Origin of the sequence: Vreelandella sulfidaeris, from assembly GCF_042429665.1 — a bacterium.
Taxonomy (GTDB): Bacteria; Pseudomonadota; Gammaproteobacteria; order Pseudomonadales; family Halomonadaceae; genus Vreelandella.
This window is the reverse complement of sequence record NZ_JBHMAC010000010.1, coordinates 806,043-863,713: the sequence shown is the minus strand read 5'-3', so window position 1 is coordinate 863,713 and position 57,671 is coordinate 806,043. Positions and strand designations below refer to the sequence as shown.

At 50.9% G+C, this 57,671-nt stretch carries 49 protein-coding genes and 7 tRNA genes (2 of these 56 cut by a window edge); 21 read left to right on the top strand and 35 right to left on the bottom strand.

The genetic code is table 11. The features are described from left to right. The 8 genes from ACFFLD_RS08890 to ACFFLD_RS08855 form a co-directional block, all read right to left on the bottom strand. A protein-coding gene (locus tag ACFFLD_RS08890; protein ID WP_386039247.1) for a restriction endonuclease crosses the window boundary here: on the bottom strand, window positions 1-279 show its 5' portion. Its footprint begins 582 nt before the window's first position; only the first 279 of its 861 coding nucleotides appear in the window; the start codon lies at window positions 277-279; the stop codon falls past the left edge of the window. A gap of 230 nt (window positions 280-509) precedes the next feature. Then, the gene (locus tag ACFFLD_RS08885) at window positions 510-3,560 is read right to left on the bottom strand and encodes a type III restriction-modification system endonuclease (protein WP_386039245.1); all 3,051 of its coding nucleotides are present in this window, start codon (window positions 3,558-3,560) and stop codon (window positions 510-512) included. A gap of 106 nt (window positions 3,561-3,666) precedes the next feature. Beyond that, on the bottom strand, window positions 3,667-5,349 hold the full coding sequence (locus ACFFLD_RS08880) for an RNA-binding domain-containing protein (protein ID WP_386039243.1): 1,683 nt from the start codon (window positions 5,347-5,349) through the stop codon (window positions 3,667-3,669). A gap of 3 nt (window positions 5,350-5,352) precedes the next feature. Further along, on the bottom strand, window positions 5,353-7,314 hold the full coding sequence (locus ACFFLD_RS08875; RefSeq protein ID WP_386039241.1) for a site-specific DNA-methyltransferase: 1,962 nt from the start codon (window positions 7,312-7,314) through the stop codon (window positions 5,353-5,355). A 40-nt stretch (window positions 7,315-7,354) separates the two neighbouring features. Next, window positions 7,355-8,026 (bottom strand): DUF4391 domain-containing protein, encoded by a 672-nt coding sequence (locus ACFFLD_RS08870; protein WP_386039239.1) that lies wholly within the window; start codon window positions 8,024-8,026, stop codon window positions 7,355-7,357. 3 nt (window positions 8,027-8,029) lie between these two features. After that, complete coding sequence (locus tag ACFFLD_RS08865) at window positions 8,030-11,365, bottom strand: helicase-related protein (protein ID WP_386039237.1); 3,336 nt, start codon at window positions 11,363-11,365, stop codon at window positions 8,030-8,032. A gap of 231 nt (window positions 11,366-11,596) precedes the next feature. Beyond that, a complete protein-coding gene (locus tag ACFFLD_RS08860) occupies window positions 11,597-13,051 on the bottom strand; it encodes a YfjI family protein (protein WP_386039235.1) in 1,455 nt (484 codons plus the stop codon). Window positions 13,052-13,248: 197 nt separating this feature from the next. Continuing rightward, window positions 13,249-13,461, bottom strand: a complete 213-nt coding sequence (locus tag ACFFLD_RS08855; protein ID WP_386039233.1) for a helix-turn-helix transcriptional regulator — start codon at window positions 13,459-13,461, stop codon at window positions 13,249-13,251. Window positions 13,462-13,937: 476 nt separating this feature from the next. Here ACFFLD_RS08855 and ACFFLD_RS08850 point away from each other — a divergent pair, with 476 nt between their 5' ends. The 3 genes from ACFFLD_RS08850 to ACFFLD_RS08840 all read left to right on the top strand — a co-directional run bounded on the left by ACFFLD_RS08850 (window position 13,938) and on the right by ACFFLD_RS08840 (window position 15,992). Further along, window positions 13,938-14,450, top strand: coding sequence for an opioid growth factor receptor-related protein (locus ACFFLD_RS08850; RefSeq protein ID WP_386039231.1), 513 nt, complete (start codon window positions 13,938-13,940; stop codon window positions 14,448-14,450). 50 nt (window positions 14,451-14,500) lie between these two features. After that, window positions 14,501-15,133: a hypothetical protein gene (locus ACFFLD_RS08845; RefSeq protein ID WP_386039229.1), complete on the top strand. Its 633-nt coding sequence runs from the start codon at window positions 14,501-14,503 to the stop codon at window positions 15,131-15,133. A gap of 271 nt (window positions 15,134-15,404) precedes the next feature. After that, window positions 15,405-15,992: a hypothetical protein gene (locus tag ACFFLD_RS08840; protein WP_386039227.1), complete on the top strand. Its 588-nt coding sequence runs from the start codon at window positions 15,405-15,407 to the stop codon at window positions 15,990-15,992. 222 nt (window positions 15,993-16,214) lie between these two features. On the opposite strand, the gene ACFFLD_RS08835 is transcribed toward ACFFLD_RS08840, so the two are convergent. Together ACFFLD_RS08835 and ACFFLD_RS08830 are read right to left on the bottom strand one after the other, a co-directional pair. Next, entirely contained in the window at window positions 16,215-16,499 is a 285-nt protein-coding gene (locus ACFFLD_RS08835) for a helix-turn-helix domain-containing protein (protein ID WP_386039225.1), read from the bottom strand. A gap of 192 nt (window positions 16,500-16,691) precedes the next feature. Continuing rightward, complete coding sequence (locus ACFFLD_RS08830) at window positions 16,692-17,852, bottom strand: YagK/YfjJ domain-containing protein (RefSeq protein WP_386039223.1); 1,161 nt, start codon at window positions 17,850-17,852, stop codon at window positions 16,692-16,694. Between the two features lie 596 nt (window positions 17,853-18,448). On the opposite strand from ACFFLD_RS08830, the gene ACFFLD_RS08825 reads away from it, so the two are divergent. The 7 genes from ACFFLD_RS08825 to ACFFLD_RS08795 all read left to right on the top strand — a co-directional run bounded on the left by ACFFLD_RS08825 (window position 18,449) and on the right by ACFFLD_RS08795 (window position 22,803). Further along, a complete protein-coding gene (locus tag ACFFLD_RS08825) occupies window positions 18,449-18,781 on the top strand; it encodes a hypothetical protein (protein WP_386039221.1) in 333 nt (110 codons plus the stop codon). A 133-nt stretch (window positions 18,782-18,914) separates the two neighbouring features. Further along, the gene (locus tag ACFFLD_RS08820; protein WP_386039219.1) at window positions 18,915-19,883 is read left to right on the top strand and encodes a DUF932 domain-containing protein; all 969 of its coding nucleotides are present in this window, start codon (window positions 18,915-18,917) and stop codon (window positions 19,881-19,883) included. Between the two features lie 139 nt (window positions 19,884-20,022). Then, window positions 20,023-20,199: a hypothetical protein gene (locus ACFFLD_RS08815; RefSeq protein ID WP_386039217.1), complete on the top strand. Its 177-nt coding sequence runs from the start codon at window positions 20,023-20,025 to the stop codon at window positions 20,197-20,199. Window positions 20,200-20,272: 73 nt separating this feature from the next. Beyond that, a complete protein-coding gene (locus tag ACFFLD_RS08810; protein ID WP_386039215.1) occupies window positions 20,273-21,061 on the top strand; it encodes an ERF family protein in 789 nt (262 codons plus the stop codon). Window positions 21,062-21,098: 37 nt separating this feature from the next. After that, window positions 21,099-21,710, top strand: coding sequence for a lambda exonuclease family protein (locus ACFFLD_RS08805; protein WP_386039213.1), 612 nt, complete (start codon window positions 21,099-21,101; stop codon window positions 21,708-21,710). 90 nt (window positions 21,711-21,800) lie between these two features. Then, window positions 21,801-22,298: a RadC family protein gene (gene radC / locus ACFFLD_RS08800; RefSeq protein ID WP_386039211.1), complete on the top strand. Its 498-nt coding sequence runs from the start codon at window positions 21,801-21,803 to the stop codon at window positions 22,296-22,298. 178 nt (window positions 22,299-22,476) lie between these two features. Then, complete coding sequence (locus tag ACFFLD_RS08795) at window positions 22,477-22,803, top strand: hypothetical protein (RefSeq protein ID WP_386039209.1); 327 nt, start codon at window positions 22,477-22,479, stop codon at window positions 22,801-22,803. 770 nt (window positions 22,804-23,573) lie between these two features. Here the strand turns inward: ACFFLD_RS08795 and ACFFLD_RS08790 are convergent. Then, the gene (locus ACFFLD_RS08790; protein WP_386039207.1) at window positions 23,574-25,031 is read right to left on the bottom strand and encodes a hypothetical protein; all 1,458 of its coding nucleotides are present in this window, start codon (window positions 25,029-25,031) and stop codon (window positions 23,574-23,576) included. 158 nt (window positions 25,032-25,189) lie between these two features. Further along, window positions 25,190-30,232 carry an AAA domain-containing protein gene (locus ACFFLD_RS08785; protein WP_386039205.1) on the bottom strand — a complete coding sequence of 1,681 codons (5,043 nt, stop codon included), beginning with the start codon at window positions 30,230-30,232 and terminating at the stop codon, window positions 25,190-25,192. Here ACFFLD_RS08785 and ACFFLD_RS08780 point away from each other — a divergent pair. Further along, the gene (locus tag ACFFLD_RS08780; protein WP_386039204.1) at window positions 30,231-30,491 is read left to right on the top strand and encodes a hypothetical protein; all 261 of its coding nucleotides are present in this window, start codon (window positions 30,231-30,233) and stop codon (window positions 30,489-30,491) included. The genes ACFFLD_RS08785 and ACFFLD_RS08780 overlap by 2 nt on opposite strands. A 100-nt stretch (window positions 30,492-30,591) precedes the next feature. On the opposite strand, the gene ACFFLD_RS08775 is transcribed toward ACFFLD_RS08780, so the two are convergent. The 17 genes from ACFFLD_RS08775 to ACFFLD_RS08695 all read right to left on the bottom strand — a co-directional run bounded on the left by ACFFLD_RS08775 (window position 30,592) and on the right by ACFFLD_RS08695 (window position 41,120). Beyond that, window positions 30,592-30,894 (bottom strand): YkgJ family cysteine cluster protein, encoded by a 303-nt coding sequence (locus ACFFLD_RS08775; protein WP_386039202.1) that lies wholly within the window; start codon window positions 30,892-30,894, stop codon window positions 30,592-30,594. Between the two features lies 1 nt (window position 30,895). Continuing rightward, a complete protein-coding gene (locus ACFFLD_RS08770; protein ID WP_386039200.1) occupies window positions 30,896-32,530 on the bottom strand; it encodes a hypothetical protein in 1,635 nt (544 codons plus the stop codon). A gap of 57 nt (window positions 32,531-32,587) precedes the next feature. Then, window positions 32,588-33,115, bottom strand: a complete 528-nt coding sequence (locus tag ACFFLD_RS08765; RefSeq protein ID WP_386039198.1) for a hypothetical protein — start codon at window positions 33,113-33,115, stop codon at window positions 32,588-32,590. Further along, the gene (locus tag ACFFLD_RS08760) at window positions 33,097-33,687 is read right to left on the bottom strand and encodes a hypothetical protein (RefSeq protein ID WP_386039196.1); all 591 of its coding nucleotides are present in this window, start codon (window positions 33,685-33,687) and stop codon (window positions 33,097-33,099) included. The genes ACFFLD_RS08765 and ACFFLD_RS08760 overlap by 19 nt, the downstream gene beginning before the upstream one ends. Window positions 33,688-34,003: 316 nt before the next feature. Beyond that, window positions 34,004-34,091 (bottom strand) — tRNA-Ser (locus tag ACFFLD_RS08755). 116 nt (window positions 34,092-34,207) lie between these two features. Beyond that, window positions 34,208-34,711 (bottom strand): YiiD C-terminal domain-containing protein, encoded by a 504-nt coding sequence (locus ACFFLD_RS08750; RefSeq protein WP_386039194.1) that lies wholly within the window; start codon window positions 34,709-34,711, stop codon window positions 34,208-34,210. A gap of 9 nt (window positions 34,712-34,720) precedes the next feature. Next, window positions 34,721-35,281 (bottom strand): nitroreductase family protein, encoded by a 561-nt coding sequence (locus ACFFLD_RS08745; protein ID WP_386039192.1) that lies wholly within the window; start codon window positions 35,279-35,281, stop codon window positions 34,721-34,723. A 121-nt stretch (window positions 35,282-35,402) separates the two neighbouring features. Next, entirely contained in the window at window positions 35,403-36,236 is an 834-nt protein-coding gene (gene queF, locus ACFFLD_RS08740; RefSeq protein ID WP_386039190.1) for an NADPH-dependent 7-cyano-7-deazaguanine reductase QueF, read from the bottom strand. An 81-nt stretch (window positions 36,237-36,317) separates the two neighbouring features. Further along, window positions 36,318-37,091 (bottom strand): ABC transporter permease, encoded by a 774-nt coding sequence (locus ACFFLD_RS08735; RefSeq protein ID WP_386039189.1) that lies wholly within the window; start codon window positions 37,089-37,091, stop codon window positions 36,318-36,320. Next, window positions 37,088-38,095, bottom strand: coding sequence for an ABC transporter ATP-binding protein (locus tag ACFFLD_RS08730; protein ID WP_386039187.1), 1,008 nt, complete (start codon window positions 38,093-38,095; stop codon window positions 37,088-37,090). Before ACFFLD_RS08730 ends, ACFFLD_RS08735 begins: the two co-directional genes overlap by 4 nt. Before the next feature lie 224 nt (window positions 38,096-38,319). Next, window positions 38,320-39,711, bottom strand: coding sequence for an NAD-dependent succinate-semialdehyde dehydrogenase (locus ACFFLD_RS08725; protein WP_386039185.1), 1,392 nt, complete (start codon window positions 39,709-39,711; stop codon window positions 38,320-38,322). Window positions 39,712-40,291: 580 nt separating this feature from the next. Next, window positions 40,292-40,366: transfer RNA gene (locus ACFFLD_RS08720), tRNA-Gly, on the bottom strand. Between the two features lie 31 nt (window positions 40,367-40,397). After that, a tRNA-Glu gene (locus tag ACFFLD_RS08715) sits at window positions 40,398-40,473 on the bottom strand. A gap of 245 nt (window positions 40,474-40,718) precedes the next feature. Next, window positions 40,719-40,793, bottom strand: a tRNA-Gly gene (locus tag ACFFLD_RS08710). Between the two features lie 24 nt (window positions 40,794-40,817). Then, window positions 40,818-40,893 (bottom strand) — tRNA-Glu (locus ACFFLD_RS08705). Between the two features lie 3 nt (window positions 40,894-40,896). After that, window positions 40,897-40,971 (bottom strand) — tRNA-Gly (locus tag ACFFLD_RS08700). A gap of 73 nt (window positions 40,972-41,044) precedes the next feature. Next, window positions 41,045-41,120, bottom strand: a tRNA-Glu gene (locus ACFFLD_RS08695). Between the two features lie 343 nt (window positions 41,121-41,463). On the opposite strand from ACFFLD_RS08695, the gene ACFFLD_RS08690 reads away from it, so the two are divergent. From ACFFLD_RS08690 to htpX, 8 genes are all read left to right on the top strand, one after another. Further along, window positions 41,464-42,567, top strand: a complete 1,104-nt coding sequence (locus tag ACFFLD_RS08690; RefSeq protein ID WP_386039183.1) for a TRAP transporter substrate-binding protein — start codon at window positions 41,464-41,466, stop codon at window positions 42,565-42,567. Between the two features lies 1 nt (window position 42,568). Next, entirely contained in the window at window positions 42,569-43,078 is a 510-nt protein-coding gene (locus ACFFLD_RS08685) for a TRAP transporter small permease subunit (RefSeq protein WP_386039181.1), read from the top strand. 3 nt (window positions 43,079-43,081) lie between these two features. Then, window positions 43,082-44,407, top strand: a complete 1,326-nt coding sequence (locus tag ACFFLD_RS08680; RefSeq protein WP_386039179.1) for a TRAP transporter large permease — start codon at window positions 43,082-43,084, stop codon at window positions 44,405-44,407. 109 nt (window positions 44,408-44,516) lie between these two features. Next, a complete protein-coding gene (locus tag ACFFLD_RS08675) occupies window positions 44,517-46,103 on the top strand; it encodes a gamma-glutamyltransferase family protein (RefSeq protein ID WP_386039177.1) in 1,587 nt (528 codons plus the stop codon). 133 nt (window positions 46,104-46,236) lie between these two features. After that, the gene (gene msrB / locus ACFFLD_RS08670) at window positions 46,237-46,635 is read left to right on the top strand and encodes a peptide-methionine (R)-S-oxide reductase MsrB (protein ID WP_386039175.1); all 399 of its coding nucleotides are present in this window, start codon (window positions 46,237-46,239) and stop codon (window positions 46,633-46,635) included. A 105-nt stretch (window positions 46,636-46,740) separates the two neighbouring features. Then, window positions 46,741-47,697, top strand: coding sequence for a ribosome biogenesis GTPase YlqF (gene ylqF / locus ACFFLD_RS08665; protein ID WP_386039173.1), 957 nt, complete (start codon window positions 46,741-46,743; stop codon window positions 47,695-47,697). Between the two features lie 91 nt (window positions 47,698-47,788). After that, entirely contained in the window at window positions 47,789-49,036 is a 1,248-nt protein-coding gene (locus tag ACFFLD_RS08660) for a pyridoxal phosphate-dependent aminotransferase (protein WP_386039171.1), read from the top strand. Window positions 49,037-49,227: 191 nt separating this feature from the next. Next, entirely contained in the window at window positions 49,228-50,133 is a 906-nt protein-coding gene (gene htpX / locus ACFFLD_RS08655; RefSeq protein ID WP_386039169.1) for a protease HtpX, read from the top strand. A gap of 100 nt (window positions 50,134-50,233) precedes the next feature. Here htpX and ACFFLD_RS08650 read toward each other — a convergent pair whose 3' ends face one another. The 3 genes from ACFFLD_RS08650 to pdxB all read right to left on the bottom strand — a co-directional run bounded on the left by ACFFLD_RS08650 (window position 50,234) and on the right by pdxB (window position 53,592). Further along, a complete protein-coding gene (locus tag ACFFLD_RS08650) occupies window positions 50,234-51,181 on the bottom strand; it encodes a diguanylate cyclase (RefSeq protein WP_386039167.1) in 948 nt (315 codons plus the stop codon). Then, complete coding sequence (locus ACFFLD_RS08645; RefSeq protein ID WP_386039165.1) at window positions 51,174-52,265, bottom strand: cobalamin-independent methionine synthase II family protein; 1,092 nt, start codon at window positions 52,263-52,265, stop codon at window positions 51,174-51,176. Before ACFFLD_RS08645 ends, ACFFLD_RS08650 begins: the two co-directional genes overlap by 8 nt. Window positions 52,266-52,446: 181 nt before the next feature. Continuing rightward, the gene (pdxB, locus tag ACFFLD_RS08640; protein ID WP_386039163.1) at window positions 52,447-53,592 is read right to left on the bottom strand and encodes a 4-phosphoerythronate dehydrogenase PdxB; all 1,146 of its coding nucleotides are present in this window, start codon (window positions 53,590-53,592) and stop codon (window positions 52,447-52,449) included. Between the two features lie 85 nt (window positions 53,593-53,677). On the opposite strand from pdxB, the gene ACFFLD_RS08635 reads away from it, so the two are divergent. Beyond that, window positions 53,678-53,959 (top strand): hypothetical protein, encoded by a 282-nt coding sequence (locus tag ACFFLD_RS08635; RefSeq protein WP_386039161.1) that lies wholly within the window; start codon window positions 53,678-53,680, stop codon window positions 53,957-53,959. Between the two features lie 25 nt (window positions 53,960-53,984). Here the strand turns inward: ACFFLD_RS08635 and ACFFLD_RS08630 are convergent, their stop codons facing one another. Continuing rightward, entirely contained in the window at window positions 53,985-54,320 is a 336-nt protein-coding gene (locus tag ACFFLD_RS08630) for a glutaredoxin family protein (RefSeq protein WP_386039159.1), read from the bottom strand. A gap of 44 nt (window positions 54,321-54,364) precedes the next feature. Further along, entirely contained in the window at window positions 54,365-56,620 is a 2,256-nt protein-coding gene (rlmKL, locus tag ACFFLD_RS08625; RefSeq protein WP_386039157.1) for a bifunctional 23S rRNA (guanine(2069)-N(7))-methyltransferase RlmK/23S rRNA (guanine(2445)-N(2))-methyltransferase RlmL, read from the bottom strand. A 398-nt stretch (window positions 56,621-57,018) separates the two neighbouring features. Here rlmKL and rmf point away from each other — a divergent pair, with 398 nt between their 5' ends. Further along, a complete protein-coding gene (gene rmf, locus ACFFLD_RS08620; RefSeq protein WP_035577708.1) occupies window positions 57,019-57,228 on the top strand; it encodes a ribosome modulation factor in 210 nt (69 codons plus the stop codon). Between the two features lie 111 nt (window positions 57,229-57,339). Here the strand turns inward: rmf and ACFFLD_RS08615 are convergent, their stop codons facing one another. Continuing rightward, window positions 57,340-57,671 carry the 3' end of a quinone-dependent dihydroorotate dehydrogenase gene (locus ACFFLD_RS08615; protein WP_386039155.1) on the bottom strand. 700 nt of this gene lie beyond the right edge of the window, so the window shows 332 of its 1,032 coding nt (coding positions 701-1,032); its start codon lies beyond the right edge, outside the window; its stop codon occupies window positions 57,340-57,342.

The window sequence follows — 57,671 nt, the reverse complement described above, 5'->3', positions numbered from 1 at the left end:
TGCCATGCGGATTTTTAGGCGTGTTTCGAGTGCATTGGAGAGATCATCCCGAGGAACACGCTTTAAGCTTCCGTCAGGGTTACGCAGGAACTCAGCCCCTACACGATTTTCACCATAATGCACATCTAGGCTAAAGCTTTTCTGACCCGTTGCTCGAGCAAGCAAAATCGCCCGATTTACTGGCACTACAAGCAGGTCACCCTGCTGAATATTGAAAAACCGACGGATTTGGTTTTCTTTTCGTCCAACCTCTATATTTTGCTCGCGAAAAGCGCCCATTAAGTCGTCAGCGCTCACATGGACAGAAAAGTTCATCTGTGACCAACCGTAGCCAACCTGATGCTGATGACTTAATACTGCAGGGCTACGCACCAATAGTACTCGGCTCAAAGTGACCACCTTGTGTTAAAAACAATACTGAATTAGGTTTTAGTTAAACTTAATAGACTAATAAAGTACAGCTTTCACAACCAAGATTAATGAAATCACTGCGCCAGTTTAGTACTGCATCACCTCACCAAATCCAACAATTTGTCGTAGGAATCCACCACATCGTATTTCACCTGAGCGGTGGCAATGGTATCAAAGAACTCTGTAGCGCATTTGATCTTGGCTTCTTCCACTTTGCGATATTCCATAGATGACATGCTGCCCTTGGTCTCAGCAATGAAGTAAACGTGTTTGACGCCTTTTTCATGGAAGGCAATCGCCCAGTCTGGGTTGTAATTGCCCACAGGTGTCGGGATGAAGAAGCTCTTAGGCAGCTTGGCGTATACCACTACCTCTTTGCGCGTCTCCATATCTTCCACAAAGTCACGCTCAATTCCGGAGTCAGTGACCACGTAATCGTAAATGTGCCGTTTGGCTTTGTAGGCGGTATCCAGTCGGTTCTCAGGCTTCTCAATGGTGAAGATGTCTTGGCTGTGAGTCTCGTTGAGCGGGTCGTAGCTGATGTGCTCGACCACCATAGTAGCCTTCTGCTCATTGATAAGGCGCACGGCCTGCATCATGAAGTCTTCAGGGTTCATGGCATACTGCTTGAATGTACTCGCCTGAACCTTAGAAAGCATCGCAGCAATGGTACGGCGTGTTAGCTTTGTACCATCCGCTAAGCGACCTATCAGGTCATACGTCACCGCCGAATGCACCGAGCCTTGGTATTTCTGGTTATCCCTTTCCTTAACCGTAAAGCCTTCGCCGCGCTTGAGGTCTTCATAGCTGGCATCCACATTTTGCTCGCCACGCTCAATTTTGTATTCGAGGCGCTTCACCTGGAGTTTTAAGTCCAGGTAACCGACGCATTTTTGAATCAGCTCATCCGAGTTAAAGCGCACCGAATAAGCCGCTTTGCGATTTATCTTCTCCCACAGCGCCTGAAATTCTTGCTTGTAGAAATTATCGTTAAGGGGGTTGAGCTTGGTGCGACGACCATCGTCAATATGTGGCAATTGAGCATTACTGAAGACGCTATCGATCAGCTGGCCAATTTGTGTCTCATAGGGCTTTAGTGAGTCAGGCAGCTCAGCTAGCGCGCCTTCTTCTTTGGCCTGGTGATAGGTATCGGTAATGTGGTCATCGTTATCGGTGTAATCATGTTTGAGCAAGTAACGATAGATGTCCTTCGCCATCGCAGACGTTACTTCGGTCTCTTCACCGGCATCGTTCACCAGCAGTTTACCCTTGAAGTAATCCTCATCGGCCTTACGGGGCCGTTCAGAAAGGTTGTGAGCAATATCTTTCTGCAGCGCGGTGACGAAATCCTTGTAGCTTTCGCTGGCTATCACGGTTAGCCCGTTGATGTCGTGAACGGTCATGGGGTCATCCATGCGTTCTCCAAGCTGATTCACGGCTAAGCGCAATCCGCGCCCAACTTCCTGACGGCGCGAAATGGTGTTATCGCTGTGCTTCAGTGTGCAGATAACAAATACGTTGGGGTTGTCCCAGCCTTCTCGCAGCGCTGAGTGCGAGAAAATAAAGCGCGTTGGCTCCTTGAAGGAAAGCAGCCGCTCTTTGTCTTTCAGAATAAGGTCGTAAGCATCGACATCATCCGTCTCGGTCGAGCGAGCCTTCGTTTTGGGGTCTACCAGCCGCTTGGACTTCTTGTCGATAGAAAAGTAACCGTTGTGGGTTTTCTCGGTGGCAATCCCCTTCAGATAGCGATGGTAGTCACTTTCTTCTAGCGTCATCACTTCATTAAGTTCGCGGTTGTACTCCTCTTCAAACATTTGGGCGTACTCACCTGCCACCTCGCCACTGTCATCATACTGGCGGTACTTCGCTACTTCATCGATAAAGAACAGCGTCAATACCTTAATGCCTTGGGGAAATAGCTGCTGCTCTTTCTTGAAATGGGCTTTAATCGCTTCACGAATCTGTATCTGCCGCAGTACTTTTTCAGAGATATCAGCGGTGATATCGCCAACCGTTAGCTCAACGCCGTTAGTAAAGCTAAGCTGATCAACCCTGGCATCAATGTCAGAGACCACAAAGTCTTGGTACTGAGCCAGCCCGCCCGACAGTTCATATAGGTTGTCACCCTGCCGGAGCTTTCGACGCTTACGCCGAATACCGCTCGCACCTTTTTCTTCGTACTCCACTACAGCAACGGGTGGCTTACTACGGGAGGTTTCGATATTTTCAAGATAAAGGTAGGCATCCGTGCCGGTTAAGCCACGGGTGGTGATGCCATGCACAGAAATTTTCTTAACCAGTTTTTGGTTGTAGGCATCCAGCGCATCCAACCGGTGGATTTTGTTGTAGGTCGTTTTGTGCGTGGCTGAGTAGCGCACGATAAACAGAGGGTTAAACTCGCTCAGCGAGCCAAGCGTTTTGCCACCCTCCATCTTCTGCGGCTCATCAAGGAACAAAATAGGCCGATTGGCCTTGATCACGTCAATAGGCCGACGAGACTGAAAATCATCTAGCTCATTATAAATTCGCCGATTATCTTCACTTCGGGAGTTAAACGCCTGGACGTTGATGACCATCACGTTAATGCCCGCATTGGAGGAAAAATCCTCTATTTGGTGCAGTTGCTTCGAATTGTAGATAAAGGGCCGTACTTTCTTGCCGTAAGTTTCTTTGAAGTGGTCTGCCGTAATTTGCAGCGACTTATATACCCCCTCGCGGATGGCAATACTGGGTACGACAATGATGAACTTGCCCCAGCCGTACTTTTCATAAAATTCGAACATGCTCTTCAGGTAAACGTAGGTTTTGCCGGTACCTGTCTCCATTTCAACATCAAGGTTGATGGAGCAGCCGGTTTTATCATCTTTAGCCAACGCATCTGAAATGGGCAAATTCTGGCGCTGCTGCACCGCTTTTATATTGCCCAGTAGCTCCATCTCAGAGAGCTCAACATCTGCATTTCGGAAACCCGCATCAGCAGCTTCAGGCGATGCATAAAGGTCACGCTGCATAGAAGCAGAAAGCTTGCTCACCCTGCCAGGGTCGATCTGATACGTTACACCACGGCTAGGCGGCTGGCCTTTGAAACAGGCTACCACGGAGTCAACGGCACGGGTCTGATACGCCTGGGTTTTAAATTGGAGCTTCATAGCCATCCTAACGCTTTCTCTCTGCAAGCTCTCTGCAAATATTTTTTGCAGAGAGACATAAACATCTGATTTTATTTAACTAATCACCGGTTCTCAGAGCAGCTCTCTATGCATCTCTTTGAAAGCTCTCTGCAAGATGCCAACACGGTGCGGTATCAGAACCCCTATTAACAATCACGCCACGTCGCCTTAACTTGGTCAGTAGGCTACTGACTTTGTTGTATTTTTGCTTGTAACTTAACCCATCACTTAACTTATCCATCAATAGCTCACTGATGTCTGCCCGATTCGCCTGGCCAAATTTTTGCAAGTAATCTGTCAGCAGTTTTGCGTAAAACTCATCATCCTGAGCACGGGTTTTGATGTATCCCGCTTTTTTTGATGTTGCAACAGCCACCTGAGCAGATACATAAAAACTAGGTTTCCGCCCCTCGATTAGGCCTGCACGCTTCAAGCGTGTAACAGCATCATCGGCGACAGGTAGCTTTTTCTGCACTCGGTCAAGTGCCAGCACGTCCACCAGCGAAAGGTCCGTTTTCTGGATCAGTAAGCGGCTATATGCCGCGTCCACGACGCTACCATACAGCTGCAGCCTAACGGCTCTCAGCTCGCTCAAGTCGTAATCTGGCAGTGGTAAATACCGCTTAACCTGGCGGGCATACATATCGTGAATACCGTAGCCCATGGTATCGATCATATTAAGCTCGGCCATGGCCTGCGTCAGGAAGGGGTTTCGATAGCGCCTTGGCACTCGATGCCCTTCTAGGTAATCACTTGGCTGCCCATCGAAAAAGCTACCTTCGTTTTCAAACACCAAGCGATCTGCCCGCTCAACCACCACAACACGTGCATTGCGGGTGTAATCCTGATGGGCGATACAGTTGTGCAACGCTTCAAGCACGATTTTTTGGTCGTACTTAGAGACTTCGATAGGCAGCAGTTCGTCTTGTGGTAATAGCCGCAGTTGGATATTACGAATGCGCCGATATAGCTGCGTTGTCGTGAGCAGAAACGGGGGAGAGAAATGTTCGTAAGCCCGCTCTGGCCCTTCCAGCTTCCAGGTCAACTGCGCGGGATGCGGTGAAAGCAGTGGCGCGGCTTCTTCTTTTCCCACCAACAACAGTGCGGCTCGGGTTATTTTGCCGTCTACCGTTAACTTGGCACGATCCAGAAAGGTCGACAGTGGCCACCCCATAACCTCATCATGCTCGAAGCGGTTAGCGTATTTCTTTGCGAATGATTCTCTGGCTTTATCAACAGCGGCTGTGTCCAGGTGGTCGAGCGTTGCGTTCGGCACCAACTGGGCAGTCCAATCCGTGGTGTCTGTCTGGCGGCGAATCGTATCCAGCTTATCCAGCCCCAGGTTTGTTAGGCTTTCCCCAGCCCGTGCATAGTAGTGGCCTTGCCAAGCAATTGGCATTCCCATTGGGGCAGCTGGTATTTCAAACAGTACGACACGCCCTTCTGGCGTTTCCAATTCATGGATAGCGCGGAAGGTAATGCTGGGTTCGGTGCCATCCGCGATCTGCATTTTTATTTGCTCAAGCGTGCCCGCTGCTTGGCGGTATTCTGATCCAACAACCGCACGCGTCTTGTCATCAATACCAAAAATCAACCAAGCATTATCGCTGTCGCTTAGATTCGCGGCATTAGCAAGTGCTGAGAAATACTTGCCCAGATCTGACGTGGAGAACCCCTTTACTCCGCGTTTAAACTCGACAATCTCCCCTTCCCATCGCTCAATAAGCTCGTACAGCTGTGCTTTGAGTGCCTGTTCGTCCATCCCCATGAGTTAAATCACCTTCACTTCGCTATTGGGCGATTTCTGGGCAAATATCTGTTCAACATTGATTTTGACGCTGTCGTTGGCAAAACCTGCATCACGGAACACGGCACGCAGCGGCTCATATTCAGCAAGCTGCTTGACGAAGGCCTCATCGATATCAAGATCAAAGCAGGCGGCTAACGCCATGTGCTTGTCGCTACCATCTACGAAGTAAACGGTTTTACCCGCAATGTCTTTTTGCGCTATCGGAAGGCTGAGATCAACACCCCAGTCTAGCAACACTTGGAAGACTAGGTCTTCGGGGGTACGGTCTGGGCGAATATTATCAGCAGTATCGGTCAGCATATCCTGACGCAGCTCACCCGGTTGGTAGTAAACTTCTTGCAGGTTTGAGTGATCTATCTTGAGCACTCTGAAACCAATATCTCGGTTCCAGCTTTCATGAAGCTCGCCATTAAGAACCCTATTTCCAGCACGCCGTATACGCTCTTTGGATATTTCAGCTATATTTTGATATCCTCCCTTAAAAGCTTCTGAATTTTCACTACAAATCTCAGGAAGCTGCACCAAAATAAACCTTAAACTTCTTTTCTGCTCAGCACTCAACTCAAAAGCAGCCTGTGCTATACCACCTGACCCAGCAAAAAAATCTAAAACCAGACTTTCCTCTTCGGGAATAGTCCCCACTTCAAGACACCTTTTCAAAGTACCTAAAGGTTTTGGTCTATTAAATATCTCTTTTCCAAAACCAAGATCAATAAACTGTTCACTGCCCCTTTCACTATTTACATCTTTGAACACCCAGGAGCTAGTCGATTTTACCGGGGGTCTCCCTGTTAAAAAATCCTTTTCAAATATACCCCATATTTTTCGAGTCGGCATAAATTTTGCAATTAAACTGTCTATCTTTTCTTTAGCAGTTGAAAAGCCCCATCTCCAACGCCCATCACTTCCATCTTCCTTAATTGGGTATATTTCGATTTCATCTTGCTTTTTATCTTTAACCTTTGAGACTCGCAATTTTTCACCAGCCTCACAGAAGTAAAAATAATAAAACATATCCGGCCTATCAACTCTTCTATCAGAGTCACCTGTTTTTCTTAAGTCAATTTCTCTAAATTTATTACCTTCGTCATCAATCTTATTATATCTTTTGACAACTTTCTCATCAGGTTCAAATCCGTAAACCTTTGCACAAAAAACATTTCTTGCATAAACAACAACATACTCATGTGATGTTGCTATAAACTTATCATCAGAGCGTCCTTTAGGATTGTTGATATTAGCAATTATTCCTAAAAAATTACCTTCCCCAAAAACTTCGTTACACATTTTCTGTAAATTTGAAAGCTCATTATCATCAATACTTATAAATATAACACCATCTTCTTTTAACAAGTTCCTAGCAAGCTTTAACCTAGGGTATAACATACTTAGCCAAGCAGAGTGAAATCTACCATTAGATTCAGGATTTGCGACCAAGTAGTTTTTAGCATTATCGACCTGATTTGATTTTATCCAAAAATCATTTTTATTTTCAGAAAAATCGTCTGAGTATATAAAATCATTTCCGGTGTTATATGGCGGGTCAATATAGATCATCTTTACCTTTCCAAGATAAGTCTCTTGGAGAAGTTTTAACGCATCTAGATTATCTCCTTCAACAAAAAGGTTTTTGGTGTTATCAAAGTCAACACTTTCTTCCCGGCAAGGGCGCAGCGTTTTAGCAATCGGCGCATTGGCCGCTAGCAAGGCGTCACGCTTGCCGGGCCAGTTCAAGTGATAGCGCTCTTGTGGGCCTTCAACAATATGCTCAGATAGTTCTTGGCGAAGCTGATCGAAGTCTATTGCTTGCTTTACATTGCCATGCTCATCACGCGCTTCCGTCACACAGGTAGGGAAGAGTTCTGCCAGCTTGGCGATGTTGCCCTCAGTTAGGTTGGGCGAGTGCATTTTGAGCTTATCCATGGTGTCTCGTCTCTTCTGGCCTGCTTGGCTCTCTTGGCCACTAGCTGGCGATATATTCGGCAATCTGTTCTCGGACTCCGCGAAGCTCGGCATTCAGCTCGACTTTGCGGTTAAATTGTTTCGTGTTGCGTAACCGTTTTTCTAATTTTTCAGCCTGCTTTTTTAATGCGCTGGCTGTATTAAAGCGTGCTATCTGCTCTTCCAAACGCTCACCATCACGCTTGGGCGTGGGTATCAGCTCACTCAGCCACTGGTGGTAAAGCGCTTTCAGATGAAGAGCAGGTGGTAATGGGCAGCGTTCCGCATCCTTTTCATGCCAACCGCTACTGAGATAGCTTTCTTCTATTACCCAATGATTGGCATCCGCTTGACTGGGGCGCTTGTAGGCCGCTTTAACGCACACTCCGCTTGGGCCCTTCAACTCAAACACAATGGGAAACGGGATAGCGCGGTCAATGGCACTCAACACATCGTCGTGGAGTGCTACGCCTTTCAGGGTTATCACAAACACCTGTAGCTCGGGTACCTCCTTCGTGCTGGGTAAATTCAACGTGCTAGGGGCAAGCTTGGCGTGCCAGGTTATCTGATCAACTTCATCACGCAAGCGATCGCGTAGTTTGGCACTGCCCTTTATATGGGCAAGAATTTTCTGTTTCGCCACTACGCGGTCTAAACGAGTTTTTGCGGGGTATTGATATAGCGAACCCGACATTTCTTAACGCCCCTGTTCTGTCTGAGCTTGGAGAGCGCCTGTCTCCCGAATCACCAGGAACGCCATTAATTCAAAATCACTAAGTCCTTGTATGGTATCTACTAAAGCCGTGGTAGTCCCACCGCCAAATAAGCTATCGATCTCCTGCTCTTCTTTCACATCCACCATGGAACGAATGGCCTGATCAAGTAACGCCGAATAAGCACTCATGTCCCGCCCATCTTGGGTCTCCTGATTGAACGGACGATATACCGTCTCTACGGCCTCTGTGTGCCCTTTACACGCTGTACGAGCCAGGTCTAATAGCCGCTTCACCTCTGAGTAATCATTGAGTATCGTGCCGTTGTTGCCGATGTACACGAGGTAATAGGGATGCAAGCGGTTTTGCTGCTGCATCTCGCTTTCCGTTTTGCTCGCCGAGGTATTAAGGTGGCGCAACATAAAAATCACGCCGGGAAACAGCCCCTTTTCAGGCTGTGCGGGAGCAACGCTATGTAAGCCATTGGGAATGTGCCTTAAATCACCGCTCTCTTTTATGTAACCCAACAAGTCCATGCGAAACTCGTTCAGGCCCAGATCAGTGATCGAGACACCTGATTTCAAATCCTCCATCTCTACCACTTCGTCCTTTAGGCGCCGTAACTGCTCACGCCGATAGGCAATATCGTTGGCTTGAGCGTTGAGCACGTTGTCATCCCCTGTCGCGGTGACATCGGCAATCACCATGCGGTTTTCAACTCTCTCTTTCAGGTTTATGTACTCATCTAGACTGATATCCGGCCAGTAGTTGACCAGTTGGATTGTGGCATTGGTCGAACCGATACGGTCGATCCGCCCGAAGCGCTGGATGATACGGACCGGGTTCCAGTGGATGTCATAATTGATCAACATGTCGCAGTCTTGAAGGTTCTGACCTTCCGAAATACAGTCGGTAGCAATCAAAATATCAAGCTCACGCGGTTCGTTCGGGAACACCTGAGCTTTGCTTTTAGATTGCGGCGAGAACAGAGTTAGTAGCCCCTGAAAGTCATAGTGGCGACGGCTGTCCGGCATGCTGCCTAGTGTTGAAGTAGGCGAATCACTTCCAGTGACCAACCCCGTGTGGATCCCGTGATTATCCAATAATGCCGGTGCTAATTGCTGATAGAGGTACTTAGCGGTATCAGCGAAAGCGGTAAAGATCAGGATTTTCCGATTCCCTGGATTGATGGGAGTCGTGATTTTATCCGCTATGTATTTGCTTAAGTGCTGTAACTTGGCATCGTCATCCGCAGTAACTTTTGCCATTTGCTCTAAAAGTAGGTCAATCCATACTAGATCGTTATTGAGATCGTGCTCCCAGGATGGTAAATCCATATCCTTCAAGCTGATCTGCACCTTCTTACCCACCGTGCTGTCATCTGGCATGGGGATGTTGTCATCATCGGGATCAGCATCCTCGTAAGCAGCAGCTAAATCGGCAAAGCTTTCATCACTGCCGTTTAGCTTGAAAAGCTCGATTTTATCTAGGATTGCCTGGTGACTGTTTTTGAGTGATTGTAACGTCAGCCGAAAAGAGGCCACTGAGCTTTCCAAGCGCTTTAGCAGGTTCGTCGTCATCAAAGCTTGCAAGCTTTTTTCCCGATCAGCCTGCTTGAAGCGTCCGCCCCCACTGGTCACCTTGGTGTCATACATGTCTTCGTATTTTTTCAGTCGGCTCGGTAGGATATAACTAATCGGCGCATAGACAGCGAGTCTCAGCTGGGACAGATGTTGAAAAATTTCGTTAAAATCGATCACGTCCGTGCGAGTTGTCAGCGGGCAGTGGAACGACAAAGGCTTGCGGCGTGTAGGAAACCTGCCAATATCAGTGGTGTCGTAAAAAGTTTCGATATGCCGCCGTGAGCGTGCGATGGTGACACTATCTAATAACTCAAAGAAATCAAAATCCAGCGTTTTGAGAATGGCGCTGGTAGTGCGCTGTTCAGGTGGTAACGATGACCAGTGGTTAAACGCTGCCTGTGCACGGCGAAATACACCGTCAATATCTTTGGCACCGTTCAAGTGCCGCGTTAGGTTTTCCGATTCACCTTCGTAAGCGAGAGCCAGCTGATTCTTCAGGTCATTGAAGCGATTATTGACTGGCGTCGCCGAGAGCATAAGCACTCTGGTCTTCACACCAGCACGCATGACTTGATTCATTAGCTTCTGGTAGCGCGTTTCACGGTCTTTGTAGATATCGTTATTACGAAAGTTGTGCGACTCATCGATGACTATTAGGTCGTAATTACCCCAATTGACGCGATCCAGCGGCATACCTAACGATTCGCCGTGCGTACGCTGCAAATCCGTATGGCACAGCACATCGTAATTGAGCCGGTCCTTCGCCAGGACATTGGTAGTCAGGTTCCGGTTATACGTCAGCCAATTGTCGGCCAGTTTTTTCGGACAGAGCACAAGCACCGAACGGTTGCGCAGCTCGTAGTATTTGATGACCGCCAGGGCAGTGAAGGTTTTCCCGAGCCCAACGCTATCCGCCAGGATACAGCCATTGTAGGTTTCCAGCTTGTTGATGATGCCGGTGGCTGCATCCCGCTGGAAGTTGAATAGCTTTTGCCATACGGCGCTATCTTGGTACCCCGTGCGGTCGTTTGGTAATACGTCTTCGCTGATGTCTTCGAGGTACTCGTGAAAGATGTGATAAAGCATTAAAAAGTAAATACGCTCAGGGGAGTTTTCTCGGTAGACGGTCTCGATGTGTTCGCATAGCTGAGCGGTCACATCCTCCAGCTTGTCATCGTCTGCCCAAAGCTGTTCAAACAGGGCCATAAATTGTGCCGTATGCGCTGGGTCACTGAAACGGGTAACGAAGTTAGAGACAGCATTGCCTGGCTGGTAGCCAAGATCTACGGCAGTAAAACCTTGCAGCGGCATATAGACCGTATTGTTTCCTTGCGCTTCAACCCCAGCGAAGGGCTGCATAGCAGCCTGCCCACGATTAGAACGGAAGTTAGCTTTGCGGCGTATCCAGCTGGCACACTCGCGGGCAATGGCCCGCTGGTTCAGCTGATTCTTGAGCTGTATTTCGAATTCACTACCATGAAGGCTGCGCTCGCGTTCGGCCTTAGGGATAAAAAACTCACGGTGAGCTTTTCGCAGCGTGTCGGTGGCCTCACTAGGCACGAAGGTAGGCGACGTGAAAATGAAGTCTAAAGACTCAACCTTCTCAAGTTCTTTTTTTAGAGCTTCGAAAGCATAGATAGAGAAACAGGAAGCCGCTATTTTGAGCTTAGCTCCGGGCTGCAGAGTGTCTTTCAGGTCATCGCCTAACAACCGGTTGATGTTGTCGATGATCTCCATGCGCTCGTCTCCTACCGCTCCTTGGCCGTAAACCGTGCCAGGCGTGCTATTAAAAGGTGTGGCTTGCCAGCGTATATCAACGCAAGCGGTTAATGAAGCATTCTTCACTTTTTCAAACCGCCACTTTTCCCTTTGAATTAAGGCCTTAGATTACGCCGCACGTGAATAGCCTTTTACTCCCACTAAAACGCAAAAGCCCCGAGCCTAATAGGACTCGGGGTTCTGTGTTGGTTATGAGTTGACCACTGACATCAGTAATGCTTGATCATCTTGATAGTTCGGGTATAGATCAATGATCGTTTTCTTAGCCATTGTACCAATGCGTATCTCCCCATTGTTGTGCAATGCATCAAGCGTTATGTTTAGTTTGCCTGCATCGCGTAACGAATTTGGTCCATATTTTCGTACACGATTTTTTCTCAGATAACGGTACCCCTCCGTGCGTTTTTGGTTAAACCAGCCTTGTAGCGAGAAATAGTCTTGCTGTTCTTCCGATGGTGCCTGGAAAAGGCGAATAAACTCGTTAGAAAACCAGAAGCTGAGCCTAATAGCATCATTTAGCGTATCTAATGAAACCTCCTCATTTAAGCCGTGCTCTGCACAATGCAGCAGTACCGCCATGCGTGCGATATTATCTGCGAGTTTTGAAGCATGGTCCCCATCTCTCTCAAAACGCCCACCGACGCGTATTTCACGCTCAATCTCATTGGCTACAATGAACCATCGCTCCTTCGCGAGTAGTGAAAAGCCAATCTTAATGCGTTTAAAGTCAGCCGCTTTACTTGCCTGTACGTTGAACTCAAAAAGCTCTTTGACCCATTTTTCATATTCAGTATTCGGAGTTTTGTCGATTTCCTTAACTTGTCTATACCCTTGCGTCGTTAATGGATAGGTAATATGCGTTCTTGCAAAAAAACCGATACCACGTGCGTTTTCACCTCCTTTCGCAACAAAACGTTGCATAATGCTGGGTTGTGCTTGAATAAAAAGCGTCGTGCGTGGGTTCACCACAAAGCTACTACTTGTCTTACGATCAACTCTAACTGGATCACCACCCCATAACGAGTTCCATAGTGATAACTTGCGAGCTGCAGGCCCGGCTAATATCTCCTCTCCTTCGCTGGAACGTAAAATTGCTGAATTGATCGATTCTCGGTAAAAAATATCGAGAGCCGCCTCAGGTGTTACATCACTGAACGTTCGAATACCTGCTCTAGCGGGGTGTTTAGGTTGTGCCTGCTCGTGCTCATAAAGCTGGGTGATAGCATTCTCATCGCCATCATTTACTACTGCTTTCAATAACCCCCTCTTTTTTGCTTTCCAGATTTCGAAATCAAGTTCGTATTCTAAGACCTCCTGTTCGTAGTTATCGTCTAAGTCAGCTTCTAGCTCGTTAAGATCTTGAGAAAATTGGTTATCTACCGTTGTTTTGCGCTCACCTGATACCGCCACAGTAACGAAATACTGGCTTGGTGGTACGACTTGCCCGTTTGGCTTCTCCACATCCACCAGGTTTTGAAGAAGAAACGATGCAGTTGCCAACCCTCCTTGCACTACCATGGGAAGTGGTGCTTGCGTTGCTTCAGCGACTTGGTAGATCTTGCTGAGTAAAGGCCCACCACTATCAATCACGGGGAAATCAAAAACGGTTGAAGGCAGAATGTGATAAAAATTGAAAAGAGACATGGGTTACCTCGCTGACTGATCCCGCTTAGGAAACCACGAAACTCCTTTACCCCTGTGAGCATTTACAGCTCACACGAAATGCCATGGACGGTGACATCGACAAATTATTGCCAATGCGCCGTACTCAGGGCGTGGTAGAAAATTTCGTTGTTAAAGAGCAAATACAATACGAATGAATAAAACCACCTTTCGGCTATTTAGCTTTGCTGACGCCGACGCTGTAGCCAGGCAATTACCTCACCTTGATACCAGCCTACGGCGGCAGTTCCCAAACGTACCTGCTTGGGAAAGGCGGGATCATGCCGTTTGGAGTTGTGATCTAACATCTCGTAGATCTTTGAGCGCGAAAGCCCGATAAAGTCAACCAAGTCCTTCATGCGCAAAATGGTAAAATCGTCAGTTGTGTACATGGCGATAAGTTCTCCGTATTCGTTAAAGAAACCTCCACGCCGGGGTGGATTGGTAGCAACGTTAGAGAACCCAGCCATTTCGTGCATCCGCTTTTATCTAGGGTTATTCCCTCAACCCGCTCTACCCTAGATATTTTTCCTTGACAATTTATTTTTTAATCAAATCTAGAATAGGCATGAAAACTTTATCAGCTTCCCTAGCTTACCCCCGCTACGCCGCTACTTGTAGCAGGATGTAGCAGCGTCGCCGGACAGCACCAAGCTTTTTCGCAGTAGATCCGGGCCCAGAATTGCCACACTCAGTACGCGGGGAGCTTCCATCTCAACAAAATTTCTAGGATTTTGTCGTTTCACCCACCCCTAAAAAATCAGCATTGATGCCTACTTTTTTCTGCGAGTCACCGCCTTAACAAGGCGGCCTTATCAGTTGAGCGATGCACAGGCACTGATTATGCGATACATGGAAGGAGCGAATAATGACGACGACATCATCTGCTTTGATCAGTTTCTATACCGGAGAGGGATTCGATCACAAAGGCCGGACACTTGAGGATGTCTGGTCGCTGCCGCCCTTCTGGTTGGAGCACACGCATGATTACATTCAGTGGTTGTTTCCGATCCCCGAGGCGGGGCGCCTCAACGGCTTTGCGCCGCTGCTAGGCGAGGAGGAGCAGACTGCCTTTGCCACTGACGAGACACTACGGACGCACCATAAGCACTCGCTGGATATGATGCTGACGTTCTTCGGTCTGGTACGCCAAGAATTGAATATTGAGTCCTTACCCGAACTCAACATGCACGAACATATCTGGCTCAAGCACGGCGGGCATAACCACCTGCGCATTTCGCGTATCATTCGTAGCCTACATCTATGCCACCAGCCTGAACTGGCCACGGCGTTTCAGCATGCGGTGATCGAGATCGGCCAAACACGTGGCGTGGTGTCAGAGCAGTCTCTCAGGTATTGGCGGGCGGCGAATCAATCCTGAAGCACAGATTGTTATAACTCTCGACCACCCTAATCCGGTAAGGAATGTCCATGCCGCTACAAAATCGCGCTGATCCCTTCGGCACTCTTCAATCAGACAGGGCTCGAGGCAGCCTGATGGGCAATCGTGGTGTCCTCCACGACCAAGAAAAAGCCATTGTCCGCCATTGGTCAACGAAGTCATGGGTAACCTGTGTGCTGGATTATGGTGGCTACCGACGCCCTCTCTTCGAGCCTGGGAAATACTCCCAGCTATTTTTTCTAGATGAAGCCACTGCTTTCGCTGCAGGGCATCGTCCCTGCGGCACATGCCGTAAAGAACGCTTCCGAGAGTTTAGGGCTAAATGGCTGAACGCTAACCCAGAGGCGGTGCCCAGCGAAAAGGTGACGGTTATCTCTATTGACAAGCTACTTCACTCGGAACGAGCCGTACGAGGAGGAGCTAAAATCACCGTCGAGGCGCCAGTGGATACGCTGCCGTTCGGTACCTTCATCGAAAGAGAGGACGACGCTTACCTCATCACTGATACAGCATTGCTCCCCTGGTCGTTTGGTGGCTATGGCCGAGCGGAATCGCTTCCCGAGCCAGGCACGATCGCGACCGTTCTCACTCCTTTCTCGATTGTTCGATTATTCCGGAACGGCTTTCGACCTCAGGTAGATGAGTCTGCTGATCTAGAGTAAGTCAGGGTATTCGTCGTGACTTGGCCCAGAGTCTGAAGTCGAGAGCGTATTCTGTGCGAACAGATTATTTGAAGCCTTTGATTATTGACAGCTGAGCTATTCAGGCGTCTATACCGCTACTCTAACTTATCCTCGATACCAAAGAAGATTGAGGCATGCCTTAATTTTGTTTTTGAAAACGGCTAGAGTACGGCACTTGGGGTTGCGCTAGTTTCTGGTGCGTCTGTCCATAGTGCCTCATCTCATTAGAATAGTTTTGTGTAGGGAGCATATGAAGAAAAAATGGTTGCCGGGGTATGCCTATCGCATCCTCAATCGTGATGGTCAGGAAATCGAACCGCTGTGGCAGTACCCCGCTTCCGGGCCGGCCTTGTTCGATCTAGCGGATACGCTCATGCTTCACTACTGGGGCGAACAACCTAGAGAGGCCTTCATAGAGCTCAAGTGTAAAGGGCGGCGCATCCCAGTAACCTGGACGGAGGACGAGGTCTCAAGGATTGAGTCGCTCTTTCTAGAAGATTTGGAGTGGGATGGATTTATAGTCAATATTGCTCGTCTGTCCCTTCTCGATAAGCCAACGGATGAGCCGTTCATGTGGCGCCTAGATGTCTCGGAGCCTGGCCTGGACGACGACGACAATGACGACGAGCTGATTGAAGAAGAGCCTAGCGGACCGAAGCAAACCCCTACGCGTTACAGAAGAGTGCGTTCAGATGCCTCGATTTTCAGCACCTTGCGCTCCATTGAAAAAGTATTTGGTCTACCCGAAGGCTGCGTTCTCATTACCTACCGCAATAGGCGGCGGGCCAGAAGTGACTCCAACATCGGAGCCATCAGAAAGCACTGGGACGACACCTAGCAAAGACTATGATAGGTCATACCACTTAGTATTTTATACGCTCGGCTAACAGGAAAACTGACAATCCGTTCGTAGATAAATCGAACACCGCTCTCACGCTGATCAAGCGGGGTTAATCAGTAACGCAGCCCGTGGGCTGTGTGGGCCCACGTCTTGAAGGGAATGTCCGTCTTTGTGAAAAGGCTAACCTCATTTAAAACAATTGTGAATATTGTTATTCGGTTACAGCTTAATGCTGGGTGTCGCTTTCTGATGTTGGTCCATCCATCGACTTAACAGAGTCAGTCCTGGACCTTTAGGATATCGACGCCCCTGTAACCACTCCTCCAAGGTGCGGCGTGAGACACCTAGCTCTGCAGCCATTGTGGCTTGGGTGATACCACGCTGTTTACGCAATGCCGTGGCGTCGCGAAGTAATCTCCGTTTGGGCTCGTCATGCTCTAAGGCAACTAGCCGTTTATCATCGCTAGGTTCGCGGGGGAGCGTTTCGTTTAGAAAGCGAAACATCATCAGCCTCCTGGTAATTGCGTTAATAGTTAAATAGGCCCGCGTAGCGAGCCATTGTCAGTAGGCGTCTATGGATATTGGCAACGCGCAATTAGTGCTATGAAAACTACGGCACTTACCGTCGGAGGTTGAATAACCCCACTTTCTCCCGTGATTGCCGTAGCCCATACCATAGGCAGAGGTACCAGAACGTTAGATAGATTCTGGTTGAAAATTTGGAAGGGACTGGGGCTGTTGGCGTGGTCGGCCGACACGCGGTCCATCAGGAAGGCGGGGGGCTGGGCTGGTTTGGAAGGTTCGGCCTTGTACTGCCATTGAGGCGTATTCATCAACTTTCGTGAGGTAGCTTGCAAGTTTATTGAGCCCTTTGCGCTTATGTGTGTCGTTAAAGGCGACTTCGCCGCAGGCATTAAACTTGTAACGGTTAGTGGCTTTTCGGTTACAGCTGAAATAGACCCCCTGACCACCGGTGATTTGTTGTGCCCACAGCTGACCAATCTGGCTGGCTCGCATTACGTCATTACAAACCTTCTGGCCGTTGAAGAAAAATAGGAAATGGTAATGAAAGCCTTTCTGGGGACGCCACTCCAGCTTCCAGGCGAAGCCTAGTAAGTGCGCAAACAGGCCATGGGTGTTAAAGAGTCCACACAGCTGCTCACGGTGGTATCTAGCAGTTTCATAATCGATCCATGAACCGTCGTCTTTGCTGTAGGAAAGGTCAACGCGCACGACCTGTAAGCGGCCATAGCAGGCAAATAACGAATCGATTAAATGGTGGATTCTCTTGCAGTTGTCTCGGCCATTGCGTTTGTTCCGCCCACACTGATTAATGAAGCTTGGCTGAGTCATGTACTCATACCACGCTCCGAGTCGATTATTTAAGTCCATGACAGCCTGCTCTGCATTCTCACGTGTCATGGTCGGCGGTGACTGGAACCCCGCTTCATGTAGATAAGTACATTGCCCGAAGGCCCAAAGGAAGCTCTCAGCGTAAGGGCTGGGGCGATAAGGCATAGGTTCGTGGGGATCGAAAATAGTGACTATCACCGTGTAAACGGTCTGCAACATGTTTAACAAGGGATCACTACCCAGTCGTACCATGTCGCTTCCAAAAAATACTGGCTGAATAAGGCGTTCACTGTCTAAGAAAGCAGGCTTCCTAGCCATTGCCTTCAAGCACTTATTAACCTTAATCAGATCCCTCAGCCAGTAGTGATATGAGGGAGAGGAAATATCCATACCAAACGCATTCGTTTCGCATTGGGTATCTCCTAGGCTGTACAGCAGATTCAGCATGCTATCTTCGGTGAGGGTATCGTAGTCGGGGTGGTTAGGGTCATTGAGGTCGTACATGGGAGGTATCTCCGGCATTGAATAGGATATTGAGCCTTTCGCTCGTACCATCACGCCGGTATGTAAAAATTTACGTCACTGCCGTTCCTAGTTGGTTGCGCTAACTGCTCAGTAATAGGCAACCTGCTTCTTATCACCCTGCGCTTTGCATGGAATTAGACCATGCACGAAGCGCTTCCTCAGCTTGATCTTATTCCACTTCTCTTATTGCTCATTGCGATGTGTGTTTCTTCTCTCAGTAGCGATAAATGTTCTCTATTGAATGGCTATTGGTTCCCATAGCCTTCAGTGGTCTCTATCAACTCTTAATAACCCCTTTATAGCCAATAACATAGGTTCCTTAATTACCTCAGCCAGCTTCCAAAGGGTATTACGGCGTTTTTTGTATTTATCGACGGCTGTACACCATGATTTATGCTTTTCGAAGTCAAAAAGTTAGCGTCGTGCACAGCAAGTAATTGTCGCTTCAAAGCGACGTCACCCCCTGTTTGAATAGGCTGATTTAATTAAAAAAATCTCAGCCACATACTACCTCCATGAAGCTATCAGGAATGGCTTGATACGCATCCATTCGCTGTCCTTGGAGGAAAATTATCATGTCGATCCATTGCCCTAACTGTGGTTCACCACACGTTATATCCCGCAATGTTGGCAGAAAGTTTGGCGGTGCCACTGGGGCCGCCGCCGGTGCTGCTTCTGGGGCAGCCGGTGCCCTTAGTGGTGCCAAAGCAGGTGCGCTGGTCGGCGCAATGGTCGGGCCTGTAGGCATTACAATAGGTAGTCTATCCGGTGCTGTATTTGGCGGGTTGTTAGGCGGCACGACCTTGGGTGTTGCCGGTGCCAAACTGGGCCATGAGCTTGATCAGAAAATGCTCGATAACTACGCCTGCTGTGCCTGTGACTGCACCTTTCGTCCCCACGCTGAATAACCCCCTTGCAGCGGGCTTCTCTGCCGCTTAATACGACGACTACCTCTACACGCATTCGCTTGCCCGCCTTTCTAAGGGCGGGCCGCTATGCCGTGCGCGCTCATTAACGTTGAAAATCCTAAAGGAGTTAGTAATGGCCCATCTCGTTGAACAAATGGCTTACGTTGGCGATACCCCTTGGCATGGCCTGGGGCAGCAACTTTCTCGTCATCAGCCGCTGGAAATCTGGCAGCAACAGGCCGGTATGAACTGGCATATTGAAGAAGCCCCGGTACGCTTTATTGCCGAGGGTGCAAGCCACCTAGGCAGCATTCACTCATTCCCTGAACAAAAGGTGCTCTACCGCTCGGATACCAAAGTACCCCTATCGGTGGTGTCCCAGCGCTATAAGGTGGTTCAACCTGAAGAGATTCTGGAATTCTACCGGGACCTCACCGAATACGCTGGGTATGAGCTAGAAACCGCTGGGGTACTGAAAGGCGGTCGTAAGTTCTGGGCCTTGGCACGTAGTGGTTTAAGCACCTCGCTTAAAGGCAAGGATGAGGTTAACGACTACCTGCTATTGGCCACCTCATGTGATGGCACGCTGGCTACCATGGCCACACCTACCACGGTAAGGGTGGTGTGTAATAACACGCTGCAGATTGCCGTGGATGGCACCTCGCAAGCGGTTAAGGTGCCCCATCGGTCTGAGTTCGACCCACGAGCAGTTAAGAGCCAGTTGGGGATTTCTGTCTCGCAATGGAACGACTTCATGTACCGCATGAAGGCCTTGGCAGAACGCAAGATTGATCACCATGAAGCACAGCACTATTTCCAGTCGGTGATTTGTGGGGCTGAGAAGCCTTTAGATGATCCCTCCAAACTGCCCAACTATCGTGCCTTGAATAAGGTACAGAAGCTCTACCACGGTGAAGGCCGGGGTTCTCACTTGGTTACCGCCAAAGACACCGCCTGGGGCCTGCTTAACGCCGTGACCGAGTACGTGGATCACGACAAACGGGCACGCAGCAACGACACCCGTATGGACTCGGCTTGGTTCGGCCAAGGCGCCCAGCTCAAGCAAGAAGCTCTGGATGCCGCATTAGCGCTAGTGTCTTAACCAACCTATCGGTAGGGCGTCGTTCTACCCCTTACTGCGATTTTCCAAACCAATGATATCCACCATCTCCCCGGCATAAACGCCCAGCCCATCAAAGGCTGGGCGTTTTGCTGTGGGGCTTATGCCGCGAGGTACTGCCATGACGTTTATTTCCCATGCCATTGAAGTTGCTTTAACGCGCCTGACCGAGGAGCTAATAGCCAACCATACCCATCGCGCTGACACCGTGGTCTGCGCTCAAGGCACGTTTTATCGAGCAGAGGTACGGCTAGTGCCTATTAAAGCCAATGAGCTAGCCCAGCATTTAGCGGAGTAATGCCGCGATCACTTCATAACGATGCCTGGCTACACGGCATCACCACCATTTCTTGTTTCAATGGAGGTGCCCCATGGCACGATCATCTAATGTGGTAAATTCTTCTTCCCGTCCGATAACGGCCCAAACCACTACCAAAGCCGCCGCCGTCACCGCTGTACCAGCATCCCCCGTTGAGTCGTCCTCTACCGCAGAAAGCACCGCGATCATCCAGGTAATCGAGCGTGCTGCTCTTAATCCTGACGTCGATATCGACAAGCTTGAAAGGCTTCTTGAAATGCAGGAACGCGTCATGGACCGTCAGGCCATGATGGCCTATAGCGCTGCGATGGCGGCCATGCAGACCGAACTGCCTAGCATTGAAGAGCGCGGGCAAACTAACAACGGCTTCTACGCCACGCTGGAAGATATTGTCGATACCGTGCGCCCGATCATGCAGAAGTACGGTTTTGCGGTGAGCTTTCGTATTCAGACGCAGGAGCGCGGAATCCAAGTAACGGGGGTGCTGATGCACAAGGATGGTCACCGTGAAGAGACCAGCATGCTCCTGCCTGCGGATATGAGTGGTAACAAGAACGCCGTGCAGGCGTTTGGTTCCTCTACCAGCTACGGCAAGCGCTATGTCCTTTCTGCACTACTCAACATCACCACACGCGGCCAGGATGATAACGGTAACGCCAGTACCAAGGCGGGTATCAAAACGATAACACCGTTCCAGGCAGGCCAAATCCAACGACTGATCAGCCAATGCCCCGCAACGACCCAGGAGTGGTTCAGCGGCAAGTACGGCTCAGCTGTGCAAGTACCGTATAGCGACTTCGACAAGCTCCGGGCATCCCTTTCTAAGCGAGCCGTTAAGTGAACAGCGCACCAACCCTATCTGAGTAAAGGAGGTGTTTATGCAGATCCTCAATATGCCGCAAGGCTCCCCTGAATGGCTGGCGGCGCGCTTAGGGCGCGTTACCATGTCGGAGCTAAAGTCACTACTGGTTAAGGGCAAAGGCCCTGGTGGATTGGGTGCCGGGGCCATTACCTATATGCACCAATTGATCGGTGAGCGCATAACCGGCGAACTGGCCGAGCCATTCCAGGGCAACGCGCATACCCGTCGTGGCCATGAGTTGGAAGGCGTGGCACGTGCGCTTTACTGCGATGCCACCGGCGAACCCCAGCCCCAGGAAGTAGGCCTGATCCTTAATCACGAGGTGGGCTACTCGCCAGACAGCCTGGTAGACGCTAACGGTCTGCTAGAAATCAAAACCAAGCTGCCCAAGTTCCAAATCGAAGTGCTGTTGAATGGAGAAATACCTGATGAGCACGTACCCCAATGCCAGGGTGGCCTATGGGTTAGCGAAAGGGAATGGATCGACTTTGTGAGCTATTGGCCGGGGATGCCGCTGTTTATCAAACGTACCTACCGTGACGACATCATGATTCGCACGATTGCTGAACGAGTCGAAGCATTTCATGAAGAGATGGAGCGGCGCATCAACCAAGTGATGGCTGCGTGACGGAACCCATACCTCAAACTTCAAAACTCTATCTAACGACATAGATGCCGGGGGCACCACCCCGGCATTTTTTATTTATTGGAGGCAACCATGACACACGGCAAACTCAAAGCCGGGGAAGTGGCGGGCACCTACCTTGTAACATCGCCCGTTACCGAAACTGACATCATCACCATGGCCAAGCGCTTTGCACGGCGTAAACTCGCCAAAGGCCGCAAGATCACGCAGCCATCGCAGGCATTCGAGCATCTGCAATTACTGCTTCAAGACTACGAGCACGAAGTGTTCAGCGTGTTATTCCTCGACAGCCAGCACCGTGTTATCCGCTTTGAGGAGCTGTTTCGTGGCACTATCGACGCTGCCAGCGTTTACCCACGTGAAGTGCTGAAAGCAGCACTCGCCTACAACGCTGCTGCCGTCATTTTGGTACATAACCACCCTAGCGGTGACCCTGAACCTAGTGATTCAGATAGGAAAATCACCGAGCGACTCAAAGAGGCTCTGGGATTGATGGATATTCGAGTAATTGATCACGTAGTGGTGGGAAGTGACGGGTGCAAGTCGTTTGCTGAGATGGGTTATCTCTAGAAATATTCTCTGTGAAATAGTGTCGGTGCTGCTTCTAAAGAGCAGTGCCGGCATAACCTTTGCTCTTTTTTTGTCCAAACCAGTCTAATATAGTGTTTTTCTTTTAGCAGTCTTTATCAAAAAAAAAATCACACGTATCATGCATAAACACACACCAACTTAATGACTGAGAAACACTATGCCAAGTGAAATTACCGCTCTTCATCGCGAACTGGACGACAGCTTTACGCCCGAACAAATTGAAGAACAAGAAGAAATTTTTTATATGTGCAAGGCTGAAGAAGAAGATGCATATAACGAACTTCTTGAACTTGATGAACTAAAAGAGAAAGATCAAGATGCAGAAATGCTAGAATTTTTTCTCAACAGTGGAGAAATACAGTTCCAATGTGATGAGAACTTTATAGCAGAAATAAAACTTAGAGAACTCCTTTCTAAGGCTGGAATTAGAATCCCATCGTACCAACTCTCATCACCGGTGAAGTTTAACCCTACCCTACTTTAAACAAGTACACCAACCAGCCACTAGCTCGAGGCCATGCGCACCTTTAGCTTTTGTAAGTCTTATGAGCTGGCATTCTAAATTATGAGCAGAGCTAAAGATTACGAATTCCAGATTATTAAAACCTAGGTATTAATTTTTGTGTAACTGAGAGAAAATACGAGCCGTCCCTTATGGAACGGCTCTACTACATCACAAATTGTATTTTTAGTTAGCTTTTTCAAAAAAGCCACTTTTTCAATAAATCATTCTCGCTGCTGTTAATAACCTTGATGCAGAAACACATCTATTTCTTCACTAGCATTTTCACAGCTATTTAATATCTCCGCTAGTTTTCCGTCAATTTCACCCAGAACAAATTGATTTTCTTCACATTTAAGTGATTATCCAAAAGTAATCGAGTATTCGTTACCGTAGCCCCTGCACACTTTTTTGACCGCTTCACCGAGCCTGTTAAAGGATACATAGGCGGTTAGCGGCAGCCAACGGTACTTGATCTCACGCCACAGGATTGAGTGAGCCCTAACATTAAAACCTAATTGAAAACAGTGTGGAAATTAGAATCTAGTCAGGTGCGGCTAAAATTTCCTCGATTTTAGGAAGAGTTATACCCAGCAACTCTGCCGCTCTTTGGGGAGTTACTAAGCTCTCGGCGAGTGCCATGTAAAGTAACTGCAGCAAGCGATAAGAGGTTTCAGAAAGCAAAAAGCTGGGACTTCATAAGACCGTCAACCTTGACGGACAACAGAATTTTTCGCTAATGGGTGAGCAATTCATTCCTCGATATCAAACTTGAGCAGTCTAAGCTCGCTAATATCCATTTCGCCTTTTGAGGGGGAATAGTAGGCCTGAAAAAAACGGAAGTCGGTACGTCCAGTTGCCCGACATTTTTTTTCCACAATGCTCAACACTCTCAGTTTGTCCTCGTTGCTCATCCGCATTCCAAACACAATCCCCTCCAGTTGGGAAAAATCGTAAGTCAGCGGGTCATCGCCCAAAACGGAATAAGCTATTAAACGCCGCTCATCTTCATGCGACCAATCACAATGTTTCCATGAGAGACGTTTAAACGCATGGTCCCAATAGCGTGTTTGCCAAGCTTCAAAATCATCCGTCATCTCGCTCAATCGGGTACTGACGCGTCCATCTTGTGTAGTCATCCAAGTGGCTTCCAGCTTGGCCATCGGAAGTCTGCCGATCATATGGAAGCTATCGAGTGGCGGAGGATTTTTGCCGTATGCAACGTTGTGAACTTTTAGATCAGCTCCTGAACCTGAAGCCCCCGTCATCCCCTTGACACGGAAATAATGATCGCCTTCCCTTTGTTCCGTTCGAAATATTAGTGCGGCGCCACGATGCTCGCTCCCGTATGTTCCCCACATGGAGGCATTCTGGCACTGGCGGCTAAAGCAGGCAACACGCCAGGGGTTAAAATGAAGGTCTTTTAGAAATGCATCAACGTACATTTCGGGGAATCTAGACATCAGAGCAAGCAATTTTTGCGCTTTTGGGGTACTTTTAAGGCGAGTGAGCATGCCCAGGTCGAGCTGATGGCTCATCCTATTGTTAATGCTCGACATAAGCTCAAGCTGATCTTCGACTGGCATATCAATCTTTGGAGGGGCGAGGGCGATTTCTTCCCAACATTCCAGTGTCGTTTTCACTGGATTCGTACCTGAAGCAGCAGTAGGAAGTTCTGAGCTCACGAGGCCGTATTTTTTCAGCAAACGAAATAAGTGCGGCACAGCACTCTGATGAACCAAAAACAGTAAGTTTGACAGGCGCTCTCTTCGCAGAGGTAGGGTTCGACGTCCTAATATCCGGGCGAGCTCGGATGTTTTGATGGTAGAGCACACGTCTGAACAGAACTCATGATATAGAGCCCGGAACTTTTCGGTCGGAAGGTCTTCCTCAGTCAGCCAGGCATCGACGCTTGCTTCATCAATGTCTTCGGCCTCGTGGAGTAGCCATTTGTGCGAATACCAAAGCAACGATAGTGCATAGTGGTTGAAAAAGTTTTCCCAAAGCACGTCATCCCCATCCCAGAAGGCGTCACTGAGGCCTTCCATGGGATCATTCAGCTGCTCCGGTTTGGCGAAATAGATCGTCTGTTTCTCCAGCTCCTGGAAGCCACCATTCCCAGCGACTTCATCCAGAAGCGCCTTGGCGCTTCTGAATCGAAACAGAAAGCTCCCATTATTGAGGCAGGGTTTGTCACGTTCTCTGTTCATCAGCTAAATACCGTCAGGCAGGTGTAATCATCCACAGCAGCACCATTAACCGCGAGATAAAGCGCAACGGTCTGACCAGTGGTTATGCGCCTGAGCAGGCGCAATCGAAAAGTGATCAGCCGACATCGGTGCCGCCCTTATTAGTTGAATTCGGGTTCTTAAGAAACCTCAACCAGATTGACCGTCCGATGATCATTTCCCTGATAGTACCCCACCACATCTCCTTCAACGGCATCAATCAACGCTTCTCCTAATGGTGTGTGACTACCGAGAAACCCTTTCTGAGGCGCATTGTAATTTTCCACTATAGTGAAGCTCAAAACCTTATGGTCACCAAATAGTTGTTCCACAACCACTCGACTTCCAACTTGAACCACTTTGGGAGGATCAGCACTATCTATAGTTTTACGAGCATCCATATGACTCACTGAAGAATCTATCAAGTCTAGCTGCGAGGTTTCTATCGGCTTTTGAGCGTTATCAGTAGTTTTTGCTATCTCTTGGAAGTCCCAAGGTGAAGACCCTCCGCCATCAGCTTTACCGTTGGGCTCCACCAGATCAGCATACTTTTCGTTACTTGCGGACTCTTCAGGTGGCTCTCCCCCAAAGGGCTCAACCACTCGAAATTCAGTAAATCGCTCGTCAATTGACTCAGCACCGATCGGCTCAATACCCATTCGACTTAACGTCTCTAATAGCTGATTCCACCAATACTCCCGCTGGGCACGCCATTGGCTACCAAATATCCGCCAGAACACCCAACCAGCTCTTTCCAGAATAGCCTGGCGAGCCATATCCTTTTCCCATACTTCTGGGCCATGGAAGGCATCACCGTCCAACTCGATGGCAAGGCGTCGGTCCTCAGCTCCCTCGACTACTAGGTCTATTCTGAATCCTCCGACTTCAACTTGAGGCCTGACGCGGTAGTTAGCATCAAGGAGCATAGTAAGAACTTCACGCTCAAACCCGCTGTCACAGCGCTCTAACAGGTCAGCACCTGAATACTTTCTTCCCTCAGGCATGGGGTCGTGGAAATGTTTAATGACATCTGCCTTGATGTCTTGTGACTTCAAGTCTTCCAACCGAACAGAGCGCACTAGGTAAAGCCGATCTGCTGCACGACTCATCGCCACATTAATACGTTGCTGATCGGCCTTCTTGCTTTGTGACATCACCTGGGAAGGTGTCGACACCATAGAGAGAAATACAACAGAACGCTCTTGACCTTGCATGATACGTGCATCACCAACAATTATTTCACGCTCAGCAATTTTCTCAGGCCCAATACGATTATCCTCGATCAGCATCCTCTCTATGAGTTCAGCCTGCTGACTTCCCAAAAGCGAAATGATGCCGATTGTTCGATGGTTATGTGCATTGTCAGCAACGATATTGGCAATTTCATCAACAATAAAGTTTGCTTCATCCCTATTGGTTTTTCCGGAACGCTTGGCATGGGGAAGGTAGACATCTACTAACGGTGGATCAAATCGCTCAGATGCCTTAGGTACTCGAAGTGGGATCAGGCGATTAGAATAAAACCGGGTCGAGAACTGAATAATTGGCGCCACGCAACGGAAATGTTCCCTGAGGACAAGATGGCTAGTCGGATACATCCGCATGGTGATCTCGAAGATTGATGTATTCTCATCAATCAATTTAGAGTTCGGCAAGCCGTGCAAGTGCTCGGCCCTAATGGCGTTAATACGCTCAGAAGGGATACCGACATTGCTGGGGCTTACTTGCTCTTCATCGCCCACGATTAATAACTTCTTGCCACGAGCCAGCGCCGCCAAGGCTGTAATATCGGACTGCGATGCCTCGTCGAGAATGACCAGATCGAACTCTCCCAACTGAGGGGGCAACTGCTCGGGGATCTTGTACTCCGGCATTACCCAGACTGGAGCCGCTTTCGAAGCTTCTTTTGCAGCCTCCTGAGCAGCTCTGACGAAACGCGGCGCATTCTTGCCGGTTCCCTTGCCGATCCTTGAAACGGCTTGGGTAAATGCCGCCATGGCACTCTGGACAGTCGGAGTCATTCGCTGGGCCAATCCCAGAAGGGTTCGAGTACTGATCAATTGCTCAAAGAGCCTGCGGCGTCGAGCCAGGTGCTCAGCCTTAGCGGTACGGTGTTCGTCTCCATTCCCGAGGGCAATAATACGGTCTATGCGCGCACGCATGATCGCCCACCCCCAGGCGGCTTCCCATTCATCAGGAATCAGCAAGGCCGCTTCCAATGGATTATTTCTCAAGCGAGCTACCCAGTCGGGAGCTCCAGCTACTTTTATTGCTTCAAGATCGCGCTCGAGCTGCTGAAGACGTGAAGATAATTCTCCGACACGCTTCAGCTCATGGGTCAGTTCCCCCCTCAAGGAGACGATAGTAGCGTGATCAAGATCAGAACTGCCCAAACCACGACTAAGATCTATTAGCACTCTGTGGATAGGGACTTCTTCATGCAAATCCAATCTATCAAGCATTTGGATAGCTTTAGGGGTCTGATAGCTATCCGGCAGATTGGCTTCAAGAGCGAGGATGGCATCACTCAAATCAAGATGAACCACCATGGAGTCCAGGTCCAGCCCGTAAGGGAAGAGCATCCGTAACGTACTCACCACCTTGCCCAATAAGGAGGAAAGCTGCATGGCTGTATCGATGCTGATTCTGCAACTGACCAAATAATCCGCTATCTGAGGCCCATGCAACGGCACCTCAGTAATATATTCTCCTACGATAAGCGGTGATAGCTCGGTTACCAAGTACTCACGATCAACCTCTAGCCTGCTGGCAATATGCACCGCCATCCAGTCCTCTCGAACATCAGGCGGTTGGTCTCCCAGCTTAATAGAGGCCACGGCTCCCTTTAATGGCTTATTGAAAAACCCGAATGATACCGGTTTCTGACCGGCAGCCGCACGCTGAGCTGCTTCAGTCAACTCACCGGCCGAGCTATTCCCGAGCTCATAAGTCACCTTGGCGGCGAGCTCTAGATATCGATGCTCATCGATGAACGCTGCCGTGTTCTTCAACATTAAAGGACCGACATCGTCACCAATCTCTTCCGAACAGGCGGCAGAGACCATCCGCTGCTGATGATTATCCAGCTTGGCTAAGCCCTGCTGAAGGTTCTTCAGATCAGCCAGGAGCTCTGCACCAATGTCGTCGACATCAGCAGAATCTCGCGCCATGGTCGGTGCACCGCTGTAATCCGGTTTCTCTTGCGCACAATATTCCAGCTCAGCATCATGTGCTTCAATCAGCGCTTGTGTCGTAGGTATTTCCTCGACGGATGGAATATTGGCTACGGCATATACGATGTCGGGAGCCAGAGCCGGGAGCTCACCGCTCAGCCGTTGTAGTGCCTCTCTAAGCTGAGTAGGTGGTTGGTTTGAAGGACGATCGCTGAACCACCCGAATCTCTTCTCATCTTCTGAGAGGACACCCAGCAATTCCATCGGAGCAAGCTCCTGTCCTTTCCATAAAAGAGGCGCCAAGTTCTCTTTAGCGATAGCGGCAAGTTTCTGATCGGCTTCGCCTGCCTTCCGATCACACTCGACGATAGCCCCCTCCAGCCGCCTCATCTCTTTTTTGGCGTCCTCCTTGTCCATCCCGATGACTTTGTCGGATAGCTCTGATACAGCTGACTTAAGCTGCTCTGCACTCTCACGGTCAGTCCCCACCGAAGCGATTACCAGAGGACGTAGGCTTTCGGGTAATTTCTCACGAACGGCAGCAATCGCCTCCGGCGTGCGGGCGGTAACTAATACCCGCTTACCTGTTGCCATCATGTGACTGATGATATTAGCAATAGAGTGCGTCTTGCCGGTTCCGGGAGGTCCAGTTACAGAGACAACGTCTGCCGTTTCCAGCATGTCGATAACTCTTCCCTGCTCTTGGTTGAAGGGCAAAGGGAAGAAATGAACACGCCGACTCTCTTCCTCCTTTCGCTCCTTCCGAGCAAAATCAGCGTCGGAAATAGAACCAATTGGCGCTTCCCATCTATTAGTCGCACCCCCAGCCTGCAGGACATTTGAGTCCAGCTCGAAATCTCCGAAGCTTTCAACTTCCTGTTTTGGCGGCGTCGATGCAAAACCCAGTAGTGAGACTGGAACCTTCTCTGAAACTTCCTCGACCTTCTGACGCAGGGATTCGAGATCCTGCTCTCTTGCCTCAGAGGAACGCGGCCGACCAAATATGGCCCAGCTAGACGTAATGGTAAGCTGGTCACTTATTTTAGGTATTTCTGTACCGCTGTCGAGCAGCTCCTTGGAAATATGCTCGGCGCTAGAAGTCAGCTGCGCAGCCGCTGCGGAAAGCAAGGGTTCCCAGGTAGGATCAAAAGGTGAAAATTCAATTTCATCTTCGAGAATTTTAGCTAGGCTGCCTTGTAGAGAGTGTTGTAGCTTGGGAGCTCCCTCCACATCGAGTTCGATGAAAGGTTTCAGACTCAGCTTGGGCTTGAGGCCCCTCGGACGAAATGCAATCTCGCCTCCTTCCTCAACCTCGACATCTAGAAGCTGTTCAAGAATAGGCATGTCAACGACATTGCCATTCACTCTCCATCGTGCATTACCAATCCCCCAAACAAGCTCAGGGGGAGTGCTTTCCGCTGAATGAATCGCAGAATGCAGCGTAAACAAGGCATTGTAGAGCTTAATGGCCTTCCTAATCGGCTTTTCTGACTCTGACCAAATTGCCCAAGGCCCCGTGAAATAAGCCTCGAACCCCTTCTGCACTTCAAGAAAATCCTCTACATGCAACGTGACCTTGACCCTCTCTTTAAGGGCTTTACCTTCCTCGGTCACTTCGCGTATGTAATCAAACCGAAGCAGTTCAGCTTCTACTAGGTCTGATGCCTCTTCAATCGACACTTCCAGGGAAATTGCGGGCAGAAGCTCGGGTCGTTTATCAGGGTCATCCTCGAGACTGGCAAGAAATGCAGCCACATACTTCGCTGGCTCTGGAGGACGCGTGGCTCGCTGGCGCTCCAGCCTCAGCCAAGCCCCATCCTGAGCATCCAGATGAGTGCCCGGCAGCCCCGAGATATCCTGCTCCCGGAACACGCCAAGTCCAGATGACATCTCCATTTGGACCTTAGAACGCGCTGTCAAGACTTCCTGCGCAAAGCCCAACAGGCCGCCCAGATTTTTGCTGGCTTTATTGATGCTTTCTGCATCGAATTCAGTGCTAGAGGAACACATGCGACCCTCACCTGACTTAACAACATCCAAAAAATTTGGCCTACTTACTCTCGAACTCATAGGCGGTGAACTTCAACACATTGCAATTTTACTTGATGGTACGTTACAAGGTTTTATCGAAGCCATCCTGATATGGTTGCTTCATGCACAGCCTCATTTCTGGCCTCCTCGATTGCAAGAGCAATTTTTCTCAATCTGTTTATCAACAAGAGCTTTTATCAATTTATATGCTGCATGCCCTGCGGGTACTAAAAGATGAGGTGCTATGCCCCTGCCCTTTTCAGAATAATATACCAATCACTCAATCGCTTCAGTGCCCAAGACATCACACTAAAAACCTATCAATCAACTCAAAACCATCATTCATCAACAGTTATATTCTCAGCAGAAATGAGTGAAACTTCATTATTTTTCTTTAAAACTTGGCAAACTTGATTATTTAACTCCACATACTCTTCCCAAGCATACACCTTAAAGTAATGATTATTATACATATAATCAACCCGACATATTGCCGGGCGTTCATCATAAATAGTGCAAAGCTTAGATATTTCACTGTAATGCCGGCATGTTCCATCGCCACGGTCTAAGAAGCGAGTTTCTTCAGATATATAAACGTGCTGACAGCACAAACCACACTGGGTACAGGGAAAAGAAGACATCTTACTTCAACCTTGAAGATAACCATTTACGAGTACTTTCACTATTACCAATCTCGTAGGGGAGCTCTATTTCCATTTTGGAGATCTCTTCTTTCAGAAATAAGCTTCGCATGACTTCGTCATTGAAAGCACTCAATTTCTGGGAAAACTCTTCAAGTTCAACGGGGTTTAAATTAAACTCAAAACGGCTCATCTCAAGCAAATAACGATCTAGTTCAGCATTAATTTCCTGATATTTCTTCACTGTACCTGCATGGGGCATAATTGATTCAATATAGTCCCATACTTTTCTAGCCATCTCGCTATAAAGAAGTAGGTAGTTAAGACCTAAAGTAACTACTCCTGTAACTAATGCACTTGCAAATGCAGCCAACTCGCTACCAAACGGGAAACTAAATAAAGGCAAAAGTTGGGTATAAATTATTGTTCCTACAATGACTGAAGCCCCTACAGACAAAATTGACACGACTGACTTACAAACATCAACGAAATCCAGTTTTTCTGGATTAAACACCATAACTTTAATAGCTTTAACTAACTGCCCCCAAGTTTCCCTGATAATCTTAACTGCCATACGTTGGGTAGTGGCAAAAACATTAAATAAAGTAGTGGAAACACTAGCCATCACACCTGCAAAAACACCGTCTTTAAAACTAATTAAAAAATCTCTAAAACGTGACTGAACTCTTTTCCATATCCCTTGCAGGGACTCCTGGACACTATCTAAAAATTTTCCCAGGTGAAAACCATCTTTCATTTTCTCAAGGATAGAAGGAAGTTGTTCGCGAAGCTCAAACCAGACTTCAGCCAACACTAGACCCAACATTTGGCGAACGCCCATTTTCAAGCCGGCCACACCTGAGGATTTAGCAGTTGATTTCAAAAAACGACTGCTAGTGTAATACTCTCTATTTATCTGTTGGTTATAAGGTTGACGTGCAGCTTTGTCCGCTTTTCGCATTTCATCAGGATCAATCGATTTAAGGTGTTCGATTGTCTCTTTTTTCTTACGAATTTCACCTTCTTTTTTTCGAAACTCATGCTGCTCTTGAGGAGTGCTATTTTGCATACTAGCTAAGCGATGCTGTTCTTGGGCCAGATCCATTTCTTTATTTTTAATGCGATCAGGAAGAACGGAGAGATAACTTTCTACAGATATGTCATTTTTAGACGTATTGACTGTTTTTTGGGTGGGTTTTAAATTATTTTTGTGACTAGCCAGCTCTACTGAGCAGGTGCCTGCTAGTATACGACCAGGATCATTGTATATTTCTTTTGCTGATATAACATGATCAAGATGTCGCTCATGATTTTTATTTATAATAATATTTCCAGTATAAGAATCTTTCAACCCACCCGATTGTTGAATTCTTTTATCATACTCACCTTTTTCTTTAAAATTTTTATGTTTATTAAACCCTAATTTTTCTCTGTCGTATTTTTCCCGACTATCGTAGCGATCCTTTTCATCATTTGTCGCCCAAACCCCTTGGCGAACATTATGAACAGTATCGACCTCACCGCCCTTTTTATCTTGAAATAATAAAAAATCCAAACCAAAACTTGTAGCCAAGCTATTTACTACGGTTTTTTCTAGCTCTTCCGCCCAAGGATATGTAGTTGCCTTCGAATGCATAATAAAGTCCAAAAAAGCTAAACAAAAGGGGGAATTAATCCCCCTTACTAAAAAGCATTAAGCCGTTTCTATTCCACTTGCTTCTATCTTGGCCTGAGATAGCGCTGCATCCAACTCAGCACCATTCACAATCATGAATCCATTGTCATCTTCCTGCATTTCAGGCACGCCATCTTGATCTATAGCAACTTGGCCATCTACTTCTTTTGGCTTGAAAATTGGTGTCATAATCATATTTACTAAGATCGAGGCTAATGCATAACCGTTCTCTACTATACGTAGAATTTCATCGTTGAACTTAGCAAGCTCTGCGTCTACATCAGCATTTCTGCCTTTGATATCTTGTAAGAAATTATCAATATCCTTAAGGCTGTCAAAATATTGATTGAACTGGCCATAAACAGCTCTCAGAGTACGCCTTATTTTTCGCGTATATTCCTCTGTTTCTTCGAGCTGTTTAATAGCTTTATCCATTTTCTCGACAGCTTCATCGACTTCATTGCCTGCCTTATGGGCATTCTTGAGTGATTTTTCCCCATGGCTATTATAAGCCCAACCTGCGATAGCTAAGACAGGAGCAGCCACTGAAGCACCCAAAATAGCGGTTCCGCCGGCATACCCATCCCACCTGTAGCTAATGAACCACCGCCAATGGCCGCCATGGTCGCTTTGCTTGCAGCAACTCCAGCAAGTGAAGCAATTGGTGTACCAGTAGATGCAGCGCCCAAGGCCATAACACCACCATAGACAGCGAATCCGGTTGCAGCCCCTGCTGTCCCTGCTCCCGTAACCGTTCCTAATACCCCGACTGCGGTATAGCTATAGCTTTCAATTTTTGCTAGCTCATGCTTAGGGATATTGATTTCTAATTTATTATGACGATTCTCGCTTAATTTTTGCAAAAGCTCGTCAGCTAACGTACTGAATTCACTCAAACGCTTGCCAATTTCAAGCTCTTTTTTTCCTAGCGTAGCCAAAATACCAGTGGTTTCTTCTTCTTGCTCATCAAAAGACGCTTTTTTTGTTTCGTAACGCTTCTGAGAATTCTTAACAATTTCATCAGCTTCGGAATGCTTTTGATAACCATCGTAGCCTTTCTTGGCACCATAAGCAGCAGACGCCAGTGCGCCTGCGCCAAGAATTAGTGGAAGCGGCATAAAATTTCCCTCGTATTAAGATATCTGCTTGACCATTTTGTGGGTGATTCAGCGTGTTCCCTACAAGGCGCTGCCGGTGATTTTCAGCCCACTTAACTTAGGGTATCAAATTGATATCTAATCAGGCATACCTAATTGAACAAAAGACGACTAAAGGCCAAATTTTGTGTTCTGACGTGCTGAATTGAGTAAAGCTTGTCCAAGCTAATCCTGAGCATTTCGAAGGGAGCCAAAACCAAAGTATGGGCTTAAGTATGGGCTGGATAAATTACAGACACAAAAAAGCCGCTGGAATCAGCGGCTTAATCTATATTCTTGGCGGAGGGGGAGGGATTCGAACCCTCGAAGCCTTACGACTTACACACTTTCCAGGCGTGCTCCTTCGACCACTCGGACACCCCTCCGTGTTTTGGCGCTATTAAAAGGCTTAGCCTTTCGCGTCAGAACGGCGCACATACTATGGCCTAAGCCGTGAAATAGCAAGCCTTTTCAGGTTTTTCGGGCTTAGCTGGCGGTAACCTCACCTCGACGTCAGCACGGCATAGTGGCCGTTGGCTTCCAAGCAGAGCACGTCGCCACAGTAGAGTTGATGGGTCAGTGAGAGGCGCCCCTTGCCGCGTTCGGCAAGCGCACTAGCAAGCTGAGCGGGACCCTGCGGCTCGCTGGGCGTGCATACCAAACGGTAATCGCCCGTCACTGGGACGAGAAACCGCTGGCTCGCTTCGGCCACCACCACATCCTGCGCGATGCCCCGCTCACGAAGCCATAATGTGACCCAACACCAGCCCTGCAAGGTGGTTTGTGCTGAGAGCGCGCCGCCGAAACCGGTGCCCTTGTCGTTAAGGGTTGGCAGCAACGCCAGTTGCCACGTCAATGTGTCGTCGTGGCGCGTCATGGAGTCAATGCCTAGCGCACTTACCATCGGGATGGCATCGCCCAGCCATTGCTGAAACGCCTTCAGGTCTTCTGGCTTGCCTTCGGGCAGCGGCAAACGAGGGTGCGGAACGCCCGGCTGTCGGGACATAGCTTTTTCCTAATCCCAGCGTTCAACAAAATCAGTCACATTATGTTGCGGCACAGGCTTATGTCGGCCGCCCAGCGAGCCCAGGTAGATAAACGCAACCACTTCGTCGTCCTCTTCCAGACTGAAGCCTTTGCGCACTACCGGGTCAAATGCATACTTGCCACTACGCCACATGGCGCCTAAGCCCAGCGCGTGAGCCGCCAACAGAATGCCATGGGCGGCACAGCCCGCGGAAATCACCTGCTCCATTTTGGGCACTTTAGCGATCTCGGGCGTTACCTTGGCGATCACGGCGATCACCATAGGCGCCCGCAGCGGTTTTTTACGTGCTGAGTTGAGCGTTTCATCGTCGGCATGGGGGTCTTCCTGAAACTCCGCTTCGGCAAATAGCTCGCCCAGTCGCTCACGCCCTTCTCCGCTGAACTCAATAAACCGCCAGGGACGTAGCTCTTTGTGATCGGGGGCGCGAAGCGCGGCCTGATAAATGGCGCTAAGCTGATCAGCGCTAGGCGCCGGCTCCATCAGCTTGCCCATTGAGCTACGTTCGTGAAGAAGCGTAAGTGCGTCCATGAATAACTCCAAATCCAATCGTGAGTGGCTACTGTAGCAACGTCATTGGTACTATCGCCATTGGTACTATCGCCATTGGTACTATGACCATTTATAACAACGCCATTTATATCATCGCCGTTTACTGCCTTGCCAGGCGCAGCGGCGTAGGCGGCGTTAACCCGGGCGTTGCCCGCCAGGGGCTAATATCCAATCCACCACGGCGAACATAGCGCGCCAGCACCAATAGCTGGGTTGGTTTGGCATGGGTCATTAAGTCGGTAAAGATATGCTCTACGCAATGCTCGTGGAAATCCTGATGCTGTCGAAATCCTATCAAATAACGCAGCAACCCTTCGCGATCAAGTTTGGGACCTTGGTAACGGATCAGCACACTGCCCCAATCGGGTTGGCCGGTAACCGGGCAGTTAGATTTAAGCAGATGCGAATAGAGCGTCTCCTCAACGATTTCGTTGCCAACCACCAAATGCTCACTGCTAGGTGTGTAATCGCTTACTGCGATATCTAAACCGTCCAGGCATTCGCCTGGCAGTTGCTGTGCTGCAAGCTCTGAGTCATCGACATCAAACAGCTCGACACTCACCTCCGCCCCTGCCGCAACGGCAAGATCGTTGGCGAACGTCTCCATCACTTCCTGGCGGCTATAAAACCGCGATTGGTTAAAGCTGTTGAGGTAAAGCTTCCAGGATTTAGATTCAATCAGATTGGGCGAGTTCGCGGGTAGGCGAAAGCGCGCCACGGCCACAATAGGCTTGCCGCGCGCGTTAAGCCAGGACACTTCAAAAGCGTGCCATTCGTCCTCGCCCACAAACGGTAGCGCGCTCTCAACAATCCCAAGCGGCTCACGGTTGGCGGCACGAGGAATGGGGTAAAGAAGCGTCGGGGTATACTGCTCAGGATAAGCCGTATCGCGCCCTAACGGCGCGTGTTCCAAGGTATCCGGGCGATGTGCCATAGCGCAAAAGCTCTCTTAGTGCTTATTCAATAGTTACACAACAGCGTGTTCAAAAAACAGACTCAAAAACATGCCAAGCAGCTAGCTGCGGATCCCCTTACCGCGGTCCAGCATGATCAGTGCGGCGGCAAACAACACCACTATAAAACCGAAAATCGCTGCGAGCGCCCAGCCAACCGGGATATCAGAGACGCCCAAGAAGCCATAACGGAAAACGTTCACCATGTATAAAATCGGATTGAGCATGGAAACGTTCTGCCAAAAATCCGGCAGCATGGAGATGGAGTAAAACACACCACCAAGATAGGTTAACGGGGTAAGAATAAAAGTTGGCACAATAGAAATATCATCAAATTTATTGGCCAGTAAGGCGTTGATAAACCCCCCAATGGAGAACAGCGCTGACGTTAGTACCACGACCAGCACCGTCAGTAGCGGATGCTCCACGGTTAAACGGGTAAAGAACAGTGACACGACGGTAACGATCAACCCAACCCCAAGGCCTCGCGCCATACCGCCAAAAATAAATCCCGACAGTATTACCCAGTTCGGCATGGGTGAGACCATCATCTCTTCAATCGAGCGCTGAAATTTATTGGAAAAGAAACTCGATGCCACATTGGAATAGCTGTTGGTGATCACGGACATCATGATCAGCCCTGGGACGATAAAATCCATGTAGCTGAAGCCGTCCATACTACCAATTCGAGAACCAATCAGATTGCCGAAAATAATAAAATACATGGCCATGGTGATCGATGGCGGCAGCAGTGTTTGCGGCCAGATACGCGTAAAGCGCTTAATTTCCTTGAGTACCAGCGTCCACAGGGCAATTAATGTTTGACTGGCATTCATGCCTGGGTCTCCCTGTTCTGTTTATCTGAGTGTTGATTCGCCGTGCTATCACTGCCCTTACCGGGCTGGTCTATTGCTCCCTGGCCGCTTCCCTTGACCATCGACACAAACATTTCCTCAAGTCGGTTGGCGCGGTTGCGCATTGATACGACCTGCACGCCTTGCTCGCTCAGCGCACTAAACACATCATTCAAGCGCTGACCACGGTGCACCACCAGCGACAGCTGGGTCGCTTCCAGCTGGTGTAGCTCAAACCCTTCTATCCTGGGCACCTCGGTAATCGGTTCCGATATATCAATCAGGAAGGTCTCGGTATTAAGCTCGGCCAGCAGCCCCCGCACGCTGGTATTACGCACGATCTCGCCATTATTAATAATGGCGATATTGCGGCACAGGCTCTCGGCCTCTTCCAGGTAATGAGTCGTCAGGATAATGGTGGTCCCTTCGTCCTGGTTAATCCGGCGCATGTATTCCCACATGCTGCGCCGCAGTTCGATATCCACCCCGGCGGTTGGCTCATCCAAAATCAGCAACTTGGGACGATGCATCAATGCCCGAGCAATCATCAGGCGGCGTTTCATACCGCCTGAGAGCATGCGTGCACTGCCGTTGCGCTTGTCCCATAGACCAAGGTCAGTCAGCAACTGCTTGGCACGAGGCAAGGCTTCGCGACTGGTCATCCCGTAATAGCCCGCCTGTGCCAATACGATATCTAATACTTTTTCAAACTGGTTAAAATTAAACTCTTGAGGCACCACGCCTAACTGATACTTGGCTTTGGCGAAGTCTTTATCGACATCAATACCAAAAATGGAAACGTTGCCCGCCGTTTTTTGCACCAGCGAGCAAACCACGCCCAGCGTGGTGGATTTACCGGCGCCATTAGGACCCAACAAAGCAAAAAAATCGCCCTGCTGGACGTCGAGATCAATACCTTTGAGTGCCCGAAAACCGTTACCGTATACTTTGGTAAGGCCACGGATCGACAATGCCGGTTCGGCCATGAACATGTCCTGTCAGCAAAATTAGAAGAGAAGATTAAATATTAGGGCGCAAACGAGATTTTCAAGGTGCGCTATTGAGGCAAGCGCTAGACACGCAGATAGCATCACCTAACAAGTAGCTGATGCATCAGGGAAGAAATTTAAACCAGGCGCTAGGCGGGACCGCCACTTCGGGCGTGCTGGCAAGAAAAATTACAATAACATTGTATTCCCGAGTACGACGATCAGAACTGACCGTCGATGTCGGTAACGCCAATCAACTTGTGGTTGACGAATTCCTTCAGTCCGAGGCCGATCAACTCGCGGCCATAGCCGGAGCGACGAACGCCACCGAAAGGCAAGTCGGCCTTCACTGCCGTTGGGTGATTGATGTAAACCATGCCGGTAGACATCTGAGCCGCCACCTGACGACCTCGCTCAATGTTCTGCGTGAACACTGACCCGCCTAACCCAAAGGGAGAATCGTTGGCGATCTCGATGGCTTCGGACTCGTCCTTGGCTCTGAACACCAGAGATACCGGACCAAAGAACTCCCAGTAGTAAGCAGGATTGTCCTTCGTCAAGTCCGTCAGCAGCACGGGCTGTACGAATGCACCGCGCTCGGGTATTGCGGCACCGATTACGGTCATCGTAGCACCATGCTTAATTGCATCTTCCACTTGCTTTTGGACATCGTCCGCTGCGCTCTGGGACGACAAAGGCGCTAATGTTGTCGTCGGATCCATAGGATCCCCTGCCTTGAGTAAGGCGACGCTGGCTTTGTACTTCTCCAGGAAGGCATCGTAGACCTCCTCGACGACGATGATCCGCTTGGACGAACAGCACACCTGCCCCGCGTTCCAGTGGCGGCCAAACACGGCCCATTTCACGGCTTTGTCAATGTCGGCATCATCCAGCACCACAAACGCGTCGGCGCCGCCCAACTCCATCGTTGACTTCTTCAGCGCCTTGCCAGCCTGTGCAGCAACCACCGCGCCAGCTGCTTCAGAACCGGTCAAAGCAACACCTTGAACGCGTGGATCGTTAATGATGGCTTCCAACTGCTCGCGCGTTGCATAGAGATTCTTGAACCCGCCAACCGGCAAGCCAGCATCAAGCATCAGCTTCTCGAAAAGCGCAGCCGATTGCGGGACGTTGGATGCATGCTTGAGTACTACCACGTTACCGGCGGCAAGCTGAGGAGCGATGATCCGGGCGATCTGATAATAAGGGAAGTTCCACGGCTCTATCGCGAGGATAATGCCCAGCGGCTCGTGCACTAGCCAGGCCTCGGTCACCACCGGATCCTTGGACGGCAACTTCTCAGGTGCCAACTGCCGCTCGGCGTTCTCGACGTAGTACTCGAAGATCGCAGCTGACAGCTCGACCTCCGCCTGAGCCTCACCCAGCAGCTTGCCCATCTCCAGGGTCAGTAGTTTTGCATACTCCTCGCTATTAGCGCGCAGCAAGTCGGCCGCTTTCTTCAGGATAGCGACCCGCTGCTGGACGGGGGTGTTCTTCCAGTTGTGGAATGCTGTATCGCCGCGATCTAACGCCAGAGCAATCTCTCCATCCGTTGCGTTGGGGAAGTTTTTGATTGTCTCCCCGGTATAGGGATTGGTCGTTGCATAAGCCATTTTTTAATCCTCTGTTAACCGGGTTATCTGTGTGGCATCAGTTTTGCGCGCGCAGGGCACCCTAAATCACGGTGAAAAAACGATTACTCTGGACTACCCCGTTCTGGTAGACATCCCAGTCAAGGCTATGCACCGTTGGATCACCATCATAGCCAAGGCTACGAACTTGCATATTGTCGTGGATCACATCTGCGTGCGCTTTGGTTGTGAACGCACACCGCGCCGTGCCTCAGTGGAGACCGGCGCTGACGGCAATAGAAAGTAATAGAAAGTGATAGCGCCAGTTAACGGCTTATCTTCAAATTAATAAGATGCCTAATTGCCAACATCAAAGCAGCAAGCTTCACATGATTTAGAACGTCGATGATAGCCTGACAGGAGGGAGCGCTGACGAAGACTGCATATAAGGCAGTGAAATCGGAGATTTTTTGGATAGTAGAGGCTTAGCGGAGAAGGTGAACTATAGGCTATCGAAATGGAGCGGGAAAGATGATTCGACGGGGCGGCCTTCCGCCGGGCTGGCGTTCCAGCTCCCGACCCTCGCCTTAGCAAGGCGACACTCTTAACCACACATACTAAATGGAGCGGGAAAGGAGGTTCGAACTCCCGACCCTCGCCTTGGCAAGGCGATGCTCTACCACTGAGCTATTCCCGCAACGCTAACACTGCTGCATATGTCAGCAAGATGGCGTCCCATAGGGGGTTCGAACCCCTGTTACCGCCGTGAAAGGGCGGTGTCCTAGGCCACTAGACGAATGGGACTATATGGCTATCAAATCTGGAGCGGGAAGAGATATCGACCGGGCTGGCGTTCCAGCTCACGACCCTCGCCTACCGTCCTTTACTGCTAAAACTGGAGCGGGAAAGGTGATTCGACCGGGCTGGCGTTCCAGCTCACGACCCTCGCCTACCGTTCCTTTACTGCTAAATCTGGAGCGGGAAAGGTGATTCGACCGGGCTGGCGTTCCAGCTCACGACCCTCGCCTACCGTCCTTTACTGCTAAAACTGGAGCGGGAAAGGAGATTCGAACTCCCGACCCTCGCCTTGGCAAGGCGATGCTCTACCACTGAGCTATTCCCGCTTATAGAATGCTGACTATCGGAAGTGGCGTCCCATAGGGGGTTCGAACCCCTGTTACCGCCGTGAAAGGGCGGTGTCCTAGACCACTAGACGAATGGGACGTTTGGAGCGGGAAAGGAGATTCGAACTCCCGACCCTCGCCTTGGCAAGGCGATGCTCTACCACTGAGCTATTCCCGCATTCCGATAACCTTGACGACCCTTACTCTGATAAAAACTTACGTTAGCAATAGCTTACGTTAACAAGAGTAAGTGGCGTCCCATAGGGGGTTCGAACCCCTGTTACCGCCGTGAAAGGGCGGTGTCCTAGACCACTAGACGAATGGGACGTTGCATTGCCTCGTCGAGGTGGCGCGTATGTTACTCAGACCTTCTTATACTGTCAAGCACTCTCCCACAACTAGCTTAGCGACCAACTATCAATCACCTACCTCTATTCCTTTTCCCCCAAGCGCCTATGCAACGTTTCCGGTGCCCGATTAAAGTGCCCCCTTAGTTTTTATAAGTGACATAACGGTGCAAGCAATTATTTTTCCGATACTTAGCGTTTTATCACTCACCTATAAAAGCCTTAAAAAACTTTTATTTATAATAAAATCGATTTTTATGGCACACCCTTTGCTACTTCATTGGGTTACTCAAGCGACTGACTTCCCCATTATGAGGTGTGCTATGTCCTTATCCCGCCGCAAGTTTCTTACTACCGCCGCCGTTTCCTCCACGGCTGGCCTGGTATTAGGTGCGCCATCCATTGCTCGCGCGCAATCCGATGAGCGCTTTAATTGGCGCATGACCAACGCCTACTCCCCTGGTTCTCCCTTTTATGTAGAAGGCCCTGGCAGCCCTACCGATGTAATCGCCAAAATCAACGCCATGTCCGGTGGACGGCTTAATATTCAGCACTTCTCTTCTGGTGAGTTAATACCGGCATTTGAAGGCTTTGAAGCTGTCCAAAGCGGGACTATCGAGATGAACGCCGCTAACAGCTACTTCTGGTCAGGCACTACCTTTGCCGCCCAATATTTTACCACGGTACCGTTTGGCATGAGCTTTATGGGTCATATGGCGTGGCTCTACCACGGCGGTGGTCTGGAGCTATGGCATGAGGTGTATGAACCCTATGGCATGGTGGCGTTTCCGCTGAATAACACCGGTGTCCAGATGACCGGCTGGTTCCGCGAACCGATCGAGGATATTGGTCAACTCAATGGCCTACGTATGCGGATTCCAGGTTTAGCCGGCAAGGTTTACGCATCATTAGGCGTGGATGCCCGAGTCCTTCCGGGGGGTGAAATTTTCCCTGCCCTGGAGCGGGGCGTGATCGACGCAGCGGAATTTGTCGGTCCTTTCCAAGACCGACGTATGGGCTTGCATAACGCCGCCAAGTTCTACCACACGACCGGCTGGCATGAACCGGCGACCACAGGAGAGCTGCTGATTTCAAAGACGCACTGGGACAGCTTGCCCGACGACCTGCAAATGATCGTCAAAACTGCATGCATGGCGGCTTGCCTTGAGAGCGTCACCTGGTCTGAGGCGGTCAACGGTGAGGCCATGACAGACCTGGTAGACAACGAAGGCGTCACCGCTAGCGTATTGCCGGAGCCGGTCGTCAATGCGCTGCGCGAAGCCACTCAGGATACCTTGGCGAGTGAAGCAAACGCCGACCCCCTCGTGCGCAAAGTACACGATAGCTACATGGCGTTTAAGGCTAATCATGACCGCTGGGCCGGTGCTAGCGAACGTGCCTGGCTAAACGACATTATCGGAGTCTGATATGCGCGCCGTGGCAATGTTTGTCCACGGAGTTGAGGCGGTGGTTCGGCTGTTTGGCTGGATCGCCGCCTGGACCTGCGTGGTATTAGTCGGATTGGTCGCTGGCGATGTCTTCATGCGCTATGTGTTCCGCATTGGTGCGGTATGGCTTCAGGAGTTGCAATGGCACCTGATCTCACCTATCGCACTGTTTGGCATGTCATATTTGCTATTAATGGGCGAGCAAGTGCGCGTGGACGTTTTTTATGAGCGTTTTCCAGCGGGCCTACAACGGGTGATTGAGGTGATCGGAGGACTCTTGCTGTTGGTCATGGGCCTGTATATCGCCTGGCTGACATTGCCCTGGATCGCCCAGTCGTTCGCCCGCGGCGAAGCGTCGCCTAACCCCGGTGGGCTGCCTCTGCGCTGGCTACTCAAATCGCTGATTCCGTTCGGTTTTGCCCTTCTCGCACTGCAAGGACTGGCCCACGCGTTGCGCCAGGCTTTCGCCCTGCCCACACGAGGTGAATAACGCATGTCTCCCAATGAATGGCTAGCGATCGGCATGATCGTGGCTTTTTTCGTGTTCCTGTTAATCGGTATTCCGGTGGGTATCAGCATCGCCGCCACGGCTTTTTTCTTTGGCTATCTCGGCTTTGGCCCGATGCTGTTTAATCTGTTGCCATCGCGTATTTACGGCGTGGTCACCAACTACACTTTTATGGCGATACCGCTATTTGTGTTTATGGGGGTGATGCTGGAGAAGTCGAAGCTGGCCGAAGAGTTGATTGATGTCATCGGTCACCTATTCGGCGGCCTTGCTGGTGGTATGGGCGTGGCGATTATTTTAGTCGGCGTGCTGCTGGGGGCCGCTACCGGCATTGTCGGTGCAACGATCGTCACCCTTGGCTTACTCACCCTGCCCACCCTGTTACGTCGAGGATACCCAAAAACCTTGGCGACCGGCATGATTTGCGCGTCCGGCACCCTGGGCCAGATTATTCCGCCCAGCCTGGTGCTAATTCTGCTCGCGGAAATTCTGGGTGAATCGGTCGGCACGATGTTCGCAGCCGCCATGATCCCGGGGCTGACCCTGGCGGCGGTATATATTATTGCCATTCTGGTCATCGCTTACTTCTACCCCGACCTGATGCCTCCTATTCCCATCGAGGAGCGCAAGGCCATGGGTCGACGCCAACTATTTCGCAAAGTCATTACCGTGGTGGGTCCTCCGGTAGGATTAGTGTTTGCCGTGCTGGGATCGATCATTGGCGGCATTGCCGCGCCTACCGAGGCAGCCTCCATGGGTGCGTTGGGAGCACTGGTCTTTGTGGCCTGCTCCGGACGGCTAACCTTTGCACTACTCAAAGAGGTCGCTAAAGCCACTCTCGTCATTTCGGCGATGGTGTTCTTTATTTTAATCAGCGCTCAGGTGTTTGGGCTGGCATTTCGTGGTTTGGGCGGAGAACACTTGGTTGCTCGCATGTTCGACTGGGTGCCCGGTGGCGAGCTGGGTGCGCTGATATTTATGCTGCTGCTAATGTTTGTGCTGGGCTTTTTTCTGGAGTGGATTGAGATCAGCTATATTGCCCTACCGCTGTTTTTACCTTTCTTTGTCCAGATGGGGGTCGATATGGTGTGGCTGGGGATTTTGGTTGGCTTGGTGCTGCAAACATCTTTTCTCACTCCCCCTTTTGGCTGGGCGCTGTTTTTTCTCAAAGGCGTGGCCCCCAAAGAAGTGTCCACATTGGATATTTACAAAGGTGCGCTGCCCTTTATCGGCCTACAGTTTCTCGCCGTTGCACTGGTCTTTGCCTTTCCAAGCATTGCAACCTGGCTACCTGAGGCCATCGGCTGGTAAATGACACACGGTTAGGCAATAGTGTTAATAACCATGCATTTAGCAGCACATACCTTTGACCATATAGGCGTTTAACAAAACGTACGATCAACAATAATGGATTCTCAGCATGCTCCATACTCAACGTAGCTACGGCGGCAGTTGTGTCGCCCCCCACCATTTAGCCACCAACGCTGGGCGAGATGTGCTTAAACAGGGCGGTAACGCGGTAGAGGCCATGGTGGCAGCTGCCGCTGCGATTGCGGTCGTTTATCCTCATATGAATGCCCTGGGTGGCGATGGATTCTGGTTAATACATGAACCAGGAAAAGCCCCGATCGCTATTGACGCCTGCGGCCCGGCAGCCGGTTTGGCCAATGCAGACTTCTATGCTGGCGACGCGCAAATACCCGAGCGCGGCCCTAAAGCGGCGCTGACCATGGCGGGTACCGTTGGCGGCTGGCATGAAGCGCTTAACGTAGCGGCTGGTTGGGGAGAGTCATTACCGCTCACGACGCTACTGGCCGACGCCATTCATCATGCAGAGGCAGGTGTGGCGGTTTCCAAGAGCCAGGAAACGCTGACCGCCAAGCACGTTGAGCGTTTGAGCCAGAGCCCCGGCTTTAGCGAAGCGCTGTTGCTTAATGGGCAAGTACCCCGTGAAGGCGAGCGACTGAGGCAGCCGCGCTTAGCCGCCACGTTGAAACGCCTGGCGGAGGCAGGATTAGACGACTTCTACCGTGGCGAGCTGGCCGCCAGCATGGCGCACGACTTGGAAGCCGTAGGAAGTCCCTTGCGCCTGGCAGACTTTCACGCCTACCGCGCCCAGCAGGTAACCCCGTTGGAGGTCACGCTACAGGAGGCCACCCTGTATAACCTGCCCGCCCCCACCCAGGGTATGGCCTCATTGATGATTTTAGCCATTTATGAGCGCTTAAAGGCCACCAAGCCTAACGGTTTTGACCACCTTCACGGGTTGATTGAAGCCACCAAACGCGCCTTTATCCTTCGCGACCAATACGTCACCGACCCCGACCGTGTGCCAACATCGCTGCAGGAGCTGCTCAGTAAAGAGAGCATTGCTCAAGAAGCGGCTCATATTGATCTGCAGCGCGCCTTGCCCTGGCCGCACGAACCCGCCCCCGGTGATACCATCTGGATGGGCACGGTGGATAGCGAGGGACGCTCAGTCAGCTTTATTCAAAGCATTTACTGGGAGTTTGGAAGCGGTGTGGTGCTTCCGAAAAGCGGGGTACTTTGGCAGAACCGCGGTATCAGCTTTTCGCTTAACCCCGACGACCTGCGCGGTTTGGCCCCTGGCCGCAAACCTTTTCACACCCTCAACCCGGCGCTTGCCCGGTTTAACGATGGGCGCACCATGGTCTACGGCACCATGGGCGGCGAAGGCCAACCTCAAACCCAGGCGGCGGTATTTTCCCGCTATGCGCTACACGGGATGGAGCTACAGCAGGCAGTTACCGCCCCGCGCTGGCTGCTTGGGCGCACCTGGGGGGAAACCAGCACTAACCTCAAATTAGAGAATCGCTTTGACGACCGCCTGGTATCAGCGCTTGCAACGGCAGGCCACGACGTAGAAGTGCTTGCCGAGCCATTCAGTGACACCATGGGCCATGCGGGTGGTATCGTTCATCATCCTGATGGCTTAATCGAGAGCGCCCACGATCCGCGCAGTAATGGCGGAGCGGCCAGTGTGTAATGACCACCTGGCATTTTCTCACCCTCGACACCGGCTGAACTTAGGTAGGCGGCTCACTGTCATTGATGAGAGTGTTAAACTAGCCTGCTTGATAAGCCTCTGACCTATGACAACAGAGGGAAAGGAGAACCCCATGGCGAAAATCGAAAAATCCCCTGACGAGTGGCAACAGCAGCTAACGCCCGAGCAGTATCGTGTCGCGCGGGAAAAAGGCACCGAGCGCCCGTTTACCGGTGACTATCAGGTTCAAGATGCTCAGGGCATTTACCACTGTGTATGCTGCCATGCACCGCTGTTTGAGAACGAGCACAAGTTTGATGCGGGCTGCGGCTGGCCAAGCTTCGACCGGCCGCTCGGCGCACGCAGTGTGGAAGAGCATCAAGACACGACACACGGCATGCAGCGCACCGAAGTGGTCTGTTCTCATTGCGATGCCCACCTGGGTCACGTGTTCCCGGATGGCCCGCCCGATACGACTGGTTTGCGTTATTGCATTAACTCGGTGTCGTTGGAATTTCACCCTGACGAGTAATGATCGCTAATTCCTGACAAGGAAACCAAGCTAGGCGGGTGCCATCTGTTAGAATGGTCGCCCGCTTTTTTTGTGCCTGTATCTTTGAGCTTGTAGGAGAGACCCATGCTCGGCTGGTTCCCCGGACATATGAACAAGGCCCGCCGCCAGATCAAGGAGGTGCTGCCTGAAATAGATGTAGTCATTGAGGTGCTTGACGCTCGCCTCCCCTACTCCAGTGCCAACCCCATGCTGGCCGAGCTGACGCGCCATAAACCGGTGTTGAAAATTCTCTCCCGCGCGGATCTTGCCGACCCGGAAAAGACAGCCGAGTGGGTGGCTTATTTCGATGCTCAAGAAAATATGCGTGCCTTGGCGGTCACCACCACCAATACCCGCGAGCTGAAAAAAATCCCTAAGCTTTGCCATGAGCTAGCCGGTGCCGTGCGCGCTGACCGTGATGTCCGCGTGATGGTCATGGGCATTCCCAATGTGGGTAAATCCACCCTGATCAATGGCTTGGCGGGCCGTAAAATCGCCAAGACAGGCAATGAGCCCGCCGTTACCAAGCGCCAGCAACGAGTGCGGATTGATGGTCGGGTGGCGCTTACCGATACCCCAGGCGTGCTATGGCCTAAAATTGAAGATCAGGCTAGCGCCTATCGGCTTGCCGCTACCGGCGCCATTCGCGATACAGCCATTGAATATGCCGATGTCGCGATTGTGACCAGCGCCGAACTTGCCAAGCGCTACCCTGACGCGCTGACCGCCCGTTATAAACTTAAAGCGCTACCGCCCTACGCCGCGCCGGTCATTCCCCATGACATTGATGCTGACGGCCCGCAAAAACCTGATTTTCTTGCTATCGCGGGCTTTGATGGCCACGCCATTTTAAAAGACATTGCTGCCCGCCGAGGCGGTTTGCGGCCAGGTGGCGAGGTGGATCTGCATCGCGGCGCGGAAGTGTTGCTTCACGAACTACGCGATGGCAAGTTGGGTAGGCTGACGCTGGAAACCCCGGCGGATATTCCACCCCCGCCCGTGCAAAACGACGAAGACAATCAAGCACTTTCCGACGCATAATGGATAAATCGCCCGGATAGCAAAAACGCTGATGGGCACACATGCGTTTTAAACACTTTTGGGCCTCTAGCCACTTTTGGACAGACACCTCATGGACACCCCGCAGTCACACGAATCACATCCGTTAAAAAAATCTCATAAGCTGCATAATGTTTGCTACGACATTCGCGGCCCCGTGCTCGACCACGCCAAGCGCCTGGAAGAGGAAGGCCACCGAATTCTCAAGCTCAACATCGGCAACCCTGCGCCGTTCGGCTTTGAGGCGCCGGAAGAGATTCTTCAGGATGTGATGCGTAATCTGCCAACGGCCCAAGGATACTGCGATTCAAAAGGGCTCTACTCTGCGCGCAAAGCAATTATGCAGGAGTGCCAACGTAAGCAGATCCCGGGGGTCGGGATTGAAGATATCTTTATTGGCAACGGTGTGTCTGAGCTGATTGTGATGGCAATGCAGGCATTGCTTAACGATGGTGATGAAGTGCTGATTCCAGCACCGGACTATCCGCTTTGGACCGCCGCTGCCCATCTTTCCGGGGGCCACGCGGTGCACTACCTGTGCGATGAGCAGGCAGACTGGACCCCCGACATGGCCGATATCCGCGCCAAGATCACCAGCCACACCCGCGCCATTGTACTGATCAATCCCAACAACCCTACCGGAGCGGTCTATTCGCCAGCAGTGGTCAAGGAAGTGCTGGAGATTGCTAAACAGCACCAACTTGTCGTGTTTTCTGACGAGATCTACGACAAGATTTTGTATGACGGGGTCGAGCATACTGCCACCGGCGCCCTGGCAGACGATGATCAGTTGGTCATTACCATGAATGGCCTGTCCAAAAGCTACCGTTGCGCTGGCTTCCGCTCTGGCTGGATGACTATTTCAGGCACCTTGGCCAAGCTAAACGCTCACGACTATATCCAGGGTCTGAACATGCTGGCTTCAATGCGGTTATGCGCCAACGTGCCCGCCCAGCATGCCATTCAAACCGCACTCGGAGGCTATCAATCGATCAACGATTTAATTCTCCCAGGCGGTCGGTTATTGGCTCAGCGCGATATTACCGTCGAAAAGCTGAATGCCATTCCTGGTGTCTCCTGCGTAAAACCTAAAGGCGCGCTCTATGCGTTTCCACGCCTGGACCCCAAGGTTTTCAATATTAAAGATGATCAGCAAATGGTGCTGGATCTGCTCCTTCAGGAAAAAATATTGCTGGTGCAGGGCACGGCTTTTAACTGGCCTGAACCGGATCACGTGCGCATCGTCACGCTGCCCTGGGCGGATCAGCTTGGTGATGCACTCGACCGCTTTGCCAACTTCCTATCCCGCTATCGGCAGTGAGTCCCGATAGAGATCCTGGATAGAAACCCTGGCTAGCGAGGCTGGAGAGACAAGCGCCGATTAAAACAGTCGTTTATTTTGGCAATGACTTGAAACTGCCATGAACAGTACGTATCTAAGCCACTATTCTGACACTCGTTTCACACGCTGTTTTTAGACCGGTTGCTAAACCTTTGGGGAGAACCTGCACCATGCTGCGAATTCTGCTGTTTTTGGGCACCAATATAGCGGTCTTACTGGTCGCCAGTATTACCTTACGCCTGCTAGGGGTGGAAGGATATCTGCGCGGCCAGGGAGTCAACTTCACCAGCCTGCTGATTTTCTGCTTTGTGTTTGGCATGGCAGGCTCGATCGTGTCGCTGTTCATTTCTAAATGGATGGCAAAACGCAGTACCGGCACGGTGATCATCGAAACGCCCTCCAACTCCACTGAGCAGTGGTTGCTGGACACGGTCGCTGAGCTTTCCCGCGAAGTCGGCATTAAGACACCGGAGGTAGGTATATTTCCGGCGCAGCAGTCCAACGCTTTTGCTACCGGCTGGAATAAAGATGATGCGCTAGTGGCCGTCTCGGCAGGCTTGCTGAATCGTATGCGCCCGGAAGAGGTGCGCGCGGTATTGGCTCATGAGATTGGGCACGTGGCCAATGGTGACATGGTGACGCTGGCGCTGATTCAAGGGGTGGTGAACACCTTTGTGATGTTTTTTGCCCGCGTGGTCGCCCATTTGGTCGATAACTTCCTGCGCAGCCGCAGTGATGGTGAAGGCGGCCTGGGCTTTATGGGCTATTTCGCCGTGGTCATGGTCGCTGAGATTGTCTTCGGCATCTTGGCATCAGCCATTGTGGCGTGGTTCTCCCGCTACCGTGAATACCGCGCCGATGAAGCCGGTGCACGACTCGCGGGCACCAATGCCATGGTCAGTGCCTTGGCACGTTTGAAAACCGAAACCGAACTACCTGACCAGATGCCGGACACACTGCGCGCCATGGCCATCACCAAAGGCCAAACGCGCTCGCTGGTGGAAAAACTCTTTGCCAGTCACCCGCCGCTGGATGAGCGCATCCGCGCACTAAAAGAAGCCGCTTACCGCCAGTAAAGCGCAGCGCGGCGATCTGGGGTTGCCCTTTCGTGTCATCGCGAGCGAAGCGCGGCGATCTGGGGTTGCCCTTTCATGGCAATTACAAGAACCTTTGCCGCTACTCAACAGCATTAAAGATGGCCGAACGTACACATCCTCTTCCGGCTGCTTTGGCATCATAAAGCAGCTGGTCGGCGGCACTCACCAATTCAGAGGCATCATCCCCCACTACCTTTATTGCGGTGGCAATCCCCAAGCTGATGGTCACTATAGGGGCAGCTTCTGATTTTTCGTGCGGCATGGCCAATGCTCTAACGGCCAGTTCCAGCTCGACGGCTTTGCGGGTAGCACCGGATAGGTCCGTTTCTGGCAGAAGGCAGGTGAACTCTTCCCCACCGTAGCGGGCGACCAAGTCGCCAGGGCGATTCAAATTTGCCACTAGGGTTGAGGCAATCGTTTTTATACATTCATCCCCGCGCAGATGCCCATAAAAATCGTTATAGCGCTTAAAAAAGTCGATATCGATGAAGATCATTGATAAAGGTAATTGGCTGCGTTTACAGCGCTGCCACTCTATATCCAGTAGCTGATCAAAATAGCGCCGGTTGGCTACGCCTGTCAGGCTGTCTGTCAGCGCCAACTTATGCAGTCGAAGGTTTTCTTCGTCACGACGCTTGAGCACTGATGCTGAAATCTTCAAGGCGGTTGAACGTAACAATTCAGCACTATCATCAAGCATGCCAGGATGAAGTGAAGGGGTGGCCATCGTGTTGCGGGCAAAGCGAAAAATATTGCCATTAACACCAAGCTCTTGCGCCACGGAGATGGACCGCCGGTTGTTGATGTATTCGAAAGGGTAGGGAATGACACCATTCAATGCCCAAGAAAGATCCAGAGCCCGCTCAGGCAGCAGGCAAGCTGCATAAATATCACGTGCGCTGACACCCTTCCTTAACAGCGACGCGGCATCGATAAACTCTTCAACAAAGCCCGCATTCCAGTCAACCAAGCATTCCTTTGCATCGAAAATGGCAACGCTTTGGCTGAAAGTAGGCGCTTTATCCATCCATCGCATCCTGTTGCAATGTCAGTTTCTCTGCAGCCATCATCGTTCCCTCCATACGTGCACGTATTTTCGCAAAGGCGGTTTCTCGCGACGTGGAAATGTCATCGCAGAAGGGAGAAAAGCCGCAGTCATCAGTAGTACCTAACTGCGCTAGCGGTATATGACGTGCCGCTTCCAGGACGCGTTTACAGACGTCTGCTGGGGTTTCAATACGGGGGTCATTGACATCAATCACACCAATGTAGGCACGTTGCTCCGGTTTTAAATAGCGGGCAATAATCCTCAATGCACGGTCAGGATCTTTTTCTGCCGCCATCGAAATATAAAAGTTACCCGCTTTGAGCTCAAAGAGACTGGGTAGAAGCTCGGCATAATCCACATCGGCACTATGCGTGGAGTCATGGTCAGCCCCAGGACAAGTGTGGATACCGATACGCTGGCGCTCTTCAGCAGTGAAGCGTGCAAGGACTCTATTATTTAAGTCGATAAACCCATTCAGTAAGCTACCACTTGGATCGAGCTTAATCGCCAGCCGCCCTTCAGTGAAATCGATCTGTACTATTTGCGCGCCCGCGGCAAAACAGTTGCGAATCTCTTTTTCCTGCTCATTAACCAAATCGTCCAGAAACTCTTCACGCGTATACCCGACAATAGTGTCGGACGGGTAAAACAAGCTTAATGCCGAGACTGAAATGATCGCTTGCTTCATGGGTCGCTGAGTATATTGCCTGGCTGCCGCCAAGGTATCCGCCGCTGACAAGGTGAAGCGAAAAGGGCCGGCAATTAAGCGTGGTAATCGGCGCACATGACCATCATTAAAGGGAATTTCCAGCCCGTCGGGGGCAAAGTTTTCCCCGCCTTCCACCGAATAGGTGGCAAAGCTATGCGTTTTACGCTGTTCGCCATCGGTAATAATGGGGGAGCCTGTTGCCTCCAACTCTCGTATCGTGAGTTGAACGGCTTCATCATAAAAAGTATCCATGGTCACAGCATCAATGAGACCTGAATCAAATTGTCGCTGCGCCTGCATCAACTTTTCCGAACGGGGTATGCTGCCAATGGTTTCAGTGGGTAATGTAATCATTTGTTTTCCCATGGCTTAGTTATAGGCGTTTATTATTTTTAGCGTTCGTAACGCTTACTTTTCCCATACTTTAGATACGCTGTCATCCTTTTAGTACGCTTGGCACCGCCAGATTGGCGCGTCGCTGCGCTCCTCGCAATGACCGCTATAGGGCGCTTCGCATTGGCAGACGTATCACGCCTTACATTGTCTGCACACGAAACCCGGCTCCTCTCAGTATGCCTTCAAGCACCACTGCTTCGCCTGATAGCTGCACATTGAGCGTGGCGAATTCTCGACGTAACGGGTAGTTGGCGCGGCAATCGTCAAAGCCCTTTCTTAGTCCGTGTCGTTGCATCTGCCGCTGAAGTGCATCGTGGTCACGGCGCACGTCATATACCGCACGCATGCATAAGCGTAGTGCATCCTCTGCTGGCAATGCGTGCTGCAAATGCAGTGACGTTAACACCGGTGGCGGGCAAATCTCGGCAAACGACAGCGCGCTTGGTCGCCCCAGGTGGCGTGACAGCGCCTGCTGAATCATCCAGGTTCCCCGGAGTTTGCCATCCAGGCTGTGTCCGGCAATATGTGGCGTGGCCAGCGAGACTAGATCATGTAAGCCTGCATCAATCTCAGGCTCACCCTCCCACACATCCAGCACTGCGCTGATATCGCCTCTACCCGCTAACCGGCCGCGCAAGGCCAGTCCATCGATGCAGTCTCCCCGCCCGGCATTTAACAGCACACAACCAGGGGTCAACTCATCGATGCGCAGAGCATTGAGCAGTTGATAGGTCGCGTGGGGGCCTTCTCGTGTTAGCGGCGTATGGAGGCAAAGTACGTCACAGCGCTCAATCAGCTCATCAATGGTATAAAACGCCTGCTCTCCCTCATCGGCCGCCCTGGGCGGGTCACAGATCAGCGTGGCCACCCCCATCGCCGTTAAACGCGCGTGCAGCCGGCTGCCGACATTGCCAGCCCCCACAATACCCACGGTACGCTCGTTAAGCGTCCAACCATCCCGCTCAGCCAGCGTCAGCAAGCTCATCAGCACATAGTCCACCACCGCTTCGGCATTGCAGCCAGGCGCACTCGCGAAGGCGATATTGCGCTGGGCAAGTGCGGCCTGATCAATATGATCCGTGCCGATGGTGCAGGTGCCAATAAAACGCAGCGGGCTATCGGCCAGAAGCGCGTCGTTAACCTGGGTGATGGAACGCACGATCAGCGCATCGGCGTCCTGTAAATGAGCGGCGGTAATCTCCCGTCCTGGCACTCTGGTTAGCGCACCTAACGAGCCAAAACAGGCATCAGCCGCGGGGATATTGGCATCAATTACAAGTTTCATAGGCGTTTTCGAATCCGGGCTTTACAATACGCCCGCCACGGCTTGATGGGCAGGCGTGTGTGTAGCGTATTTAAGGAGAGTGTTTGTGATCGTACGTTGGGAGACCAACCACGACTACGTGTTGGTTCATATTCACCAGGATATGTTTGGTGACTGGATTTTCAGCCGCGCCTGGGGCCAAATCGGCACTCAGTTCGGCGGTTTGAAGCATCAGCTAGCGGATACGCTGGAACAAGCCCAAATGTGGCTGGAGGACGAGACCACCATCCAATCCTCGCGAGGTTTTCGCAAGGTGCTGGAGGTGGCCGACCACACCCCTGAAGGCCAAGAAGCCATGCGCCAGCTCTCTCTGCTGGATGTGCTTTGAGCCCGTTCTGCTTCGTCTTGTCTGATTAGCCCAAAAAGCGCCGCCCTTCTCGCTCATAGGCGCCTTTTGCTGGCGTAACGGCTGGCGGTGCGGTGAAGCTTGCCAGCGCCGCTTCATCGAGCCAGCCACGCTCGCGCAACCATTCGCTTAAGCGCGCCAGCTCGAAACCACGATCCAGCTCTTTGCCGTCACTATCCGCCAGTACCGGCAGTCGAGTACCGTAGCGTTCAACCAAGGCCTCGTCTTCGCTGACCTCGATGTGGTGCAGCCACACCTTTTGATTCGCTAACGCCGCCACCAGTGCCTCTAACTGCGTGCACAGATGGCAGCCCAGGGTTGTATAAAGCGATAGCTGAATCATCCAAATGCCCTCTTCTAATAACCTCGTAACACAGCTTCGTGCGATTATGGCGCTGTCCGGTGGCGAAGTAAAAATACGTGGTGCAGGTTTGTGCGGCGCTGGAAATCGGGATCAAAGCTGCGCCCGGTTATATCTTCCACCGCATAGCGCTCGCTCACGGCATCATCCAGTTTAAAGCGACGCTGGTTATTCGAAAACACCAAGGTTCCGCCGGGTGCTAAGCGTGCCATGGCAAGCTCCACTAACCGCGGATGGTCACGCTGTACATCAAGGGTATCGCGCATTTTCTTGGAGTTGGAAAACGTCGGCGGATCCATAAAGATAAGATCGAACTCAGCATTGGCAGTCTCCAACCAGCGGAAGCAGTCATCACGCACCACCCGGTGAAGACGTGACTCCAGGTTATTCAGTGCAAAATTGTCCTTGGCCCACTCCAGATATGTGTTGGACATATCGACACTGACGCTATCGCTGGCCCCGCCCAAAGCGGCCTGCACCGTGGCGGTCGCGGTGTAGCAGAACAGGTTTAAAAAGCGCTTGCCGCTGGCCAACTCGCCCAGCATCCGCCGCACCGGCCGGTGATCAAGAAACAGACCGGTATCTAAGTAGTCGCGCAGATTTACCCATAACCGTGCATTGCCTTCCTGCACTTCAAAGCGCTCCCCACTCGCCGAACGCTTCTGATATTGGGCACTACCGGTTTGGCGCTCACGACGCTTGATATAGATCTTGCTGGCGTCAACGTTAAGCGCCTCGGGCATGACGTCCAGCGCGTCGTACAAACGCTTTTGCGCCTGAGCCGGATTGACCGAACTAGGCGCCGCATACTCTTGCACATGCACGCGGTCACCGTAACGATCTACGGCGAGGGCATACTCCGGCATATCAGCGTCATATATCCGGTAGCAGGTTTCGCCACTCTGCTTTAGCCACTTTTTAAGACGCTTTTGATTCTTGAGCAGACGATTGGCAAACATCTGCGCATTGTCTTGATGTTGTGGCGCTGCTTGGGCTACTTGAGTTACTTGGGCTGTTTGATCTTCACTACCGGCTGGCGCTTCACCGCCCTCAGCGCGAACCGACGCTTTTTCGCTAGCTGCTGGTGAATGCTCACTCCCGCCCACGTCCATCAACAACAACTTGGCGTCTAACGCACCATTCTTGAGCGCGTACTGTTTGTGTGCCCGCATTCCCAACCGGTGGCCAAGATCAGGATTGCCGGTAAACACCGCCAGCGTCCATCCGGGGAACAGGGTCTTAGCTTTTTCGCCTAGCTGGCCGTAGAGGCGTACCAGCTCTGGCAATTCGCCTAAGCGCTCACCATAGGGGGGGTTGGTGATCAGCAGGCCGCTTGCGTCCGTGAGTGTGTCAGGGCGGGTAAGCTGGGCCAAGCTCTGCCCATGCAGAGTAATCAGTGCGGGAATACCCGCTCGCATGGCATTGGCTTTGGCGGCGGTCAGCGCCGCGGGGCTCTGATCAAAACCTAGCAGTTGGGCTTTGCAACGTTTGCGACCAATCGATGCTCGCGCATCGGCTTCGCGCTTCTGCTCACGCCAGATGTCTTCATCGTGCCCTTTCCAACCATGAAAGCCAAAACGCTCACGATTCAGATTCGGCGCCTGATCGGCGGCCATCATGGCGGCTTCTATCAACAAGGTGCCTGCACCACACAGCGGGTCGATTAGAGGTTCTCCTGCTTTTAGACGCTCAGGCCATCCTGCACGCACCAAGAGCGCCGCCGCCAAGTTCTCTTTTAACGGCGCGTGCCCTACGTCGCGCCGATAACCGCGCCGGTGCAAGCTCTCGCCAGAAAGATCCAGACCAAGCGTTAAATTCATCCGGTGCAGATGCGCATAAATGCGCAGATGCGGGGTCTTGGTATCGACGTTGGGTCGCTCCTGGCCAGCTAGCTGCAACGCGTCGACGACCCCATCTTTAACGGTTTGCGCCCCAAAACGAGTGTGGCGAATATGCTCGCTGCGACCGTGAAAATCCACGGCCAACGTTTTCCCTGGCGCTAAGTGCTGGGTCCAGGCAATACGCGCGACCGCATCACGCACCTGCTCGGCGGTATCAATCATCGACTCGCGCACCAGGATCAACATCACCCGGTTAGCTAATCGCGACCATAGGCACACACGGTAGGCGACGGCTTGGCTGGCGCTAAAGTAAACCCCGGCCACGGTGGTTTTACCGGGCGTGGCGCCTAGCGCCATCAGCTCGTCGTGTAGGAGGCCTTCAATGCCCTTCGGGCAGGTGGCCAGGCAATTCAAGGGGGCGTTTTGATTCGACTCGGTCATGGTAATAGCTGCGCGTAAGAGCGCGATATTCCTATATATAGCAAATGAGTTTACGTTTTATGACAATTTGATAGTCGACAGATGACCCCATCATGGTCTAACAATAAGAGAGTAGCTACTGAAAAACGCATGCGTTTCTTGTCAGGGTCGGTTCACTATCATATCGGTAAGGTTCAATAGATTGATGGCCTGTCCCGGACTGATGACATGTAGGTGTAATTTGTACGAGTTCTCCGCATCACCCGTTCAGCCCGTGAGCGCTAGACAGTGGGGTTGATGAGGCGTCTCGCTCTTGAAACGAGCTCTCGGAATAGCGATGTTTTCGTAAAACATGTTCACGAACATTTTCGATAACATCCTATTTCTTATCAAAGGCTTTTGTGAAAAGAGGTTAGCCAATGAAACGACAAAAACGTGATCGCTTCCAGCGGGCTTATGTTCACGGCTACAAAGCGGGTGTATCGGGTCGCTCTCGCGATGATTGCCCCAGTCAAGATATCAACCTGCGCGAATACTGGATGAGCGGTTGGCGTGAAGGTCGCGGTGACCAGTGGGACGGAATGACCGGCATTTCCGGTATCCATAAAAACCCTATGGTCATGACTTAACGTTTTAGACTCACTGTTTAAAGCTCTCTACGTTTAAATGAAGGCTACGTTTAAACACATGGTTTTAAGTGAGCCCACATTTTCTAATGTGGGCTTTTTAGCGGCTGGCGTTCAGCGGCTAGCATTTTCGTCGGCCGACGTTTTCAGCGCCCTGGCGCACTCTCCTACCAACGCTGGCCCTTGATAAATCAGCCCCGAATAGAGCTGCACCAAGTCGGCGCCTGCAGCCAGTTTCGCCTTGGCAGCGGCAGCGCTGTCGATACCGCCCACCCCAATAATAGGGATATTTGGCAAGTGCTCACGCAGTTGACGAATGACCTGATTGGACGCCTCGAACACGGGTTTGCCGGAAAGCCCTCCCGCCTCGTCAGCTTGTGGGTCGCCTGTTACCGCCTCGCGTGACACGGTGGTATTGGTGGCAATAACACCATCCAGGGCATTGC

Bases quoted from the DNA above. Each gene is read 5' to 3' on its own strand.
- ACFFLD_RS08810 (WP_386039215.1), top strand. From the start codon at position 20,273: ATGGCACGATCATCTAATGTGGTAAATTCTTCTTCCCGTCCGATAACG.
- queF (WP_386039190.1), bottom strand. From the start codon at position 36,236: ATGGCACATCGCCCGGATACCTTGGAACACGCGCCGTTAGGGCGCGAT.
- ACFFLD_RS08855 (WP_386039233.1), bottom strand. From the start codon at position 13,461: ATGTACACAACTGACGATTTTACCATTTTGCGCATGAAGGACTTGGTT.
- ACFFLD_RS08735 (WP_386039189.1), bottom strand. From the start codon at position 37,091: ATGAATGCCAGTCAAACATTAATTGCCCTGTGGACGCTGGTACTCAAG.
- ylqF (WP_386039173.1), top strand. From the start codon at position 46,741: ATGCTCGGCTGGTTCCCCGGACATATGAACAAGGCCCGCCGCCAGATC.
- ACFFLD_RS08870 (WP_386039239.1), bottom strand. From the start codon at position 8,026: ATGTCGGGTTCGCTATATCAATACCCCGCAAAAACTCGTTTAGACCGC.
- htpX (WP_386039169.1), top strand. From the start codon at position 49,228: ATGCTGCGAATTCTGCTGTTTTTGGGCACCAATATAGCGGTCTTACTG.
- ACFFLD_RS08730 (WP_386039187.1), bottom strand. From the start codon at position 38,095: ATGGCCGAACCGGCATTGTCGATCCGTGGCCTTACCAAAGTATACGGT.
- ACFFLD_RS08840 (WP_386039227.1), top strand. From the start codon at position 15,405: ATGAAGAAAAAATGGTTGCCGGGGTATGCCTATCGCATCCTCAATCGT.
- ACFFLD_RS08760 (WP_386039196.1), bottom strand. From the start codon at position 33,687: ATGCCGCTTCCACTAATTCTTGGCGCAGGCGCACTGGCGTCTGCTGCT.
- ACFFLD_RS08790 (WP_386039207.1), bottom strand. From the start codon at position 25,031: ATGAACAGAGAACGTGACAAACCCTGCCTCAATAATGGGAGCTTTCTG.
- ACFFLD_RS08805 (WP_386039213.1), top strand. From the start codon at position 21,099: ATGCAGATCCTCAATATGCCGCAAGGCTCCCCTGAATGGCTGGCGGCG.
- rlmKL (WP_386039157.1), bottom strand. From the start codon at position 56,620: ATGACCGAGTCGAATCAAAACGCCCCCTTGAATTGCCTGGCCACCTGC.
- ACFFLD_RS08830 (WP_386039223.1), bottom strand. From the start codon at position 17,852: ATGTACGACCTCAATGACCCTAACCACCCCGACTACGATACCCTCACC.
- ACFFLD_RS08680 (WP_386039179.1), top strand. From the start codon at position 43,082: ATGTCTCCCAATGAATGGCTAGCGATCGGCATGATCGTGGCTTTTTTC.
- ACFFLD_RS08780 (WP_386039204.1), top strand. From the start codon at position 30,231: ATGCGACCCTCACCTGACTTAACAACATCCAAAAAATTTGGCCTACTT.
- ACFFLD_RS08785 (WP_386039205.1), bottom strand. From the start codon at position 30,232: ATGTGTTCCTCTAGCACTGAATTCGATGCAGAAAGCATCAATAAAGCC.
- ACFFLD_RS08880 (WP_386039243.1), bottom strand. From the start codon at position 5,349: ATGGGGATGGACGAACAGGCACTCAAAGCACAGCTGTACGAGCTTATT.
- ACFFLD_RS08770 (WP_386039200.1), bottom strand. From the start codon at position 32,530: ATGCATTCGAAGGCAACTACATATCCTTGGGCGGAAGAGCTAGAAAAA.
- ACFFLD_RS08685 (WP_386039181.1), top strand. From the start codon at position 42,569: ATGCGCGCCGTGGCAATGTTTGTCCACGGAGTTGAGGCGGTGGTTCGG.
- ACFFLD_RS08645 (WP_386039165.1), bottom strand. From the start codon at position 52,265: ATGATTACATTACCCACTGAAACCATTGGCAGCATACCCCGTTCGGAA.
- ACFFLD_RS08820 (WP_386039219.1), top strand. From the start codon at position 18,915: ATGGCCCATCTCGTTGAACAAATGGCTTACGTTGGCGATACCCCTTGG.
- ACFFLD_RS08675 (WP_386039177.1), top strand. From the start codon at position 44,517: ATGCTCCATACTCAACGTAGCTACGGCGGCAGTTGTGTCGCCCCCCAC.
- ACFFLD_RS08795 (WP_386039209.1), top strand. From the start codon at position 22,477: ATGCCAAGTGAAATTACCGCTCTTCATCGCGAACTGGACGACAGCTTT.
- ACFFLD_RS08835 (WP_386039225.1), bottom strand. From the start codon at position 16,499: ATGTTTCGCTTTCTAAACGAAACGCTCCCCCGCGAACCTAGCGATGAT.
- ACFFLD_RS08750 (WP_386039194.1), bottom strand. From the start codon at position 34,711: ATGTCCCGACAGCCGGGCGTTCCGCACCCTCGTTTGCCGCTGCCCGAA.
- rmf (WP_035577708.1), top strand. From the start codon at position 57,019: ATGAAACGACAAAAACGTGATCGCTTCCAGCGGGCTTATGTTCACGGC.
- ACFFLD_RS08660 (WP_386039171.1), top strand. From the start codon at position 47,789: ATGGACACCCCGCAGTCACACGAATCACATCCGTTAAAAAAATCTCAT.
- ACFFLD_RS08845 (WP_386039229.1), top strand. From the start codon at position 14,501: ATGCCGCTACAAAATCGCGCTGATCCCTTCGGCACTCTTCAATCAGAC.
- ACFFLD_RS08865 (WP_386039237.1), bottom strand. From the start codon at position 11,365: ATGGAGATCATCGACAACATCAACCGGTTGTTAGGCGATGACCTGAAA.
- ACFFLD_RS08885 (WP_386039245.1), bottom strand. From the start codon at position 3,560: ATGAAGCTCCAATTTAAAACCCAGGCGTATCAGACCCGTGCCGTTGAC.
- pdxB (WP_386039163.1), bottom strand. From the start codon at position 53,592: ATGAAACTTGTAATTGATGCCAATATCCCCGCGGCTGATGCCTGTTTT.
- ACFFLD_RS08650 (WP_386039167.1), bottom strand. From the start codon at position 51,181: ATGGATAAAGCGCCTACTTTCAGCCAAAGCGTTGCCATTTTCGATGCA.
- ACFFLD_RS08630 (WP_386039159.1), bottom strand. From the start codon at position 54,320: ATGATTCAGCTATCGCTTTATACAACCCTGGGCTGCCATCTGTGCACG.
- ACFFLD_RS08875 (WP_386039241.1), bottom strand. From the start codon at position 7,314: ATGGATAAGCTCAAAATGCACTCGCCCAACCTAACTGAGGGCAACATC.
- ACFFLD_RS08775 (WP_386039202.1), bottom strand. From the start codon at position 30,894: ATGTCTTCTTTTCCCTGTACCCAGTGTGGTTTGTGCTGTCAGCACGTT.
- ACFFLD_RS08745 (WP_386039192.1), bottom strand. From the start codon at position 35,281: ATGGACGCACTTACGCTTCTTCACGAACGTAGCTCAATGGGCAAGCTG.
- ACFFLD_RS08815 (WP_386039217.1), top strand. From the start codon at position 20,023: ATGACGTTTATTTCCCATGCCATTGAAGTTGCTTTAACGCGCCTGACC.
- ACFFLD_RS08860 (WP_386039235.1), bottom strand. From the start codon at position 13,051: ATGTCTCTTTTCAATTTTTATCACATTCTGCCTTCAACCGTTTTTGAT.
- ACFFLD_RS08690 (WP_386039183.1), top strand. From the start codon at position 41,464: ATGTCCTTATCCCGCCGCAAGTTTCTTACTACCGCCGCCGTTTCCTCC.
- msrB (WP_386039175.1), top strand. From the start codon at position 46,237: ATGGCGAAAATCGAAAAATCCCCTGACGAGTGGCAACAGCAGCTAACG.
- radC (WP_386039211.1), top strand. From the start codon at position 21,801: ATGACACACGGCAAACTCAAAGCCGGGGAAGTGGCGGGCACCTACCTT.
- ACFFLD_RS08850 (WP_386039231.1), top strand. From the start codon at position 13,938: ATGACGACGACATCATCTGCTTTGATCAGTTTCTATACCGGAGAGGGA.
- ACFFLD_RS08725 (WP_386039185.1), bottom strand. From the start codon at position 39,711: ATGGCTTATGCAACGACCAATCCCTATACCGGGGAGACAATCAAAAAC.
- ACFFLD_RS08825 (WP_386039221.1), top strand. From the start codon at position 18,449: ATGTCGATCCATTGCCCTAACTGTGGTTCACCACACGTTATATCCCGC.